Annotated in this window: 52 protein-coding genes (2 of these 52 only partly in view); 31 read left to right on the forward strand and 21 right to left on the reverse strand. The window is 59.3% G+C overall.

Going from position 1 to position 56777, the window contains the following annotated elements; all coding sequences use genetic code 11:
• The 3 genes in view from J5276_RS23085 to J5276_RS23095 are tightly spaced (at most 18 nt apart) and all read left to right on the forward strand, a layout consistent with a single transcriptional unit that may run on beyond the window.
• A protein-coding gene (locus J5276_RS23085; protein ID WP_111796677.1) for a carbohydrate ABC transporter permease crosses the window boundary here: on the forward strand, positions 1-706 show its 3' portion. It extends 227 nt beyond the left edge of the window; 706 of the gene's 933 nt are visible here — the last part of the coding sequence; its start codon lies beyond the left edge, outside the window; it ends in the stop codon at positions 704-706.
• Positions 696-1538 carry a carbohydrate ABC transporter permease gene (locus J5276_RS23090; protein WP_060642606.1) on the forward strand — a complete coding sequence of 281 codons (843 nt, stop codon included), beginning with the start codon at positions 696-698 and terminating at the stop codon, positions 1536-1538. Before J5276_RS23085 ends, J5276_RS23090 begins: the two co-directional genes overlap by 11 nt.
• 18 nt (positions 1539-1556) lie before the next feature.
• A complete protein-coding gene (locus J5276_RS23095) occupies positions 1557-2609 on the forward strand; it encodes an ABC transporter ATP-binding protein (protein WP_065660275.1) in 1053 nt (350 codons plus the stop codon).
• Between the two features lie 104 nt (positions 2610-2713).
• Here J5276_RS23095 and J5276_RS23100 read toward each other — a convergent pair whose 3' ends face one another.
• From J5276_RS23100 to J5276_RS23115, 4 genes are read right to left on the reverse strand one after another with little or no spacing between them, the layout of a single operon-like run.
• Positions 2714-3451, reverse strand: coding sequence for an ABC transporter ATP-binding protein (locus J5276_RS23100; RefSeq protein WP_111796676.1), 738 nt, complete (start codon positions 3449-3451; stop codon positions 2714-2716).
• Complete coding sequence (locus tag J5276_RS23105; protein ID WP_209159659.1) at positions 3448-4293, reverse strand: ABC transporter ATP-binding protein; 846 nt, start codon at positions 4291-4293, stop codon at positions 3448-3450. The genes J5276_RS23100 and J5276_RS23105 overlap by 4 nt, the downstream gene beginning before the upstream one ends.
• Positions 4280-5179, reverse strand: a complete 900-nt coding sequence (locus J5276_RS23110) for an ABC transporter permease (RefSeq protein ID WP_013761140.1) — start codon at positions 5177-5179, stop codon at positions 4280-4282. Before J5276_RS23110 ends, J5276_RS23105 begins: the two co-directional genes overlap by 14 nt.
• Positions 5176-6204, reverse strand: coding sequence for an ABC transporter permease (locus tag J5276_RS23115; protein ID WP_065660278.1), 1029 nt, complete (start codon positions 6202-6204; stop codon positions 5176-5178). Before J5276_RS23115 ends, J5276_RS23110 begins: the two co-directional genes overlap by 4 nt.
• A 205-nt stretch (positions 6205-6409) precedes the next feature.
• Between J5276_RS23115 and J5276_RS23120 the strand changes: the two genes are divergently transcribed.
• The 9 genes from J5276_RS23120 (at position 6410) to ligD (ending at position 18429) form a co-directional block, all read left to right on the forward strand.
• The gene (locus tag J5276_RS23120) at positions 6410-7123 is read left to right on the forward strand and encodes a FadR/GntR family transcriptional regulator (RefSeq protein ID WP_004431172.1); all 714 of its coding nucleotides are present in this window, start codon (positions 6410-6412) and stop codon (positions 7121-7123) included.
• Between the two features lie 67 nt (positions 7124-7190).
• A complete protein-coding gene (locus tag J5276_RS23125; protein WP_013761138.1) occupies positions 7191-8171 on the forward strand; it encodes a mannonate dehydratase in 981 nt (326 codons plus the stop codon).
• 117 nt (positions 8172-8288) lie between these two features.
• On the forward strand, positions 8289-9827 hold the full coding sequence (locus J5276_RS23130; RefSeq protein ID WP_370647638.1) for an ABC transporter substrate-binding protein: 1539 nt from the start codon (positions 8289-8291) through the stop codon (positions 9825-9827).
• Positions 9828-10072: 245 nt separating this feature from the next.
• Positions 10073-11176 carry a hypothetical protein gene (locus tag J5276_RS23135; protein ID WP_111796673.1) on the forward strand — a complete coding sequence of 368 codons (1104 nt, stop codon included), beginning with the start codon at positions 10073-10075 and terminating at the stop codon, positions 11174-11176.
• A gap of 185 nt (positions 11177-11361) precedes the next feature.
• Entirely contained in the window at positions 11362-13701 is a 2340-nt protein-coding gene (locus J5276_RS23140; RefSeq protein WP_111789932.1) for an EAL domain-containing protein, read from the forward strand.
• Between the two features lie 207 nt (positions 13702-13908).
• Entirely contained in the window at positions 13909-14802 is an 894-nt protein-coding gene (locus J5276_RS23145; protein WP_174012375.1) for an SDR family oxidoreductase, read from the forward strand.
• Between the two features lie 19 nt (positions 14803-14821).
• The gene (locus tag J5276_RS23150) at positions 14822-15106 is read left to right on the forward strand and encodes a hypothetical protein (RefSeq protein WP_013761133.1); all 285 of its coding nucleotides are present in this window, start codon (positions 14822-14824) and stop codon (positions 15104-15106) included.
• Positions 15103-15933: a Ku protein gene (locus J5276_RS23155; protein WP_209159661.1), complete on the forward strand. Its 831-nt coding sequence runs from the start codon at positions 15103-15105 to the stop codon at positions 15931-15933. The genes J5276_RS23150 and J5276_RS23155 overlap by 4 nt, the downstream gene beginning before the upstream one ends.
• 3 nt (positions 15934-15936) lie before the next feature.
• Positions 15937-18429: a DNA ligase D gene (gene ligD / locus J5276_RS23160; protein WP_174012385.1), complete on the forward strand. Its 2493-nt coding sequence runs from the start codon at positions 15937-15939 to the stop codon at positions 18427-18429.
• A gap of 3 nt (positions 18430-18432) precedes the next feature.
• Here the strand turns inward: ligD and J5276_RS23165 are convergent, their stop codons facing one another.
• The 3 genes from J5276_RS23165 to J5276_RS23175 form a co-directional block, all read right to left on the reverse strand.
• On the reverse strand, positions 18433-19224 hold the full coding sequence (locus tag J5276_RS23165) for a Ku protein (protein WP_174012387.1): 792 nt from the start codon (positions 19222-19224) through the stop codon (positions 18433-18435).
• A gap of 97 nt (positions 19225-19321) precedes the next feature.
• Complete coding sequence (locus J5276_RS23170) at positions 19322-20326, reverse strand: inorganic phosphate transporter (RefSeq protein WP_004431194.1); 1005 nt, start codon at positions 20324-20326, stop codon at positions 19322-19324.
• Entirely contained in the window at positions 20326-20970 is a 645-nt protein-coding gene (locus J5276_RS23175) for a DUF47 domain-containing protein (RefSeq protein ID WP_004431197.1), read from the reverse strand. Before J5276_RS23175 ends, J5276_RS23170 begins: the two co-directional genes overlap by 1 nt.
• 113 nt (positions 20971-21083) lie before the next feature.
• Here J5276_RS23175 and J5276_RS23180 point away from each other — a divergent pair, with 113 nt between their 5' ends.
• Entirely contained in the window at positions 21084-21626 is a 543-nt protein-coding gene (locus J5276_RS23180; RefSeq protein ID WP_038495316.1) for an NUDIX hydrolase, read from the forward strand.
• A gap of 21 nt (positions 21627-21647) precedes the next feature.
• Here J5276_RS23180 and J5276_RS23185 read toward each other — a convergent pair whose 3' ends face one another.
• Both J5276_RS23185 and J5276_RS23190 read right to left on the reverse strand, forming a co-directional pair.
• Positions 21648-24794 (reverse strand): efflux RND transporter permease subunit, encoded by a 3147-nt coding sequence (locus tag J5276_RS23185; protein WP_174012390.1) that lies wholly within the window; start codon positions 24792-24794, stop codon positions 21648-21650.
• A gap of 1 nt (position 24795) precedes the next feature.
• Positions 24796-25944, reverse strand: a complete 1149-nt coding sequence (locus J5276_RS23190; RefSeq protein ID WP_174012464.1) for an efflux RND transporter periplasmic adaptor subunit — start codon at positions 25942-25944, stop codon at positions 24796-24798.
• A gap of 189 nt (positions 25945-26133) precedes the next feature.
• Between J5276_RS23190 and J5276_RS23195 the strand changes: the two genes are divergently transcribed.
• The 4 genes from J5276_RS23195 (at position 26134) to J5276_RS30445 (ending at position 29446) form a co-directional block, all read left to right on the forward strand.
• Positions 26134-26808 (forward strand): response regulator transcription factor, encoded by a 675-nt coding sequence (locus J5276_RS23195; protein WP_004431205.1) that lies wholly within the window; start codon positions 26134-26136, stop codon positions 26806-26808.
• Positions 26805-28139 (forward strand): HAMP domain-containing sensor histidine kinase, encoded by a 1335-nt coding sequence (locus J5276_RS23200; RefSeq protein WP_174012392.1) that lies wholly within the window; start codon positions 26805-26807, stop codon positions 28137-28139. Before J5276_RS23195 ends, J5276_RS23200 begins: the two co-directional genes overlap by 4 nt.
• A gap of 326 nt (positions 28140-28465) precedes the next feature.
• Positions 28466-29173 (forward strand): DUF535 family protein, encoded by a 708-nt coding sequence (locus tag J5276_RS23205; RefSeq protein WP_247749983.1) that lies wholly within the window; start codon positions 28466-28468, stop codon positions 29171-29173.
• Between the two features lie 87 nt (positions 29174-29260).
• Positions 29261-29446, forward strand: coding sequence for a hypothetical protein (locus tag J5276_RS30445; RefSeq protein ID WP_247749984.1), 186 nt, complete (start codon positions 29261-29263; stop codon positions 29444-29446).
• 31 nt (positions 29447-29477) lie between these two features.
• On the opposite strand, the gene J5276_RS23210 is transcribed toward J5276_RS30445, so the two are convergent.
• Positions 29478-30398, reverse strand: a complete 921-nt coding sequence (locus J5276_RS23210; RefSeq protein WP_013761123.1) for a hydrogen peroxide-inducible genes activator — start codon at positions 30396-30398, stop codon at positions 29478-29480.
• Between the two features lie 216 nt (positions 30399-30614).
• Here J5276_RS23210 and katG point away from each other — a divergent pair, with 216 nt between their 5' ends.
• Entirely contained in the window at positions 30615-32786 is a 2172-nt protein-coding gene (gene katG / locus J5276_RS23215) for a catalase/peroxidase HPI (protein WP_174012397.1), read from the forward strand.
• A 56-nt stretch (positions 32787-32842) separates the two neighbouring features.
• Here katG and J5276_RS23220 read toward each other — a convergent pair whose 3' ends face one another.
• On the reverse strand, positions 32843-33019 hold the full coding sequence (locus J5276_RS23220; protein WP_004431216.1) for a hypothetical protein: 177 nt from the start codon (positions 33017-33019) through the stop codon (positions 32843-32845).
• A gap of 244 nt (positions 33020-33263) precedes the next feature.
• Between J5276_RS23220 and J5276_RS23225 the strand changes: the two genes are divergently transcribed.
• Positions 33264-34157 (forward strand): AraC family transcriptional regulator, encoded by an 894-nt coding sequence (locus J5276_RS23225; RefSeq protein ID WP_209159663.1) that lies wholly within the window; start codon positions 33264-33266, stop codon positions 34155-34157.
• Positions 34158-34288: 131 nt separating this feature from the next.
• Here J5276_RS23225 and J5276_RS23230 read toward each other — a convergent pair whose 3' ends face one another.
• Entirely contained in the window at positions 34289-36409 is a 2121-nt protein-coding gene (locus tag J5276_RS23230) for a TonB-dependent siderophore receptor (protein ID WP_174012399.1), read from the reverse strand.
• 222 nt (positions 36410-36631) lie between these two features.
• Between J5276_RS23230 and J5276_RS23235 the strand changes: the two genes are divergently transcribed.
• The 4 genes from J5276_RS23235 to J5276_RS23250 are packed head-to-tail and all read left to right on the forward strand — an operon-like array spanning position 36632 to position 40528.
• Entirely contained in the window at positions 36632-37642 is a 1011-nt protein-coding gene (locus J5276_RS23235) for an iron-siderophore ABC transporter substrate-binding protein (protein ID WP_174012401.1), read from the forward strand.
• Positions 37639-38682 (forward strand): iron ABC transporter permease, encoded by a 1044-nt coding sequence (locus J5276_RS23240; RefSeq protein WP_174012403.1) that lies wholly within the window; start codon positions 37639-37641, stop codon positions 38680-38682. Before J5276_RS23235 ends, J5276_RS23240 begins: the two co-directional genes overlap by 4 nt.
• Positions 38683-38684: 2 nt before the next feature.
• Positions 38685-39719: an iron chelate uptake ABC transporter family permease subunit gene (locus tag J5276_RS23245; protein ID WP_174012406.1), complete on the forward strand. Its 1035-nt coding sequence runs from the start codon at positions 38685-38687 to the stop codon at positions 39717-39719.
• The gene (locus tag J5276_RS23250) at positions 39716-40528 is read left to right on the forward strand and encodes an ABC transporter ATP-binding protein (RefSeq protein WP_174012408.1); all 813 of its coding nucleotides are present in this window, start codon (positions 39716-39718) and stop codon (positions 40526-40528) included. Before J5276_RS23245 ends, J5276_RS23250 begins: the two co-directional genes overlap by 4 nt.
• Before the next feature lie 5 nt (positions 40529-40533).
• On the opposite strand, the gene J5276_RS23255 is transcribed toward J5276_RS23250, so the two are convergent.
• Positions 40534-40917: a helix-turn-helix domain-containing protein gene (locus J5276_RS23255; protein ID WP_035200376.1), complete on the reverse strand. Its 384-nt coding sequence runs from the start codon at positions 40915-40917 to the stop codon at positions 40534-40536.
• Between the two features lie 153 nt (positions 40918-41070).
• On the opposite strand from J5276_RS23255, the gene J5276_RS23260 reads away from it, so the two are divergent.
• Together J5276_RS23260 and J5276_RS23265 are read left to right on the forward strand one after the other, a co-directional pair.
• A complete protein-coding gene (locus J5276_RS23260; RefSeq protein ID WP_174012410.1) occupies positions 41071-41460 on the forward strand; it encodes a DoxX family protein in 390 nt (129 codons plus the stop codon).
• Between the two features lie 26 nt (positions 41461-41486).
• The gene (locus J5276_RS23265; protein ID WP_174012412.1) at positions 41487-42230 is read left to right on the forward strand and encodes an SDR family NAD(P)-dependent oxidoreductase; all 744 of its coding nucleotides are present in this window, start codon (positions 41487-41489) and stop codon (positions 42228-42230) included.
• 87 nt (positions 42231-42317) lie between these two features.
• Here J5276_RS23265 and J5276_RS23270 read toward each other — a convergent pair whose 3' ends face one another.
• Positions 42318-43193, reverse strand: coding sequence for a helix-turn-helix transcriptional regulator (locus tag J5276_RS23270; protein ID WP_174012414.1), 876 nt, complete (start codon positions 43191-43193; stop codon positions 42318-42320).
• A 132-nt stretch (positions 43194-43325) separates the two neighbouring features.
• Here J5276_RS23270 and J5276_RS23275 point away from each other — a divergent pair, with 132 nt between their 5' ends.
• Both J5276_RS23275 and J5276_RS23280 read left to right on the forward strand, forming a co-directional pair.
• Complete coding sequence (locus J5276_RS23275) at positions 43326-43523, forward strand: hypothetical protein (protein WP_041694585.1); 198 nt, start codon at positions 43326-43328, stop codon at positions 43521-43523.
• Between the two features lie 16 nt (positions 43524-43539).
• Positions 43540-44991 carry an aldehyde dehydrogenase gene (locus tag J5276_RS23280; RefSeq protein ID WP_111827906.1) on the forward strand — a complete coding sequence of 484 codons (1452 nt, stop codon included), beginning with the start codon at positions 43540-43542 and terminating at the stop codon, positions 44989-44991.
• A 30-nt stretch (positions 44992-45021) separates the two neighbouring features.
• On the opposite strand, the gene J5276_RS23285 is transcribed toward J5276_RS23280, so the two are convergent.
• The gene (locus J5276_RS23285; protein ID WP_004431240.1) at positions 45022-45918 is read right to left on the reverse strand and encodes a LysR family transcriptional regulator; all 897 of its coding nucleotides are present in this window, start codon (positions 45916-45918) and stop codon (positions 45022-45024) included.
• Between the two features lie 94 nt (positions 45919-46012).
• On the opposite strand from J5276_RS23285, the gene choX reads away from it, so the two are divergent.
• Together choX and betC are read left to right on the forward strand one after the other, a co-directional pair.
• Positions 46013-46966: a choline ABC transporter substrate-binding protein gene (choX, locus tag J5276_RS23290; RefSeq protein ID WP_174012415.1), complete on the forward strand. Its 954-nt coding sequence runs from the start codon at positions 46013-46015 to the stop codon at positions 46964-46966.
• Between the two features lie 14 nt (positions 46967-46980).
• Entirely contained in the window at positions 46981-48495 is a 1515-nt protein-coding gene (gene betC, locus J5276_RS23295) for a choline-sulfatase (RefSeq protein ID WP_174012417.1), read from the forward strand.
• Between the two features lie 12 nt (positions 48496-48507).
• On the opposite strand, the gene J5276_RS23300 is transcribed toward betC, so the two are convergent.
• The 6 genes from J5276_RS23300 to J5276_RS23325 are packed head-to-tail and all read right to left on the reverse strand — an operon-like array spanning position 48508 to position 55025.
• Positions 48508-49407 carry a carbohydrate kinase family protein gene (locus tag J5276_RS23300; protein ID WP_174012419.1) on the reverse strand — a complete coding sequence of 300 codons (900 nt, stop codon included), beginning with the start codon at positions 49405-49407 and terminating at the stop codon, positions 48508-48510.
• Positions 49404-50444: an ABC transporter ATP-binding protein gene (locus J5276_RS23305; RefSeq protein WP_004431247.1), complete on the reverse strand. Its 1041-nt coding sequence runs from the start codon at positions 50442-50444 to the stop codon at positions 49404-49406. The genes J5276_RS23300 and J5276_RS23305 overlap by 4 nt, the downstream gene beginning before the upstream one ends.
• Positions 50444-51958, reverse strand: a complete 1515-nt coding sequence (gene argH, locus J5276_RS23310) for an argininosuccinate lyase (protein WP_174012421.1) — start codon at positions 51956-51958, stop codon at positions 50444-50446. The genes J5276_RS23305 and argH overlap by 1 nt, the downstream gene beginning before the upstream one ends.
• A 4-nt stretch (positions 51959-51962) precedes the next feature.
• Entirely contained in the window at positions 51963-52805 is an 843-nt protein-coding gene (locus J5276_RS23315; protein ID WP_004431250.1) for a carbohydrate ABC transporter permease, read from the reverse strand.
• Positions 52802-53743 carry a carbohydrate ABC transporter permease gene (locus J5276_RS23320; RefSeq protein ID WP_004431252.1) on the reverse strand — a complete coding sequence of 314 codons (942 nt, stop codon included), beginning with the start codon at positions 53741-53743 and terminating at the stop codon, positions 52802-52804. The genes J5276_RS23315 and J5276_RS23320 overlap by 4 nt, the downstream gene beginning before the upstream one ends.
• 16 nt (positions 53744-53759) lie before the next feature.
• Positions 53760-55025, reverse strand: a complete 1266-nt coding sequence (locus J5276_RS23325; RefSeq protein WP_019566690.1) for an extracellular solute-binding protein — start codon at positions 55023-55025, stop codon at positions 53760-53762.
• A 244-nt stretch (positions 55026-55269) separates the two neighbouring features.
• Between J5276_RS23325 and J5276_RS23330 the strand changes: the two genes are divergently transcribed.
• On the forward strand, positions 55270-56496 hold the full coding sequence (locus tag J5276_RS23330; RefSeq protein WP_097171122.1) for an ROK family transcriptional regulator: 1227 nt from the start codon (positions 55270-55272) through the stop codon (positions 56494-56496).
• A 19-nt stretch (positions 56497-56515) separates the two neighbouring features.
• A protein-coding gene (locus J5276_RS23335; protein WP_209159665.1) for a PIG-L family deacetylase crosses the window boundary here: on the forward strand, positions 56516-56777 show its beginning. It continues 2141 nt past the right edge of the window; only the first 262 of its 2403 coding nucleotides appear in the window; its start codon is at positions 56516-56518; the stop codon falls past the right edge of the window.

Below are 56777 nucleotides of genomic sequence, written 5' to 3' on the forward strand. Positions count from 1 at the left end.
GCTCATCGAAGACGGCAATCTTCTGGAGGTGCTGGGCGCGACCGGGATATTCTCAGCCGGCCTCGTCGTGTTCAACCTGTCGCTGGCGCTGCTGCTTGCCGTGCTGCTCAACCAGAAGCTTGCCGGCATTGCGATATTCAGAACGCTGTTCTTCTCGCCCGTCGTCGTGTCTCTGGTTGCCTGGACGATCGTCTGGGGTTTCCTGCTGCAGAAGAATGGCGGCATCAACGGCATGTTGCTGATGGTCGGGATCGAAGGTCCCAACTGGCTGCGCGAGGAGACGACAGCGATGATTTCGGTCATCGTCGTGCAGGTCTTCAAGAATGTCGGGCTCAACATGATCCTGTTTCTGGCGGCACTTCAGGGCGTGCCGAAGGAACTCTACGAGGCCGCCCGCATCGACGGCGCGCCAGCCTTCAAACAGTTCCGTCGCATCACCCTGCCGCTGATCAGCCCGACGATCCTGTTGACCTCGATCATCACCATTGTCGGCTCGTTACAGGTTTTTGCTCAGATTGCGGTTTTGACTCAGGGCGGGCCGGGTCTGTCGACCACGGTGCTGGTCTACTACCTCTATCAGCAGGCCTTCCAGTTCCATTTCTTCGGTTACGGCTCGACGCTGTCCATCCTGCTGTTTCTGATTGTTGCCGTGCTGACCTTTGCCCAGTGGCAGATGCGCAAGAGGATCGTCTTTTATGAAAGCTGACCTTTCCCCCCGCATGCAGGTGGCGCTTTACGGGCTGTTGTGCGTGCTGTTGATCCCGTTCGTCTTTCCGACCTGGTGGATGGTTACCTCCTCCATCAAGCCCATAAGCGACATCTTCGCCTTCCCACCGCAGCTCATCCCGCAGAGCCACGACTGGACGACCTATGCGAAGGTGTTCGAGTTGCAGCCCTTCGTGCGGCAATATTGGAACTCCGCCTACATTGCCGCTGTGGTGACGATCGGCACGATGATCATCTCCTCAATGGCAGGCTATGCCTTCGCACGGATCCGGTTTCCGGGCGCCAATGTGATCTTCATGATCGTACTGCTTGGCCTGCTGATCCCGTCCGAAGTGACGATCGTGCCGCTCTTCCAGATGTTCCTGAAGGCAGGCATGGTCAACACCCACTGGCCGCTGATCCTCGTGCCGATTTTCGGGGCGCCAAGCGTGTTTGCCACCTTCGTCATGCGGCAGTTTTTTGTGACACTGCCGGGGGAGCTGGAGGAGGCCGCACGCGTCGACGGTCTTGGACGTTTCAAGATATTTCGCAAGATTGCCTTGCCCCTGGCAAAGCCGGCGCTTGCTTCGGTCGCGATCTTTACGTTCCTGCATTCCTGGAACCTGTTCCTCGAACCCATCGTCTTTCTCTCCAGCGCCGAGATGTTCACGCTGCCGCAGGCGCTGACGCAATATACCGACGCCTATGGCGGGCCGATGTGGAACATCCAGCTTGCCGCAGCGACGCTGACTGCGCTGCCCGTGCTTATCGTCTTCGTGATTGCCCAGAAGCAGTTTGTCGAAGGCCTCGCCCATACCGGCCTCAAGGGCTGAAGAACCGGAAACCGATTGATGGCTCACGTTACTCTCTCCGACATCCGCAAAAGCTATGGCGCGGTGAAAACCATTCACGGCATCGATCTCGCCATTAAGGACGGTGAGTTTGTTGTGCTTGTCGGGCCTTCCGGCTGCGGCAAGTCGACCCTGTTGCGGATGATAGCCGGTCTCGAAACGATTACCGGCGGAGAGCTCAGGATCGGCGAACGGGTCGTCAACGATCTCGATCCCAAGGACCGCGATATTGCCATGGTGTTCCAGTCCTATGCCCTATATCCGCATATGACGGTGGCCAGCAATATGGGCTTTTCGCTGGAGCACCGCGGTTCCAGCAAGCAGGAAATTGCTGAAAAGGTGAACTGGGCAGCGGATATTCTTGGCCTTGCGCAACTGCTCGACCGTTATCCGCGCCAGCTTTCCGGCGGCCAGCGCCAGCGTGTTGCGATGGGCCGGGCCATTGTTCGCAATCCGCAGGTGTTCCTGTTCGATGAGCCCCTGTCCAACCTTGATGCGAAGTTGCGCGTCGTCATGCGCGGCGAGATCAAGGCACTGCACCAGAAGCTGAAGACCACCACGATCTATGTGACGCACGACCAGGTCGAGGCGATGACGATGGCCGACAGGGTCGTGGTTCTCAATGGCGGCAGGGTCGAGCAGATCGGCACGCCGCTCGAACTTTACGACCGCCCGGCAAATCAGTTTGTTGCGGGCTTCATCGGTTCGCCATCGATGAACTTCCTGACCGGCGCGATAACTGAAAGAGGTTTTGAAACCGCAGGTATCGTGTTGCCCTTGCCAGTTTCCGCGGCCGGCTTTGCCGGCAAACAGGCCGTTTACGGCATCCGCCCGGAACACTTCCTGCTTGATGCCGGCGGCGTGCCTGCCGAGATAATGCTGGTTGAACCATTAGGATCGGAAACGCAGGTCACCATGAAACTCGGCGATACCAAGGTACTCGGCGTCTTTCGGGAACGCATAGGGCAGGCAGTCGGCGACAGCATCATGGTCTCGCCGACACTTAACTGCGTCCATCTGTTTTCGAGTGAAGACGGAGCACGGCTGAACTGATCACGGGGCCATCTGCCTCTTGCGCGGCCCGAAAGATCAGATACTAGACTGCCAGGGAAAACCTCGCAGTCCAGCTGTTCCCATGGCTCACCCCATGACTGCTTTCAGAGGAAGCTGCTCTCGAAGAGTTCGCCTGAATAGGCGGCGTGGGTGATGCCCGCTTCAAGATCGGCCTTGGTCAACTCATCGACAAAAACACCATTCTGCATGACCAGAACGCGGTCGCACATATGGGCTATAACCGACAGGTCGTGGCTGACGAGAACGAAGGTGAGGTTCTGCTCGTCGCGCTGATCGGCCAGCAGGTTCAGGATTTCCGCCTGAATGGAGACGTCGAGAGCGGATGTCGGCTCGTCGAGAAGCAGGATCGGCGGCTTGAGGATAAGCGCGCGGGCGATCGCAACACGCTGACGCTGTCCTCCGGACAGTTCGTGCGGGAAGCGCTCGGCAAAATGCGCGGGCAGGCCAACCTGCTGCAGCGCGGCCGGAACCTTCGACCAGCCGTCACCAAGCCCCATGGAGCGGATCGGTTCGGCAAGAGCCCGGCCGATGCGGTGGCGTGGGTGCAGGGAACCATAGGGGTCCTGGAACACCATCTGCGCCAGCTTCAGCTCGTCGCGGCTGCGGACTTTGCCCACAGGCTTGCCTTCGAAAGAGATCGATCCGGTCCAGCCGGATTCCAGACCGGCAAGCGATCGCAGCAATGTCGACTTGCCGCAACCGCTTTCGCCAACGATGCCGAGTGTCTCGCCTCGGTTGACCCGAAAGCTGACGTCGCGCACGACGTGATTGCGGGTTTCCTTCGTGCCGTAGACGACATCAAGCTTGTCTACCGTGATCATCGCATCACCTCCGCATCGATTGCCTGGCGATCCAGCACCTTGAGGCGCCGGACCGGATTGCGGGGATCGGGCATGGCCGCGATCAGGCCCCGTGTATAGGGGTGTTGCGCATCTTCGAGCTTGGAAAGCGTCTCCACGACGCGTCCGCCATACATGACCAGCACGCGTTCGCAAAAGGCCGCGACCATGCGGATATCGTGACTGATGAGGATGAGGCCCGAATTGTTTTCGCGCACCATCTCGTCCAGAAGCAGAAGGACATCCTTGCGGAAGCTGACATCGAGTGCTGAGGTCGGTTCGTCGGCGATGACCAGCTTGGGTTTGGCAAGCAGCATCATGGCGATCATCACGCGCTGTCCCATGCCGCCTGAAATCTGGTGGGGATAAAGCCCCATCACGCGGTCAGGATCGTTTATGCGCACGCGCAGCAGCATGTCGCGCGCGGCATTTCTGGCGGCCTTGCCCTTGAGGGCCAGATGCAGCTCGGCCGCTTCCGCCACCTGCTTTCCGATCGGCAGGACCGGATTGAGGGAATAACGCGGATCCTGCATGATGAGCGCCATCTCGCTGCCGCGGATCGCACCCATCTGGCGCTCGGATTTTTCAAGCAGGGGTTCGGAGAGGAAATCCATCCGTTCTGCCGTCACCGTGGCGCTCTTGGGCAGAAGGCGCATGGCGGCACGACCGGTCGTGGACTTTCCGGACCCGGATTCGCCGACGATACCGACACGCTCGCGCCCGACGTCGAAGTTGACATTGGAGACGGCGGGGATGGCGTTGCGGCCAAAGCGAACGTTAAGATCGCGGACCGAAAGAATGGGAGAGCTATCAGGAACGGGCATGACGCGGATCCAGTAGGTCGCGCAGCGTATCGCCAGCGATGTTGAAGGCAAGGCTCGTCAAAAGGATCGCGATGCCGGGCATGACGGCGACCCACCAGTAATCGAGCATGAATTTACGGCCGCTGGAAATCATCGCCCCCCATTCGGGAAGCGGCGGCTGAGCGCCAAGACCGAGGAAGCCAAGCGAGGCGGCCGTCAGGATGATACCGGCCATATTCAATGTCAGTCTGACGATGACCGAAGGAATGCACATCGGCGCGATATAAAGAAACAGGATGCGCATCGGCGAGGCCCCGTAGAGGCGTGCGGCCGCAACATAGTCGGTGTTGCGCACGACCAGCGCTTCGGCCCGAGCCAGACGCGCGATGGGCGGCCAGGCGGTCAGCGAGATCGCGATGATTGCGGTGCCGAGACCGGCTCCCATTGCAGCAGCAAAGGCAAGTGCCAGAACGAGCGAAGGGAAGGAAAGGACAATATCGGTCGCGCGCATCAGAATGGCGTCGGTTCTGCCGCCGAAGAAACCGGCCATGACACCGATTGCAAGGCCGATAGGGCCGACGATGACCGAGACCGACAAGACGGTCTGGATCGTGATGCGGGTGCCATAGACGAGGCGGCTGAAAATGTCTCGGCCAAATTCGTCGGTCCCCGCCAGATGCGCCCAGCTGGGAGGCTGAAGCGCATTGTCGAGCACCTGGCGCACCGGATCATATGGCGCAATCAGGGGAGCGAAAATGGCAACCACGACCAGAATGGCGAGAATGGCAAAGCCGAACATTCCAAGCGGCTCGTCGCCAAGCTTCCGCAGCGTCCGCGCCGTTGTTGTGGATATCCGAGACAATGCGCTGCGGCTCCGCACGGGAGTGTTCTGAGTTATATCGGTCATCGAGCGACCTCCCGTGTCCGCGGGTCAAGCGTGGTGTAGGCCACGTCTGCGAGGAAGTTGAGCATCATGAAGATGAAGCCGATGACGATCGTGGCTGCGAGGATCGCATTCATGTCGCCGATAAGCAGTGCATTCGTCATGTATTGTCCGATGCCGGGCCAGGAAAAGACGATTTCGGTCACAACGGCGCCTTCCAGTAGGTTGCCATAGGAGATGGCGAGAACGGTGATCAGCTGAACCGCGATATTCGGCAGTACGTGGCGGGTTACGGTGCGCGCCGGGCTGACGCCTTTCGCACGCGCCGCAATCACATAATCCTGGCTGAGCTGTTCGAGCGTGAAGGCGCGGGTCATGCGGGTAATGTAGGCCATTGCCATATAGGCAAGGATGATCGCCGGCAGCATGATATGCGCGAGCGCATTCCAGAAAATCTCTGTCTCACCTGCGAGAAGAGTGTCGACCAGCATCAGCCCTGTTCTCGGCTCCACGAGGCCTTCGTAAAAGACGTCCACGCGACCGGGCCCGGCGACAAGGTTGAGATTCGCATAAAAAATCACGAGCCCGACGATACCGAACCAGAATACGGGTATCGAATGCCCCACCAGCGCAAAGACACGTGCGAACTTGTCGATGAACGTGTCGCGAAACAGGGCCGCGGAGAGACCGAGCGGGACGCCGATGACGGTGGAGATGATGATTGCCAGCGTTGCAAGCTCAAGCGTCGCCGGGAAGGCTTGCGCCAGGTCCCGCGTTACCGGGTTTCCGGTCAGAATAGCTATACCGAAATCGCCGTGCAGCAGGCCGCGGAGATAGATGAAAAACTGCTGGTAGAGAGGGAGATCAAGCCCAAGCCGAGCCCGCATGGCTTCATAGGCCTTGGGATCTGCAAGCTCACCGACGATTGCCCCGACCGGATCGGTCGGCATCACCCGGCCAATGATGAAGGTGATGCAGAGCAGGATGAAGAGGCTGACGACAAGTTGCAGGAAGCGATGTCCAAGCCCGCGCAATGAAATTTCAGTCATCGCAAATCGCACTTCCACGAGAAAACGCTGTCAGCGATGCCACTTTTTGAACGGCTCGCCGCAGACGAGCAATTCTACCCTGCAAAAACTTTTGATGGTACTTCATCCCAACTCCTCCCTGAGCTAACATGAAAACATATGACGTAACGCCACGTCATCATATGAGTAACGAAGGGATTCGTTTTCTGCAAGAGGGAAGAGTGGCATGATGGGCGATAGGGAAAAGCCGCGGGAGCGGCGGGCACAACAGATCATCGATAATCTCAGTGCAGAAATTCGCAGTGGAAAACTGAAGAACGGCGATCAGCTTCCCACGGAACCGCAGCTTGAGCGCACCTACGGCGTGAGCCGCACAGTGGTTCGCGAGGCGATCGCGGATCTGCGCTCTTCCGGCTATGTCATTCCCATCCACGGCAAGGGCGTGTTCGTCAGCAATGTCAGCGAGTGGGCGGGTGTGAAGCTGACGCAATCCGAAGTTGGCACAATTGCGGAAACGCTGGAAATGCTTGAGTTTCGGCTCGCAACCGAAGGCGAAGCAGCGGCAATTGCCGCCTATCGCCGCACAGCCCAGCAAGAAGCGGCGATTTCCGCAGCCCATCGGAAAATGGGCCGGGCCATCGATGCGGGCGAAAGCACCGTCAGTGCCGATTACGAGTTTCACACGGCCATTGCGATAGCGACCAACAACCGGTTTTATCTCGAGGCACTGCGCCAGTTCGGGTCACGCTCGATACCGCGCGGTCAGTTTCCAACCCTGCCGGAGACGGGCGACGCGGATTATCTGCGCAAAGTGCAGGCCGAGCATGAGGCAATCCTGCGCGCCATCGTAGAGCAGGATCCGGATGCCGCGCGGAAAGCCATGCGCGATCATATGCTTGCGAGCCAGCGTCGATACAGGTTGCTTTCCGAGGCGCAATAGCATCTCGACACTCATCTTATTTCGTGCGATGTCATATGATGACTAGCATGGAGTGAGGAGAGAATCGATGTATGTCGGCACCCAGGTGACAGCGCGCGATGACGAGGATTTCAAGGTTTGGGCGCAGCTTGGCGTCAAGAATATCAACGCCGATCCGCCTGGTGCACCCGCAAGCTGGACCTTTGAGGATTTTGAGCGTCACCGTGACAAGGTCGAGAGCTTTGGCCTCGTGCTCGACATGGTGCAATTGCCGTTGCCATCAAGGCCGATCGAACAGGCATCGTTTCCCGATATCCTGCTTGCCGGGCCAGAACGCGACCGGCAGATTGATGCCGTCTGCAGAATGATTGAGGATATCGCCAGGGCCGGCATCCCGGCGGCGAAATACAACCTCAATCTCATCGGCATCCCGCGCACTGAAATGGAGCGTGGGCGTGGTGGTTCGCTCAATGAAGCCTGGCGATGGGACAAGGCGGACCATGATGCGGCTCCGGGCCTTGCCGGTGTTCTATCCGAGGACGAAAACTGGGAACGCATCGACTATTTCCTCGAACGCGTGGTGCCGGTTGCCGAAAGCAACAAGGTCCGGCTCGCCTGCCATCCGCATGACCCCTACACCCCGCCCGGCTACAAGGGTGTCACCCGGGTGCTCGGCACCGTCGAGGGCCTGAAGAAATTCGTGCAGATGCGGGAAAGCCCCTATCACGGCCTGAATTTCTGCCAGGGATCGATCGGCGAGATGCTCGACAATCCGCGCGAGGAGATCGACGAGATCATCCGCTGGTTTGGCAGCCGCGACAAGATATTCAATGTCCATTTCCGCAACATCAGCGGCGGCAAGCTGTCGTTCATGGAAACGTTTCCCGACGAGGGTGACATGGACATGGTCCGTTCGCTGAAGCTCTACCATGAACTCGGCTATCGATACATGATCATGCCCGATCATGTGCCGACGATTGCGGGCCGCGATCCCGTCGGTGTCGCCTTTGCGTTTTGCTACGGCTACATCGCCGCGCTCATCGAGGCGCTTAATAACAACCATCTTTGACTGTTTCAGGCCGGTTGGCGCGTCATGGCGCTGCCGGCTTGCAATTACCGATCTGTAGGAGGAGCAGCTATGAAAAAATCAATGATCCGTCTCGCATTCACCACCGTTCTGGGAGCCATGTTGGTGCAGGCGTCGCCGGTGGCGGCCAAGACCCCCAAAGACCAGCTCGTTGTCGGGACATCGCTGGCCCAGGTGCTCTCGCTAGACCCCCATCAGGCTACCGAAGCGAAAGCCAACGAAATCATGGCCAATCTTTACGATCGGCTGATCTCGGTTGATGGCTCGGGGAAGGTTTCGCCGCAGCTGGCAGAGCGCTGGGAGACAGATGACAAGGGCATCACGTTTCATCTTCGCGCCGCCAACTTTGCGTCGGGCAATCCCGTTACCTCCGCAGATGTGGTTTATTCGTTCAGCCGCCTTTTGAAGATGAATCAGGCGGCGGCCGCCAACCTCAAGCGCGTCGGTTACAACGCGGAAAATGTCGACAAGCTGGTGAGCGCCCCGGACGAGAAGACGGTCCGTATCGAACTGTCAGGGCAAACGACCTCCGAGCTGCTGCTCTATCGTCTGGCGATGGTCATTGCCAGTGTCGTCGACAGCAAGGAGCTCAAGTCCCATGAAGTTGATGGCGACTGGGGCAATGCGTGGCTGAGAACAAATTCCGCCGGTTCAGGACCCTTCACCCTCAATCGCTGGTCGCCGAACGAAATCATCATTCTTGAGGCCAACAAGGACTATGTGGCTGGCAGCCCGAAAATGCGTCGCGTGATCGTCCGGCATGTACCCGAAAGTCAGGTGGAGCGCCTGATGCTGGAGCGAGGCGACATCGACATTGCCAGCGCGCTGACGGCATCCGACCTTGCGACCTTCAACAACAAGGAAGGTTTTCAGATCCAGCGCGTGCCGACGGGTGGTTTCTACGTCCTGTCCATGAATGCCGGCAAGGAGCCTCTTTCCAACCCCAAGGTTCGCGAAGCGATTGCTTACGGCATCGACTACAAGGGAATGGAAAAGACCATCATGGGTCCCTATGGCAGGGCGCGCACGGTGCCGGTTCCGGAGAATTTTGAATATGCCATTCCAAGCCCCGACTGGAAGCTTGATGTCGAGAAAGCGAAATCTCTTCTGAAGGAAGCCGGCTATGAGAATGGCTTCACGCTTAATCTGAAGACAATTGCCCAAACGCCGCGTATCGATCTTGCTACGGCCATCCAGGCATCGCTCAGCCAGGTCGGTATCAAGGTGAACATTCAGCAGGGTAACGGTTCGGACGTGATTGCCGCTCACCGTGCGCGGGACTTCGATCTGCTTATTCCGCAGACGGGCGCCTATATGCCCAACGTCCTCGGCTCGATGGAGCAGTTCTCCAGTAACCCCGACAACTCGCTTGCTGCCAACAATGCCGGCAATTTCGTCTGGCGCTCTGCCTGGGACATTCCGGAGCTGACGGCTCTGACCGCAAAGGCTTCCCTTGAGCCCGATGCCAAGAAACGTGGGGAAATCTACACCCAGATGCAGGAAATGTTCGTCGCGCAGAAGCCAGCCGTTCTGCCTCTCTTCGAGAGATACGAGCCGATCGTTTTGACGTCGCGCGTCAAGGATTATGTCGGTCACCCCAGCCAGACGACGCGACTGGAAAACGTGACGAAGCAGTGACTGCAAACCACTAGACGGAAAACATGTGACGGGCGGTGACTTTACCGCCCGTTTTTTTGTGGGTCCCTCGACTGCTTGCTGGCCAATTAAGACAGGGCCGCCGTGCGAACTATTACGCCCGCATCCTTGAATTCTTGGGGTTTTCGCGATGGCTCTAGCGGGTTAGACCGTGCAGCGATCGACCCTTTCCCAGAGCGGTATTCCCAAACCCCGCTCGCTCACATTCCACTAAATGCGTTGGCACCATGAGCTTCCCACAAATAAAACTTCCCGCAAGGCCGCTCAGTTTGAAGCGCGGTGTCATTTCGGTACCGGCGGCCTATTATTTCTCCATTCCCGTGCTGCTGGTGATTACAGTCGTCCTGCTCGTGGCCGAAGGCCCGGGTGTGTTGCGCGACTATCAGATCAGCCGCGACCCGCTGGAGATCGAAAGCGGCGATATCAACGGCAGTTGCAAGACCCGCAAGGCGATCTTCACGAATTGCGAAGCGGAGCTTTCCTACGACCATGGCGGTGTGAGCTACAATAAGGATGTCGAGGTCATGTTCGTCGATTTCCATTCCGGCGACTATGAAACCGGTCTGGTCATTTCGGCGAAGAATCCCGAACTTGCAACGATTTCACTTGGCCTAGATATGCTCTGGAACCGGATCATAACCCTGGGCGTGTTCGTTGCCCTGCTCGGTTTCGGCTGTTTCGCACTGCTGCTTACACTTATCCGCACCTTGCGGGCTCGTCTGCGTCTGCGGCACCCGGCGCCATTGACTGTTATTCCGGTGGCGCTGACGGCGGTCGCCGAAAAACGCAGCCGTCTCTTCGTGACCTATGCCGATACGGTCAGGGAAGGGAAGACGAAGAGGCAATCCTTTACCTACCTGGAGAGAGGGCGAATCCCGGTCGTCGTCGGCCACACCGGCAAACACGATGTCGCACTGGCGGTCTGGCACGGTGAAACCCCGCTGCCTGTTCTGCTTGACGATCAGCTGGAGCGAATTGACCTATCGGAACAGGAAAGAGCGGAAGCACTTGCCTCGCTCGAACCGGCGCTTGCGAACCGTGGGCAGGAGGGCGTATCCGCCCCCGGCGCGGCGGTGACAAAGGCCCCAAGCCTTGCGCGACGGCTGGCAACGTTCGTTGCAATTGTCGCCTTTATCGTCGTTGCAACCTTGGGGTACTGGCTGTGGTACGTCACCAGCGCGCCTTCGCAATTCAACTCTCCGGGCATGGATCTCAACAACATGATGCCCGCGGCGCTAAACGAGTGGGGCTGCGCGCGTCTGCAGGAGCGTTTTGCTGATGGTCCGGCACCTTTCGGTTGTGCCGGGGACGATTTTCGAAGCTGGAAATAAAGGCTTTCTCTCTTGGCGTTTATTGGGCCGGTCGCAAGAGCTTTATGCCCTGGCGCGTCGGCCCGGCGTCTCCTGGCTCTTTGTCGATGAGATCGATCAATTATCCAAAGTTGCATTAGAGATTTATAAATAAACCAACTCCATAGTGCGATCGTGGGCGGTTCTCGAGGCTGGGAGAGTGCATCATGTTCACGGTTCTGGAATGCGTTGCGGTACAACACGATCATGCGATCGTACTGCTTGCAGCGGTTATTTGCCTGCTTGGCATGCATGCTTTTTTCCATTTGTTGTTGCGTGCGGAAGAAAGCCCGGCTGGCCGCAAGCCTTATTGGGTGCTGGTTGCCGCCTTTGCAGCGGGGCTCAGCGTCTGGGCTACGCATTTCGTTGCCATGCTTGCTTATAAGGGTTCAGTCCCGATCGGCTTTGATTTCCAGTTCACGGCGCTGTCGGCGGTTCTGGCCGTTCTGGGGTTCTGGCTGGCGCTCAGGGCGCGCTCGCAGGCGAGCTACAGTCCCGTTATCGTCGGAACGCTGGTTACCCTTTCGGTTGCCGTCATGCATTTCGTCGGCATGGCGGGCATGGATGTGGCCGCCACGATCAGCTATCGCTGGGGCCCCGTTTTGGGTGGCTTTGCCGTTGCCTGGGTATTTTTTCTGCTGGCCTTTTTCCTGTTCCTTCGCTCCGCCGCATGGAAACGCATCGTCATTCCGGCCGGATGTTCGATCTTGGCAATCTGCGCTTTGCATTTCACCGCCATGTCGGCCACGATCCTGTCGCCGGATCCGTCCGTCGCTGGCCCGGATCCCGACAATCTCGCCAGAGTGATCATGATTGCTGCCGTTTCGGGCGTGACTTTCCTGGTCCTCGCAGCCACTGCCACCGCCGCTCTCGTTGACCGTTACCTTGTCGATCTCAAGGGGCTTGTGGATGCGACGCTGGATGGTCTTGCCGTGGTCCGTGATGGCCGCATTGTTGAGCTGAATACCCGTTTTGCCGGGCTTGTCGGCAGCGATGAGGCATCGCTGATGGGTAAAAATCCAGATGATCTCTTCAAGGCCATGGACGGACAGCCCACCTATCTGCCGCGCCTCGCGCCGGTTGAGGCAATCCGCGAACGCACCGACCGGCCGCAGGTGTTCGAGCTTGCCGTGCGCACCATCGAGTATCGCGGCCATCCTTGCGAAGTGCTGGCCATTCGCGACCTGACGGAAAAGCGGGAGGCGCAAAGGGAGATCGAATATCTGGCCCGCCACGATGTGCTGACCGGCCTTTCGAACCGCACCATGTTCCAGACGCGGCTGCACCAGCAGATCGAACATTGCGACGCGGAGGATGAGTTTGCCTTGCTGGCGCTCGATCTCGATCGGTTCAAGGCGGTCAACGACATTTTCGGCCATGCCGAGGGCGACCGGGTGCTGAAAAAAGTTGCGACCATCCTCGATGAATGCGCAAGGCCGGGAGATATCGTCGCCCGTCTCGGGGGCGACGAATTCGTTATCCTGACTGCCCGGCACACCAAATCGGAGGAGGCACGTCTGCTTGCCGAGACAATCCTTGCCATGTTCGGGTTGAAAATGAATGCGGCCAACGACCCGACCGCTGTCGGCGTCAGCATCGGCATCGCCGTCTTTCCGCGGGACGGCAACAGCAACGAAAGCATCTTGCACGCCGCTGATCTGGCGCTTTACCGCGCCAAGATGGGTGGGCGCGGAATATTGTCCTTTTATGATCCCCTGATGGATCAGGAGGCCCGCGAGCGCCGCCAGCTCGAAACTGATCTGCGGCTCGCCATCAACCGCAACGAATTGGTGTTGAACTATCAACCTGTCCTTTCCGTCGAATGTGGTCAGGTCGTGGGTTATGAGGCGCTGGTACGCTGGCAGCATCCGACACGGGGTGTCGTACCTCCGGATGTCTTCATTCCGATTGCAGAGGAAAGCGGGATCATCATCTCGCTCGGCGAATGGGTGCTGCGCGAGGCCTGCCGCCAGGCGAGCACCTGGGCGCCGCACCTGAAAATCGCAGTCAATGTTTCACCATTGCAGTTTTCGCTCGCAAATCTCGGCCATGTCGTCTGCACGGTTCTCATGCAGTCCGGCCTTTCGCCGAACCGGCTGGAACTCGAGATCACCGAAGCCGCGTTGCTGAAGGACCGCAAGGCGACGCTGATCATCCTCAACCAGTTGAAGGCGCTGGGTGTGGCCATCGTCATGGATGATTTCGGGACCGGTTATTCCTCGCTCAGCAATTTGCAGAGCTTCCCCTTCGACAAGATCAAGATCGACCGCAGCTTCATCGCCGCCATGAGCGAGGATGATAATGCCCGCGCCATCGTGCGCGCGGTGATCGGCCTCGGTCGCAGCCTCGATCTGCCAGTGACGGCGGAGGGTATCGAAACCGACGCGCAATATCGCATGGTTGTCGATGAAGGTTGCGCGCAGGCGCAGGGTTATCTCTTCGGCAGGCCGGATGTGGCTCCTGCCGCGGCGGCAAGCACTGGCAAGCGGAAGAAACATTCCGTCTGAAAGAGGAGTGCGGCGGCGTGATGCCGTCGTAATTCCATTCTCCTACGCCAATGGAACGAGAGCGAACGCAGATCGTTAGGATTGTGTGTGGTGCGTCCGTGTCGCCACCGCCGCAGCCGGCGGCAGACGACAGCCCTGACCTTCCGATGATGAATTCGCTGGTCATGAGACGCACCAAGGATGGAATTCTATCTCTGGGAGAAACCAATGACAGACCGCCTTGAGCCGCAGGACCCGCGCAACCAGTATCCGCGCCCGCCCTTTTCAACGCCGACTCAGGAAATGCCGGGGCTGGTCACGAACATGATGCCTTTCCCTGATCATGGTGAAAAGACCTATCGCGGCAGCGGCAAGCTTGCCGGGCGCAAGGCGCTCATAACCGGCGGTGATTCCGGCATCGGTCGCGCGGTGGCAATTGCCTTTGCGCGAGAGGGTGCAGATATCGCGATATCCTATCTGCCGGAGGAAGAATCGGACGCCGAAGAGGTGGTAGCACTTATCGAAGCGGAAGGCCGCGTGGCGGTCGCCTTACCCGGAGATATTACCGATGAGGCATGGTGCCGCGAACTGGTTGAAAAAGCGGTAGGTGATCTCAACGGCCTCGATATTCTGGTGATAAACGCCGCGAGACAACAATATCGCGAGGGTATCACCGAGCTGTCGACTGAAGATTTCGACCGCACGATGAAGACCAATCTCTACGCGCTGCACTGGATTGCGCAGGCCGCCGTTCCTTATCTAGAGCCCGGATCGTCGGTGATCACCACCGCATCTATACAGGCCTATGAGCCGTCTCCCATTCTTCTTGATTATGCAACTACGAAAGCCGGCATCGTTGCCTATACGAAAGCGCTCGCCAAACAGCTTATCGAAAAGGGCGTGCGGGCAAATGTCGTCGCGCCTGGTCCCTTCTGGACGGTTTTGCAGCCAAGCGGCGGGCAGCCGGACGAAAAGGTCAGGAATTTCGGCAAGGACAGCGATTTTGGCCGTCCTGGCCAGCCTGTGGAACTGGCACCGGTCTATGTGCTGCTGGCTTCGCAGGATGGCAGCTTCATCAATGGCGAGGTCTATGGTGTGACCGGAGGCCGGGGCGTTGCCTGATCGGCTTTGAGGACTTGACATGAAACGACAGACAGAACGTTCAGACAGAGATGTGAAGCCCTTCGATGTCCGCGACCGGCTGATACTGGCGCTTTATGCGCAGCTGAAGGCCGAGCGGCAAACGCGCGAGGCCATGGAATGGGTCATCCGCAATGGCGGGCTTTCGCCGGAGGTGCTGGAGGCGATGGCATCCGACCCTGTTCCGGTGCTGGCGGATGGGGACGTTCCCGCTATCGAGCGCATCCTTGCTGCGGACCGGGGCAGAGGCCAATCCTCTCAAGACGACCATGGGCGGCCATCATGAACCGGAGAGCGAGCTGGAAGGGTCATCTGACATTCGGCGATTTCAACTGTGAAATCGGTCTCTATTCCGCGCTCACTTCATCGGAAAAGATCTCCTTCAACATCGTCAACCGAAAGACCGGCCATCGCGTCGAACGGCAATATGTCGACAGCGATACCGGCGACGCTGTCGACCGCGAGGATCAGGTCAAGGGATATGAACTCGACAATGGCGACCATATCGTCATCGAGGGAGATGAGATCGCAACGCTGATGCCGGAAAACGACAAGGTCATCCGCATCAAGCATTTTCTGAGCCACGACGAGATCGACAAGCTCTATTTCGACAAATCCTATTATCTGGCGCCGACGCAGGAAGGTGGCGAAGAGGCTTTGACGCTGCTGGCAAAAGCCATGGACGACGAGAAGGTCTCAGCACTTGGCGAAGCGGTACTCTTTCGCCGAAACCGCGTGCTGTTGATCCGTCCAAGCGGCAAGGCGCTCGTGGCGACGACCTTGAATTTCGGCTACGAGGTTCGCTCGCAAACCACCGTTTTCAAGTCCATTCCCGATATTCAGTTCGATGAAGAGATGCTTGAACTCGCCGGTCACATCATCGGGAAACGAGCAGGCACATTCGATCCCGCGGAATATACCAATCGTTACAATGATGCGCTGGCGGAACTGGTGAAGGCGAAGATCGAGGGCAGGGAAATCAGCAAACAGCCGCCGCGCAAGCAAGATAACATCATCGACCTGAAGGAGGCTTTGCGCCGCAGCGCCGGTGACGGCGACAGCGGAAAATCTACCGCTGGTGCGGGGCGCAAATCCTCCCGGAAAGCGAGCTGATCCATGGGTTTGCAGAGCTATAACGCCAAGCGCAGTTTCGACAAGACGCCGGAGCCGAAGGGCGACAAGGTCGATGCGCAGGGATCGAGTTTCGTCATACAGAAGCACGATGCCCGCCGGCTGCATTACGATTTCCGGCTGGAGATGGACGGCGTCCTTAAAAGCTGGGCGGTAACCCGCGGGCCGAGCCTTGACCCGGAGGACAAGCGCCTTGCGGTCCACGTCGAGGACCACCCTCTAAGCTACGGCGACTTCGAAGGCGTAATCCCGAAAGGTCAATATGGCGGCGGCACCGTCATTCTTTGGGATCGTGGTGTCTGGCGCCCGATTGGCGACGCGAAGAAAGGCTACCGCAAAGGCCATCTCGAATTCGAACTGGAGGGCGAAAAGCTTAAAGGCCGCTGGCATCTTGTACGTATGCATGGAAAGCCCGGTGAAAGCCGTGAAAACTGGCTGCTGATCAAGGGCGACGACGAAGAGGCAAGGCATGATGGCGGCGCCGATATTCTGGAGGAGCGGCCGGAATCCGTGAAGACTGGCCAAAGTGTTGAAGAAGTTGCCGCCAAGCCGAAAGACACCTGGAATTCGAAGCCCGTATCGAAAAAGACCGTTAGTTCTTCCTCGGGCCAAAAACAGGCGCATGCCCTTCCGAAAGGTGCCCGCAAACAGGCGCTGCCATCCTTCATGCCGCCGGCACTTGCGACGCTGAAACCCAAGCCACCGGAAGGCTCCCGCTGGCTGCATGAGATCAAGTTCGACGGCTATCGCCTGCAGGTCCGTATCGACCACGGCAAACTCCAGCTTCTGACCCGTAGCGGACTGGACTGGACCGAAAAGTTCGGCGATGCCGTGGCTCGAGCGCTCAAGTCGCTGCCGGCCGAAACGCTGATGATCGACGGCGAAATCGTGGTGGAACGGGACAGCGGCGCCTCGGATTTCTCAGCCTTGCAACAGGACCTGAGCGAAGGGCGCAGCGACCGCTTCGTTTTTTATGCCTTCGATCTCCTGTATCTGGATGGCACGGATTTGCGCGGGGCGGCGCTGACGGATCGCAAGGCGCTACTGGAAAAGCTGCTGCCCGCCAGCAACCCGCATCTTCGCTACAGCGAACATTTCGAGGAAAGCGGCGGGCTTGTTCTCGATCATGCCTGCCGCCTCAGCCTCGAGGGCGTTATCTCCAAGGTCAAGGACAGCAAATACGTCTCGGGCCGCAAGGGTAACTGGGTGAAATCCAAGTGCTCGATGCGGCAGGAATTCGTCATCGGCGGCTATACGCTGTCATCCGCGTCGGACAATGCCATCGGCTCGCTGGCGCTCGGCGTTTATGAGGAAGGCAAGCTGCGTCATGTTGGCCGCGTCGGCACCGGCTATACCGCTGACATTGCCGAAATGCTGCTTGGCCGCCTGAAGCCGCTGGGCATCGATGACAGCCCTTTCGGCGAAAAGCTCACGGCACTTGCGCGCCGCGACCTGCATTACGTCAAGCCGGAACTGGTTGCAGAAGTGGAGTTTCGTGCCTGGTCCGGAGATGGCAATCTGCGCCATGCATCATTCCGCGGCTTGCGGGAAGACAAGCCGGCGGGTGAAATCGAACGCGAGGATAAAGCCGTGTCGGAACAAGGGACGCCGCAGTCAAAGATCAAGTTCACCCATCCGGAACGACTTTATTGGCCGGACGATGGCGTGACCAAGGAAGGGCTTGCCGATTATTACACGCAGGTCTGGCGCTATATGGCTCCCTTTGTCGTCAACCGGCCTCTGGCGCTGCTGCGTTGTCCGGAAGGGATCGATGGTCAGCGTTTCTTCCAGAAACACGCCTGGCGCGGTGTGAACAAGGCGATAGACCAGATCAAGGATCCGAAGGACAAGGGCGGCGAACCGCTTATCAGGATTACGGATTTCGATGGCATGATGGCCCTGGTCCAGTCCGCTGCGCTTGAAATTCACCCATGGGGGGCGACAACCGCGAACTGGGAAAAGCCTGACATGATCACCATGGATATAGACCCCGGCGAGGACGTGTCATGGCAGGAGGTAATCGATGCGGCACTGGAACTGAAGCGGCGTTTCGAAGATGCCGGCCTGGCCGCTTTCGTGAAAACCTCCGGCGGCAAGGGGTTGCATGTCGTGGCACCTTTGAAACCGGAAGCGGGATGGCCGGCCTTGAAGGCCTTTGCAAAGACCATGGCGGATGACATGGCCAAGGCGGAGCCGGAGAAATATCTTGCGGTGGCAACCAAAGCGAAACGCCAGGGCCGCATCTTCCTCGACTATCTGCGTAATGGCAGGGGCAATACGGCTGTTGCGCCCTATTCGACACGTGCCCGACCGGGAGCCGCCATTTCAGCGCCAATCGAATGGGCGGAACTCTCAGATGAGATAGGTCCGGCACACTTCACGGTCAGCAATATCGGTGCGCGCCTTTCTGCCCTGAAGAAGGATCCATGGGACGGCTTTTTCGCTGCCGCGCGACCCCTGCCGAAAAAGGCCCGATGAGCGTCAGCCTTTCTTGTCCGAGGCAAGGCTTTTCTTCAAGGCATCCATGATGTTGATGACATTGCCGCCGGTCCGAGTTTTCGTGCCGGTCTTCTTTTCCGGGGAAGAGACGGTCTTGCTCTTGGTTTTTAGCAAAGCGCTGATCTTTTTCTGGATCGGATCCTGCACCAGCGCCGGTTTCCATCCCGTCATCTGTTTGCCGATGCGTTTTTCCATTGCCTCCAGCAGCGGCTTTTCGAATTTCATCTTCGGATCCAGCGCGTCGATGCTTTCGCGCACTTCCTCGCCATAGTGCAGGGTCCACAGAATGATGCCCTTGCCTGACGGTTCCAGCAGAACCGCTCTTTCGCGGCGATAGAGAACAAGCCGCGCAATGCCGACAACGCCGTTTGCCCGCATGGCTTCCCGGATCACGCTGAAGGCTTCCGTGCCGATCTTGTCTTCCGGGCGCAGGAAGTGCGGCCGGTCGTACCATATCCAGTCGATAGAGCCTGTGGGCACGAAGGTCTGGATGTCGATAGTGCGGGTGCTTTCGAGAGCGACCGCATCGATCTCGTCATCCTCCAGCAACACATAATCGTCTTCGGCGCGGGGAAAACCCTTCACCTGGTTCTTTGCGGCCACCGGCTTGTGGCTAACGCTGTCGACATAGCGGCTTTCGACGCGATTGCCGGTTTTGCGGTTGAGAACGTGGAAGCGGTATTTGTTGCTTTCGGTCGTGGCAGGCGTCAGCGAAACTGCGGCCGTCACCAGCGACAGCTTCAGATAGCCCTTCCAGAAAACCTGCCGTGCCATGATCCGCGATCCGCCTTGTCGCCAGTTGTCTCCCGGATCAACAACCACAGGGTGGCTTTTGTTCCGGGAGCTTTGGCAGAGAGGGCGGGTCTCTGTCTCAGCCGAACAGCGATGTAAGACCATAGACAGATGCGGATATCAGGGCAGCGGCCGGCATGGTCACGACCCAGGCAATCACGATATTGCCCGCGAGGCCCCAACGCACCGCCGAGACGCGACGCGCGGCACCGACGCCGATGATGGCGCCGGTGATCGTATGGGTGGTGGACACCGGAATGCCGAGCCACGTCGCGCCGAAAAGTGTCAGCGCACCACCGGTTTCGGCGCAGAACCCCTGCATCGGGTTCAGCCTGGTGATTTTCGACCCCATGGTGTGCACGATGCGCCAGCCGCCGAACAGTGTGCCGAGCGCCATGGCCGACTGGCACGAGATCACCACCCAGAACGGCACGTAGAAGCTCTCTCCAAGATGCCCCTGGCTGAACAGCAGCACAGCGATGATGCCCATGGTCTTCTGTGCGTCATTGCCGCCGTGGCCGAGCGAATAGAGCGAGGCGGAAATGAACTGCATGATGCGGAAGGTACGATCCACGGCGAAGGGCGTCTGGCGGACGAACAGCCAGGAGACGGCAAGCACGAGCAGCAGTGCCAGGAAAAAGCCGATGGCCGGCGACATGAAAATCGCGCCCACAGTTTTCAGAAGACCCGACCAGACGATGGAATTGAAACCGACCTTCGCAAAGCCCGCACCGACGAGACCGCCGATCAAGGCATGTGACGAGCTGGAGGGAATGCCGAAAATCCAGGTGACGATATTCCAGACGATGGCGCCCATCAATGCCGCGAAGATGACCTGCGGGGAGACGATGGCCGGATCGATGATGCCGGTGCCGAGCGTTTCGGCCACATGCAGGCCGAAGAACAGGAAGGCGATGAAATTGAAGAAGGCCGCCCATGCCACCGCATATTGCGGGCGCAATACACGGGTGGAAACGATGGTGGCGATGGAATTTGCGGCGTCGTGGAGACCGTTCAGAAAATCGAAGAACAGCGCGATGGCGATAAGGCCGACAAGCAGCGGCAGTGCAAGCGCGACATCCATCAGACGTTCTCGATAACGATGCCGCTGATCTCGTTCGCCACGTCCTCGAAGCGGTCGACGACCTTTTCGAGTTCGCCGTAGATCTCGCTGCCGATCATATAGGCCATAGCATTGCCGGTCGCACCATGGCGCCGGAAGAGGTCCTTCAGGCCCTGGTCATGAAGCTCGTCGGAGCGCCCTTCGACGCGGGTAACCTCTTCGGCAATCACCGACAGGCGCTGGGCATTGGTGCCGACCTTTTCCAGAAGCGGGATGGCTTCGGCGACGAGGCTTGCCGCACGCACGATCTCGTGGCCCATCTCGCGCATCAGCGGGTCGAATTCGGTTTGCTCGAACAGCCGGATCGTCTTGACGGTCTTGTGCATCATGTCGATGGCGTCATCCATGGACTGGATGAGGTCCTTGATATCGCCACGATCAAAGGGCGTTATGAAGCTGCGGCGCACCGCAAGCAGAACGTCGCGGGTAATATCATCCGCCTGGTCTTCGAGGGCGACGATAAGGTCGCAGTTTTTCTCAACGTCGACGCCGCTCAGAAGGTGGTCCAGAGCTGCGGCGGCTTTGACGACCGTTTCCGAATGTTTGCTAAACATGTCGAAGAAACGGTCCTCGCGCGGCATCAGCTTGCGAAAAATGCTCATCATGCGAATTGGCCCTCAATGGCGCTTTATTAGTTGTGGGGGGTGATTGTCATAAAACTGTCATAAATGCACGCGGGGCATTGATGCAACCCGGAAAATCGGCAGTATCAACGGATATGAAATCCACGAAGAAAAGCCGGAAAGCCCGTCCGGCGCGTTCCCTGACATTGCTCCAGCAACTTGCTGCTGTTCCTGAAAAGCTGTTCACCGGCTCTTTCCGGCAGCAATATGCCGCCTTATGCTTCCGTTATACCGGAAGCGGCGAAGAGATCGAAATCCTCGTCGTCACCTCCCGCACCAGCGCACGCTGGATCATTCCGCGCGGCTGGCCGATGAAACGCAAGAAGCCGCATGAGGCTGCCGCGATCGAGGCGTGGGAGGAAGCGGGCGTTCGCGGCCGCGTGAGGAAGGACGCCGTTGGCCGCTACACCTATCTCAAGATGCTCGACAACGGCGATGTCGTTCCCTGCGTTGTCGATGTCTTCCAGATCGAGATCACCGGGGAGGAAACGAGTTTCAAGGAGCGCGGCGAACGCCTTCTGGAATGGGTTCGCCCGGACGAGGCAGCAAGGCGCGTCCGGGAAATCGAACTGAAATCGCTTCTGGTCGACTTCCGCCCGAGGGGGAAGAGGAAACGCCTGACCGAAGAAAAGTCCTGACGGCAGACGTCACCAGCGAACCTAGGATGGTGAAGATGGACGTTTGGTCGATCCGGTCTCCCCCATCTCGTCCGGTGCCTTCGGTAGCAGGCGGGCGAAACGCCGGGTGATGCTGTCGATGTAAGACAGGATTGTCGGCACGACGATCAGGGTGAGCAGGGTGGAGCTGATGAGGCCGCCGATTACTGCGTGCGCCATCGGCGCGCGCTGCGCCCCGCCACCGCCAACAGCCAGCCCGAGCGGAATCATGCCGAAAATCATCGCAAGCGTCGTCATGATGATCGGGCGGAAGCGGATGATGCCGGCGCTCGCCAGCGCTTCGTTGAGCGGAAGTCCACGCTTCCTTTCGCGGTTGGCGAAATCGACAAGCAGGATGCCGTTCTTTGTAACGAGGCCCATCAGCATGATGAAGCCGATCAGCGAGAACATGTTGATCGTGCTGCCGGCAACCAAGAGCCCGACGAGGACGCCGATGAGAGACAGCGGCAGCGACGCCATGATGGCGAGCGGTTGGAGGAAGCTGCCGAATTGCGAGGCGAGCACGATGTAGATGAAGATGACCGCCATTGCGAGCGCGGTTACCATGTGGCCAACCGTCTCTTCCATGGTTTCGGCTTCGCCGCCGAAGCGGATACGGTAGCCGTCCGGCAGGTCGCGGGCGGCGGTAAGGGTTTTCAACACGTCTGTCACTTCGCCAAGCGCTCGTCCTGATATGTTGGCCGAAACCAGCACCTCGCGGCGATTGTCGATGCGGCGGATTTCGGCGGGTGCTTCCACGGTGGTAATATCGGCGACCTGATCCAGACGTACCATCAGGGGCGAGCCGTTGGATGCCGTGCGGCTGGTGGCAATCATCAACTCGCTGATCCTCGTCGTGTCGGCACGCCGCTCGCCGGGCAGGCGCACGACGATGTCGTAGCTGTTACCGCCCGCATCCGTCCATTTCGACACGTCCTCACCGGCGATGAGCGGCGAGAGCGCTGCGGCAAGATCGGATCGGGAAATGCCTAGATCGCTTGCCGCCTCGCGTTTCAGGCGTACCGAAAGGATGGAGGTCACGTCGCGGGTGCTTGAGGTCACATCCACGAGGCCGGGGATTTTTTTCATGTCTTCCATCAGACCGTCGGCGATCTTTTCGAGGATCGCCCGGTCGTCGCCAAGAATGCTGAGCTGGACGGGGCTTTCGCCACCGCCAAGACCGTTTTGCAGGATCGCGACCTCTATGCCCGATATGGCCGCCAGGCGTTTGCGGATCGGATCGGCCAGCGTGACCGGAGTTCGGTTGCGCATCTCCAGCGGCACCAGTCCCACCAGAACGGCGGCGCGATGTTTACCGACGGTGCCGCCGGTATTGACGGTGGAATAGAGCATTTCGACCTCCGGGAATTCCTGGAGTGCCTTCTCGACCTGCCGCACCTTCGCCGTGGTGTAATCCAGCGAGGAGCCGACCGGTGCCGTGACGTTTATCTGGAAGCGGCCTTCATCCGTATTCGGGACGAATTCCGCACCGACCAACGGCACCATGAGCAGGCTGCCGACAAAAATGCCTGATGTGACGAGCAGGGTGACGAGCCGGTGGTGCAATGTCCAGCCGATCACGTGCCGATATTGATCGGCGAGCCATTCGAAGCCGTGATCGAAACGGGCGATCAGCCGGCCCACCGGCCCGCGCGGGGCGTTGGGTTGCGCATCCGGATCGTACCAGACGCTCGACAGCATCGGATCGAGCGTGAAGGCGACGAAAAGCGAGATCAGCACGGCAGCTGAAACGGTGATGCCGAATTCATAGAAGAACCGACCGACGATGCCGTCCATGAAAGCGACGGGCAGGAAAACCGCCACGATTGTCGCCGTTGTCGCGATAACCGCAAGTCCGATTTCGTTCGTGCCGTCGAGTGCTGCGCGGATATGGGATTTCCCCATGTGAAGGTGACGGGTGATGTTTTCGCGCACAACGATGGCGTCATCCACCAGAATGCCGATGGAAAGCGTCAGCGCCAGGAGGCTCAGTGTATTGAGCGTGAAGCCCATAACGTCAATGACCGCCAGCGTGCCGATGATCGCAATCGGCAGCGTCAGTCCGGTGATGACGGTGCTGCGCCAGGAATTGAGGAACAGGAAGACGATGGCCACGGCAAGTGCCGCCCCTTCTATCAACGTCGTCTGCACCTGCGTGACGGATTCCCGGATGGGAATGGATGTGTCCGTAATGACCCGCAATTGCACGTTTTGCGGAACAAGGTCGGCATTGAGGGCGTCCAGGCGCTTTCTCACATCCGCGACAACCTGAACCGTGTTGGCACCCTGAACCTTGACGATGTCGATCGCCAGCGCATTCTGGCCATTATAGAGGGCACGGTTTTCTGGGTCGGCAGCCCCTTCGGAGAGTGCGGCGATGTCGCGAAGATAAATGGCTGCGCCACCGCGCCGGGCGACGACCATGTCCAGCAGCGCCTGCGGTTCTGCGATGCGGCCCTGCACCTGGATCGTGCGTTCGGAAACGGTATCGACAAGGCTTCCAGCCGGGCTGTTGCTATTGCCGGTGCGTAGCGCGCTCACCACCTCGTTAATCCCGATCCCAAGCGCGCGCATGCGGGTGTCGTCGATCACGATGTCGATCTGCCGCTTGCGGGCGCCGACCAGCGTTGCCTGCCCGACGCCGGGAACAGTCGTCAGTTGCCGCACCACCTTCTGGTCGGCAAGGGCGGTGAGTGCGGGTATGTCGAGCGACGTCGAGCTTATCGCCACCGACAGGATAGGCTCGGCGGCGGGATCGAACCGGGATATGACCGGCTTTTTGGCCTCTTGCGGGAAATTCGCATCGATGGCGGCGATCTTGTCGCGCACGTCCTGTGCCGCGGTCGCGCTCTTAACCTCGAGCTTGAATTTTGCGACGACGACTGAGCGTCCCTCGTAGGAGGTTGACGTGATCTCGTCCAGACCGCCGATGGCGTTCAGCGCATCCTCGACCGGGCGCGTCAATTCTGTCTCCACCGTTTCCGGCGTGGCGCCAGGATAAGCTGTGGACACCACAACGACCGGAACGTCGACATTGGGGTAGAGGTCGAGCCCCAGCCGCTGCAACGAGAAAAGACCCATGACCAGAAGCGCCACCATCATCATGGTGGCGAAAACAGGGTGGGAGACGGATATGCGGGTCAGAAACATCTCAGCCTGCCTTGCCGACCGTTACAGCCATGTCGGGCTGCAATTCGGGAAGCGGTGCGGTCAGGATCGTCTCACCGTCCTCTAGACCGGCGCCTATCTCGATCAGGCTGCCATCGTTCCAGCGCGAGCCCACCGCCACCGTCTGGCGGCGAAGATGGCCGTTCAGGACTTTAAGGACGTGATAGCCGGTTTCGTCTTTGCGAAGCGCGATTGCAGGAACGACAAGCGCATCGTTTTTTTCGCGCACGAGGATGGACCCGCTGGCGAACATTCCTGCCCACAGCCGGCCGTCGCGGTTGGCAAGCCGCAGATAGACGGCGACAAAGCGCGTCCCGTCTTCGGCAACCGGGCTGATGCGCTCAACGGTGCTTCTGAGAGGCTGGCCGCCGATGCCGTCAATATCGAGTTCGGCGGTCTGGCCAACGGCGACACGTGGGATGTCTCGCGTGGCAACGAGAACCTTCGCCTCAAGCATGCTTGTATCGACCAGCGTCATGAGTTCACCATCGGCACTGACGCGGGAGCTGGCTTCTGCCTGCCGGCGTGTAATGGTGCCATCAAAAGGCGCGCGGATTTCGGCATTGCGAAGGGCAAGGCGGGCGATATCCACCTGCGCCGAAAGGCTCTGCAGCCTTGCCGTTTTCACAACGACATCGCTCTTCGCCTTGTCGAGCTGTTCAGCCGATGCGATGTTTTTTGACGCCAGCTGTTCGGTTCGGGTGAGGGCCTGCATCGCCAGTGTCAGTTCGGCCTCGGCCGCATCCCGGTCGCTGTGCCGCAGCAGCAGCGTCGATTGCAGTTCCTCGGTTTCGAACCGTACCAGCAGGTCGCCCGCCCGCACCGCCTGTCCGTCCCGGACATTCATATCCAGAATTTTTCCAGCCTCGCGGGCGCGGATCACGACACGGCTGACCGGCTGAAGTTCGCCACTGATGCTGAGCCGCTCCGCCATCGCTCGTGTGCCGATCCTTGCGATTTCCGCAGCCGTCAGTTCGAACGGGATACCGGCCGGGCTCATCGAGGTTGACGCCACGATCCCCTTGACGCGCTCGTTCGCATCGACGCTTCCGCTCGCCGGATCAAGAGCCGTGACGACGAGAGCGCAGCCCGCAAGCGCGATCCCCGCCTTGATCGTTCTTTTCACCCACATGACATATTCCTTCCAGGCAAAACTCATCCTGTGACCGCCGATCGAGCGGTCATGTCGCCTGTCTTGCAGGCTGATGGCTTCTGGATAAGTGTTGATAATTGCAGCAGCATTACCCGCCCGCATCTTCTGCGCCGCAATACTGTCGCAACCTTTCTGGCAGACAAGGAGGGGGCGAAGGGACGGTGGCAAATGAGACTTCTGTTGATTGAGGACGAAAAGGAAATGGCGGATGCGCTGTCGACGACGCTCGGCAAGCAGGGGATCGTCATCGACCATACGATGCGGCTCGGCGATGCGATGGAGCTGGCGCGCCAGCATGTCTATGATGCCATTCTGCTCGACCGTCGTCTGCCGGACGGGGAGGGACTCACCTTCATTCCAAAGCTGCGCCGCGCCGGTATCGATACGCCGATCATCTTATTGACGGCGATGAATGAACCGGAGGAGCGGATCGAGGGGCTGAATGGCGGCGCCGACGACTATCTCGGCAAGCCGTTTCTCGTCGGCGAACTGCTGGCGCGGCTGCGCGCGGTTTTGAGAAGGCCGGCAAGCATCGCCCCGTCGCAAATCGCTGCAGGCCGCATCGTGATCGATCCGCTTCATCTCAGCGTCACGATCAACTCGCTTCCCTTTGATCTGCCAAGGCGCGAGCTGATGGTCCTCATCACGCTGGCGAAACGAAAAGGCAAATCCGTGCTGCGCTCGACGCTTGAGGCCGCCGTCTACAATTACGAGGAGGAAATCCAGTCCAATGCGCTCGATGCGCATATATCGCGACTGCGCAAACGCCTGCTTGACGCTTCGGCCGGGGTCAGCGTGCATAATATTCGCGGCATCGGTTATCTGCTCAGGGAAGACACATGAAAGCGCAGGGCAAGTCCAATCCGTCCCTGTGGTGGCAATTGAGCTGGCAGCTCAGCATTGTCGTCTCCTCCATGATCGCTGTCGTCATCGTCGGGCTTTGCGTTTACGGGGTGATGAAGCTCTCGCCCAATATCGGGCTCTGGAACGATTTGTCGGCGACACTTGACGAGTCGCTTTCGCTTGATCCGCAAAAGGGTCTGGTCGTTACCGAGGGGCCGGCATTACGCGCCTTGAAAGCGAAGAATGAGACGTTGTGGTTCGTGGTCTCGACGCCTGACGGTCACAGTGCGACCTTCGGAACCGTCCCGGCTGTTTATGCCGAACTGGCGCGCTACGTTCATCTGATGACGGACGCCGATATTCGCGGCGGCAGCGGCATATCCGAGGTTGCTTCGGCTGAAAGTATCGAGACGACGTCGGGACCCGTCAGGATCATGTTCGGCGGAACCTCAAATGCACGAGCGTCGTTTCTGACGCTTCTTGCCGGCACCTATCCGATTTATGTCCCCCTGCTGGCGGTTCTTTTGCCTGCGGTGTTTTTCTCCGTGCCGCACATTGTGCGCCGGGCGCTTGCCGGCCTGAGTTCCGTCGTCAAAAAAGCACCGGAGATCGACCCGCGACGACCGGGTTCGAAGCTTCCCGTCGAAGATGTGCCGCGCGAAGTCGTTCCGTTGATCGTTTCCTTCAACAGCGTTCTCGAGCGGCTCGAAGAGCAGTTCCAGGCGCGGCAACGTTTTCTGATCGATGCCGCGCACGAATTGAGGACGCCGATTGCAATCATGCAGACCCGGATAGAGGGCCTGCCCGGACCGGACCAGCAGCGCCTGATGGGGGATGTCGCGCGGCTCGGTGAAACCGCCGAACAGCTTCTGGCCTTTGAGCGAAACGATCAGGTGAACGACCGGCGCGAGGTGGTGGACCTGGTCGATATCGCCCGCACGGTGGTGGCAGAGCTCGCGCCGCTTGCGCTTTCGGCAGGTTACGACATCTCCTTCGAAACGCAGATCGAAAAATACGACATGCAAGGCAACCCCTTCGCCCTGCCGCGCGCCATCAGCAATATCGTGCGCAACGCCATCGACCATGGTGGAAACAAGGGGCTGATTCATGTCTCGGTTCTTGCAAACGGCGAAATCGCGATTTCCGACGAGGGGCAGGGCATACCCGAGGACCAGCAGGAGCGGATATTCGAACCTTTCTATCGGGTCACGCCGAAAAGCACGGGTGCCGGACTTGGCCTCAGCCTCGTCAAGAAGATCGTGGCCAATCATAACGGCCGTATCGTGCTGGAAAGTAACCCCTCTGGAAGCACGTTCCGGGTTCGATTCTGATTGCGCTTTGCGCGCTGTAGACCGGTCGCGGCGATTGTAATGCTGCCACAACGTTCGCAGTCATAATGTGTGGGCACGGGATCAACCGTGCCAACCGGAGTACACACAGTGACCCACCCACCGGATCGTTTTCTTCCGGATTGCCGGCGAGAAGACGGCGCGTAGAAAGCGCGTCGCCGGCCCGGAACCTCGCGCAATGCTGCAGCGCCAATGATCGCAGCAGAGCACCAATCCGATTTCATATTCGGTTCATCCTGGGCGCGCACAGTCCCGGCCAAATCACTCCACGCCCCAGTCCAAACAGTCATACTCCCCGGAATTTTACGATGTCGCATACTGAAATCGCCGCATTCGCTGCGGAAAAAAACTCGGCGAAACCCGAGCCGGTCATCGCTGCGCAAACCATGACTGGCGATGGGCTGGAACTCCTCCGTTTTCCCCTGGCCTGGAGCGTTGCGACCTTCGTTATGCGCGCCCATTGGAAACGGGGCTTCCTTTTCTGGATGCGTTTTTTGGCTCATCCGCTTGTAACCCTGCGGTGGTGGCGGTTTCTGTCCCGATTCTCGGCGACGCAAAAACTGCCACCGCCGCATGACGAGCTTCTTCAGAAACCCCTGTCGAAATTCCTCGTCGGCAAAATCTCCTATGGAAGACGGCTGGATTTTCTCATGAAGAATTTCTTCATCGCCAGCGGTTGTTTTTCCAGAGAGGTTATGGCTGCGCTCTGGAGTGGAAAAACGATCGAAATCGGCACCATAGGCGGCCGTGCTGACGAATATCGCTGCACGCTTGCTCTTGCGGATTTATGTGGCGGCCGCCACGAAGGCGCTCTCGCGGTTCGGTTGGTCAGAAACCGTGACGACGTCACCTTGTGGACGACGAAGTTTATCTTCGTGACGCAGGATGGGGGCGGGTACAGGACGATTGCCGTTGGCGGCATGCAGGGGCCACGCGCCGCAAAGCAGGAGATGGTGGCAGTAACGCGCGACCTTGCGGGTCTTCGCCCGAAGGATGCCGTTTTGATGCTGCTGTAAGGCCTAATCGAGACGGAAGCGGGTTCCTATTTCGCCGTCTCCCACGCCCGACATCCGATCAATTATCGTCGCGCGCGGCGGCAGAAAATGTTGCTTTCCGACATAGACGCATTCTGGCGGGAACGTTCCGCCGAGCCGGACGACGTGTTCGGTTTTCAGGTGCCGGTTTCAAGCCTCGAGGGCGCGGACAAACGCAGCAAGATGAAGCTTGCCTTTTTTGCCATGGCCGCCCGGCTTTGCGAGGGCAAAGCTGGGAGTGCTGCGAAGAGTTGAGGCCGCAGATCCGAGTTGGCCCTCGACACCGTCACGCCGCTGCATCGGCAACACGGCCAAGTTTTTGCAGGCCGCATTCACGGACGATCTCGGCAATGTGGGTAAACTGCGCCGAGAGCGGATTGCTCTTGCGCCACACCATGCCGATGGTGCGGGATGGTCTTGGCTCTGCCAGCCGAAATACCGAGACGGTGGATTGCCGCGTTTCCATATCGACAGCCATCTGCGGAATGAGCGTGACGCCGATGCCGGCGCCGACCATCTGGACCAGTGTCGAGAGCGAACTGCCCTCCATCAGCACGCGCGGCGGCGCGTTCGTTGTACTGCAGAAAGACAGTGCCTGATTGCGGAAACAATGGCCTTCCTCGAGCAGCAGCAGGCGCATTTCACCGAGCTTGCCGGCGCTTGGCACCGGCATCCCCGCATCCTCCATCGGCCGGACCAGAATGAATTCCTCAGAAAACAGCGGAACCTCTTCCAGCGACGCTTCAGACACCGGAAGCGCGACGATTGCCATGTCCAGCCGGGCTTCGAGGAGGTCCTCGATCAGTTTCTGTGTCACCGCCTCGCGCGGACGCGTTTCCAGTCCCGGATAATGCCGGGTGAGCGTCTTGATGACCTGCGGTAAAAGATAGGGCGCGACCGTTGGAATGACGCCGATGCGCAGGCGGCCGCTGAGCGGGCCGTGCCTTGCCCTCGCCAAATCCTGCAATTCATCCACTGAACGCAGGATCAGGCGGGTGCGTTCGGCGAATTCATCTCCGAGAGCGGTCAGCCTGATCTGGCGGCTGCCCCGTTCGACGAGCGGCGCGCCGATCAGCTCTTCCAGTTCCCTGATCTGTAGCGAAAGTGCTGGCTGGGAAATGGCGCATGCCTCCGCCGCCCGCCCGAAATGGCCGATCTTCGCCAAGGCGTCAAAATAACGCAGGTGTTTCATCGATAGTCCAATCATAAGCTGAGCATATCGCAGCCTTTAGAATATACAATTGGAAATTATGGAACCCGGCTGTTAGTCATCGTCATGACAGAAAGAGGATGTAGCTGTTCGGTATCACCAGCGTCACTGCGCGGTTTCCGTAAGGATGACCTGCTGTGGGCTGTGGTTCCAACATGCTGCGCATGTCGAATTGACTATGTCGTTTAATTACTAAACCCATCGGAGGGCGAAATGGACGCAACTTCAAAACCGGCTGGCAAGTGTCCCGTCATGCATGGAGGCAATACGGCCTCCGGGAAATCGGTTACCGAATGGTGGCCGAACGCGCTGAACCTCGATATCCTGCATCAGCACGACACCAAGACCAATCCGCTCGGCACCTCCTTCAATTACCGCGAAGCGCTAAAGACGCTCGACGTGGAAGCCCTGAAGGCTGATCTGCGCGCCCTGATGACGGAGAGCCAGGACTGGTGGCCGGCCGACTGGGGCAGCTATGTCGGCATGATGGCCCGCGTGACCTGGCATGCAGCCGGTTCTTACCGCGTGACGGACGGACGCGGCGGTGCCAACACCGGCAACCAGCGCTTTGCACCGCTCAATTCCTGGCCTGATAATGTGAACACCGATAAGGGCCGCCGCCTGCTGTGGCCGATCAAGAAAAAATACGGCAACAAAATTTCCTGGGCCGATCTCATCGCGCTCGCCGGAACGATCGCTTATGACGTTGCGGGCCTGAAGACGTTCGGTTTCGCCTTCGGCCGCGAGGATATCTGGGCTCCCGAAAAAGACACCTATTGGGGTGACGAAAAGGAATGGCTGGCACCGAGCGATGGTCGTTACGGTGACGTAACCAAGCCTGAGACGCTCGAAAATCCGCTTGCCGCCGTGCAGATGGGTCTCATCTACGTCAATCCGGAAGGCGTCAATGGCAAGTCCGATCCGCTTGCGACAGCCGCGCAGATGCGCGAAACCTTTGCCCGCATGGGCATGGATGACGAAGAAACCGTCGCGCTCACCGCAGGCGGCCACACCATCGGCAAGTCGCACGGCAATGGCAGCGCCGCCAACCTCAGCCCCGATCCGGAAGCAGCAGGCCCCGAATTTCAGGGCCTCGGCTGGATCAACACCAAGGGTCGCGGCATCGGCCGTGACACCGTGGTGTCCGGCATCGAAGGTGCCTGGACAAGCGAACCGACCAAGTGGGACAACGGCTTCTTCGACATGCTGTTCAAGCATGAGTGGACATTGACGCACAGCCCGGCTGGCGCGTCCCAGTGGGCGCCGATCACCATTGCCGAAGAGGACAAGCCTGTTGACGTCGAGGATCCCTCGATCCGCACCATCCCGATGATGACCGATGCCGACATGGCCCTGAAGGTCGATCCGATCTACCGCGAGATTTCGCTGAAGTTCAAGGATGACCAGGACCACTTCTCCGAGGTCTTTGCCCGCGCATGGTTCAAGCTGACCCACCGCGACATGGGCCCGAAGTCCCGCTACTTCGGCCCGGATGTTCCCGCAGAAGACCTGATCTGGCAGGATCCCATCCCGGCAGGTTCCACGAGCTACGATGTCGCTGCCGTAAAGGCAAAGATCGCCGCTTCCGGTCTGGCGGTCGCCGATCTGGTCTCGACCGCATGGGACAGCGCCCGTACCTTCCGTGGTTCGGACAAGCGCGGCGGCGCCAATGGTGCGCGCATCCGCCTTGCGCCGCAGAAGGACTGGGAAGGCAACGAGCCCGCCCGTTTGGCCCATGTGCTTTCGGTGCTGGAGCCGATTGCCCGTGAGACTGGCGCCAGCATCGCTGATGTCATTGTTCTCGCCGGCAACTACGGTGTCGAGCAGGCGGCGAAATCAGCCGGCTTCGATGTCGCCGTGCCTTTTGCACCCGGTCGTGGCGATGCCTCAGCCGAGCAGACTGATGCAGACAGCTTTGCGCCGCTCGAGCCGCTGGCGGATGGTTTCCGCAATTGGGTGAAGAAGGACTATGTCGTCAGCCCCGAAGAACTGCTGCTGGACCGCGCTCAGCTTCTGGGCCTCACGGCGCCGGAACTGACCGTTCTCATCGGTGGCCTGCGCGTCATTGGCGCCAATTACGGCGGCGCAGCGCATGGTGTGTTCACGCAGACCCCAGGTGCTTTGACCACCGATTTCTTCACAACGCTGACGGATATGGCCTATTCCTGGGTTCCGACCGGCGGCAATCTCTATGAGATTCGCGATCGCAAGTCCGGAGCAACCCGATACACGGCGACCCGCGTGGACCTCGTTATCGGCTCCAACTCCATCCTGCGTGCCTATGCGGAAGTTTACGCGCAGGACGACAACAAGGAAAAGTTCGTGCGTGATTTCGTCGCCGCCTGGACGAAGGTCATGAACGCCGACCGTTTCGACCTTGTCTGACAAGGCTGACTAGTCCAAAAAAGCCCCTCCCTGAGCGATCAGGGAGGGGCAATTTTCTATCTGCGGTCTGAGGATGGAACCGGTTTTCCGGGTGATGGCTTTTCGCCACTATCCCCCGGCGCCTTGCCGCCCTTTTCATTCTCATGCGCATCCGGCCCAGCGACGATGACGCCGCGGCCCTGCTCTTCGCGCTTCTTGTCGGCGAAATCGCCGGGTTCCTTTTTGTCGTTCATAGTGATCTCCCTTCGTGATTTCATTTGTCTGGAGATCAAACGGCTGGTCGGGGCAGAGGTTCCAAGGCTCACATTGGAGCGGGATCGACTGCCAGGACAGCAATGTTTTGCATTACAACCATCTTTGCTATTAACATGAATTGATAAGTCATGTTATTGCGGCCTCATATGGTGGAGCGTGCGGCGCCGTTATCGTGACGCGCATGTCTTACAACCTCGGCTCGACAACTGAACGGTACCCGCATTGAGTTTCTGGCACTCCATGACCTGGCACACGGAAGGGATCAGCGTCACTGCGCCGGTCAAATGGCGCCAGCTGGACGGGCTCGTCAGCGCCTTCTGGGAGGCAGAGAGCCAGATGGGCGCGAAGGGTTATTACCTGGCCGCCGATCCGCGTATCATGATATTTTTCAACGATGTCTCGTCGCGCATCAGCATTTCCAACCGCGACGGCGAGTTCACGCAGCATTCCCGCCCCATGACGCGGGCGGTCTATGTTCCGGCCGGTGTTCCGATGTGGACGAGCAGCAATGCTACGCACAGGTTTTCGCGTCTCAATCTGCATATCCACAAGGACCGCCTGCTGCGTTTCCTGTCGCCATCGGTCGGCAGTTCGGCGGCGATGACAGCCTTGCGCCGCCCGGTCGAGATACAGGATATCGGTTCGGTTGAAACACTGGCTGGACTGCTTGTCGATGAACTCGCCGAGCCTTCGAAACATGCGGTCTATGCGGAAAGCCTTGTTGGCAGCATCGTTGCCGGTCTCCTCGATATTCCCGGATCTTCGCCGGAACAGGTAAATGGCAGGCTGACGCAGGCGCAGATGAACAAGCTGCTTGCCCGTGTCGAAAGCCGCGGTGACGACCGCATGACGGTTGCAGAAATGGCCGACATCGTCGGGCTTTCGGAAAGCTGGTTCGCAACCGTGTTCCGCCAGACAACGGGCCAGACGCCGCTGCAATGGCAACTGGAGCGGCGGATAAGCCTTGCTCAGAAACTGTTGCTCGAAGGCGATCTCACGGTGGCCGATATTGCCGCCCAGCTAGGCTTTTCCGATCAGGCCCATTTGACCAAGGCCTTCCGCCAGTCCGTGGGCAATACGCCAGCCGCCTGGCGACGCATGCACAGGCTGCTTTGAACGGTCGCCTTGCCGTCTACTCAGAGCGGGTTCGGCGCATGCCTCGAGCCTCGCTCCACGTCACCCCAGGGGATGACGTGGAACGTTAGGATGGTTACGTAGTATTTTGAAAAGTATGGATATACTTACCCTCACCACGTCTTGCGCAGCGTAGCTGAGAACGCTCGGCCGGGGTTGTAGAAGTCTGCGCCGAAACCGCCATAAGAGACGTGCTTCTCGTTGAAGAGGTTGGAAACATTCACCTCCAGCGAGGTGGTTTCCTGGATTTTGTAGCTGAACGCTGCGTCCATGGTCACGCTGCTGCCTGTCGAAACCTTGTTCGCATCATCAAAATAATACGCGCCAGTGAAGTGTCCGCCGAGCCCGAAGGTCATGTCACCGCGTTTGTCGTTGCCAGCCAGCGTGTAGTTTACCCAAAGCGAGGCCTGATGTTCAGGCACGAATTGCGGGCGGTTGCCGACATTGCCAGCGATGCCGTTTTCGGTGATTTCCGCGTTGAGATAGGAATAGGCCGCCGTCAGGCTCAGCTCGTCGGTAACCTCCGCCTTGGCCTCGAGGTCGAGACCGCGCACGCGCACCTCGCCGATGGTGGTGGGCAGGCTGGTGATCGGGCTGGTGACGGTAATATTGTTTTTCTTGAGGTCGTAGATCGATGCCGTGAACAGGGCAGGGAAGGCATCCGGGCGATACTTCACGCCAAGCTCGATCTGCTCGCCGCGTTCGGGCTCGACGGTCAGACCCGAGGCCGGCACCACGGATTCGGCGTAGCTGATATAGGGCGCGATCTCGTTCGTGACCTTGTAAGACACGCCGATGCGCTTTGTCAGTTCGCTGATATCGCCGCTTGCCGTCGTGCCGTTCAGCCTGTTGGTCTGGTCGGTGTCGATCCAGTCATTGCGCAGACCGGCGCTGACGGTCAGCCTGTCGAAGAAGGTCAGGTCCTGCTGGAGGTAGAGTGCCCTTGTCTTTTGATCCGTCAACGAGCTGGCGTAGAGCGGCACCGAGGCGGGTGCACCGGTATAGACCGGGTTCAGCCAGTTGATGCCTGGCGCAGAACCGAAGTAGCTTTTGCTGCCGGACGAGTAGTCGTTATAAAAAACGCCGACAAGGCTGCGGCTTTCGACGCTTTCGAACGTCGCGTCATATTGCAGCCGGGTGTCGATCAGGAAATTCTCGGTTTCGGTCTCGTTGCCGAAATAGGAACGGTTGGCGATGGTCGAGCCATTGGTCGGTGTGGACGAGATATACGCATAACCGAAATCGGTATTTGCCTTGCTGTAGCGCGCGTTCGAACTCAGCGTCAGGCCAGAGCCGAAATCATGGTCGAACATCACGCTCAGCGAATTGCGGTTGGTGCCGCGGTAATTATAGTCCGGTTCACCGAAGAAACGGCTCCTGTCGAAATGCGAGCCGACCGGATGGCCGCCGCCGCCGGGAACGCCGTCCTTGTTGAGATGATCGTAAACGACGGTGAGGCTGGTGGCATCGGTGGGCCGCCATGTCAGGCCGCCCATGAAGAATTTTTCATCGTCGCGGGAATAGTCATATTCCGCGTCGGCATTTCTGAGCTTGCCGGTCAGGCGGTATGACAGGGTATCGTCGCTGGTGATATTGTCGCCGAAATCGAAGCCGGTTTCAGCGCGGCTATAGGAACCGCCTGTCACATAGGCCTCACCAAAGCGGCTGCGTTTGGGAACCTTGGTCGAGTAGTTCACCGAACCGCCGGGATCGGATACGCCAAAGGTCGTGGAATTGCCGCCCTTCAGGACTTCCACGCGCTCATAGGCATAGGTCTCTTCGCGCAGCGCGCCGAAGGGACGGCCGAGCGTCAGCCCGTCGCGATAGGTGTAGGCGTCGAAACCGCGAATCTTGAAATAGTCGAAACGGTCGTCCGAGCCGTAGAAATCCGTGGTCACACCTGCCGTGTATTGCAAGGCTTCTTCCACGGTCTGCACGCCACGCTGCTGCATTTCCTTGGCGGTGATGACCGAAACAGCGGCCGGCGTATCGAGAATGTCGGTTGCCATCTTGCTTCCGCTTGTGGTGCGGGTGGCGACGATCGACTTCTGGTCATTGTCACCGCTGTCGATGGTGATGCGCTCGAGAACCGTGCTACCGCCCGTATTGGCGGCCTCCTGCGCCAGCGAACGAGCGGGCAGTACCGTCACAAGCGCCGTGCAGGCAAGAAGGGCTGCCTGCCCGTAGCGCAGTCGCGCGGTCCCGCCGTTGACGCCATTCATTTCAGTTTTCATTGCTAAATTCCAGAAGTTGATGCCCCAATCGCCGCTTCCACGGCCCGCTCTCGAAGCGCCCAATAACTTGAGAAAGTTTGTCCGGTATTGTAACTTTTTGCGGTTTTGTACAAAACCCCGGAAATTTCACCACTGTTGTGGCGGCATTTCCTCACCGGGGTTGACGGAGGCATGTGAAGCTGAGAGTTCAAGTCCACTTTTGAACCGTTGAGAGCTTCGCCCATGCTTTTCCTGTTTCGCTGCCTCGCGCCGGCATTCGTGTTCTTCCTGTCGATGATCGCGCCGACCATTGCCTCGGCGGAAGAGGCGACGCGCTATCCCGTCGTCATCAAACACGCCTTCGGCACGACCACGATTGCGAGGAAACCTCAGCGTGTCGCGACCGTCGCCTGGGCAAACCACGAGGTGCCGCTGGCGCTCGGCATCGTGCCCGTCGGTTTTGCCGCTGCCAATTTCGGCGATGATGACGGTGATGGATTGCTGCCGTGGGTGGCGAAGCAGCTTTCTGAATTGGGTGCTGCAAAGCCTGTTCTGTTTGAAGAGGGTGATGGTATCGATTTCGAGGCCGTGGCGGCAACGCAGCCGGATGTCATCCTCGCCGCCTATTCCGGCCTCAGCCAGTCCGACTACGATACGCTAAGCCAGATCGCACCGGTCGTTGCCTATCCCGTGTCACCGTGGGCAACCGACTGGCGCGAGATGATCCGGCTGAACAGTGCCGGGCTTGGCATGGCGGCGGAAGGTGAGGCGCTGATCAAACGCATCGAGGGTGAGATCGCGCAGGTGGTTGCCGGCCATCCGCAGCTGAAAGGCAAGTCTGCGATGTTCGTCACCCATCTCGACGCCACCAATCTCAGTGTCGTCAATTTTTATACCGCCAATGACAGCCGGGTGAAATTTTTCACCGATCTTGGACTGACCTCGCCGAAGAGCGTGGCGGAGGCGACGAAACCGGGGCAATTCGCCGCCGGCGTCAGCGCCGAGCGCGTCGATGCCTTTGACGATGTCGATATCGTCGTGACCTATGGCAGCCAGCCATTGCTCAAGGCGATGCGGGCCGATCCGCTGCTTGCCCGCATGCCTGCCGTTGCCGATGACGCCATCGTCATGCTGGGGCGTGATCCGCTCGGCACCGCATCCAATCCCACACCGCTGTCGATTTCCTGGGTTTTGAAGGACTACGCCGATCTTCTGGCGAAAGCAGCGGATAAGTCCTCCGGTAAAGCGAAATGACAATGGAAGGGCCTGCCAAAGGTCCGGCCGTGCTGCCGAGCGGCCGCTCCAACCGCATGCGGACCGCATGGCTCAGCGCCGTGCTGGCGCTTCTGGTGCTGCTATGTGCGCTTTCCGTGGCGATTGGCACCCGTGACGTCACGTTCGCTGACATCACGGCAGCGCTTGCCGGTCGCGTCGAGACGGTGGCGGAAGCGGCTGTCGCGGTTCGCCTGCCGCGAACGCTGCTTGCCCTGCTGTCCGGGGCAGCGCTCGGGCTCGCTGGCGCCATCATGCAGGGCGTTACGCGCAATCCGCTTGCCGATCCCGGTATTCTTGGCGTCAATATGGGCGCATCACTTGCCGTCGTTATCGCCATCGTCTGGTTCGGCATTGCCTCGGCGCAGGCCTTTATCATCACGGCGATTGTCGGGGCGGGTGCAGCTGCGGTTTTCGTTTATGCCGTCGGCTCGCTCGGACGCGGTGGGGCAACGCCGCTGAAACTCGCTCTGGCCGGTGCCGCCACCTCTGTCGCCTTCTCCTCACTCGTCATTGCCGTCGTGCTGCCGCGCAGCGATATTGCCGGTGGCATCCGTTCCTGGCAGATCGGCGGTGTCGGTGGTGCGACCTTTGACCGGATTGAGACCGTGCTGCCGTTTCTCGCCGCCGGTTTTGCCATCAGCCTTCTTTCGGCACGCAAGCTGAATTCTCTGGCGCTTGGTGATGAGTTGGCTGCCGGTCTTGGCGAGAATGTCGTAGTCGCGAGAGCCATCGCATCCTTTGGAGCTATCCTCCTCTGCGGCGCGGCGACTGGCATCTGCGGGCCAATCGGTTTCGTTGGGCTGGTCGTTCCGCATCTCTGCCGCCTGCTCGTTGGCGTCGACAATCGCTGGCTTCTGCCGTTTTCCACGCTCGGCGGCGCCTGTCTGCTGCTTGCGGCCGATATTGTCGGGCGCATCGTGGCGCGGCCGTCCGAACTCGATGTCGGTATCGTCACCGCCCTTGTCGGCGCACCTTTCTTCATCTGGATCGTCAGACGTCAGCGGGTACGCGAACTGTGAACATGCACACGTCCGTCATGGAAACATTGCTTTCCAACCGTCACGACCGCCAGCGCCGGCGTCGCCTTGTCATTGCAGCCCTTTCAGCTCTTTTGATCGCGGTTTTCGCATTGACGCTGATGCTGGGACAATCCTTCACGCCGCCTGGCGACGTCCTGCGGGTGCTGCTCGGAGAGGACATTGCCGGCGTCACTTTCACGGTCGGGCAGTTGCGCCTGCCACGCGCGCTGCTCTCCGTTCTCGCGGGACTGAGCTTCGGGCTGGGTGGTGTCGCCTTCCAGATCATGCTGCGCAACCCGCTTGCCAGCCCTGACATTATCGGCATCAGTTCCGGCGCAAGCGTGGCGGCGGTGTTTGCCATCGTCGTCCTGCATCTGAGTGGACCGCTCGTTTCGGTTTTCGCCGTCGTCGCCGGGCTTGGCGTCGCATTGCTGGTCTATCTGCTGTCATTCCGCAACGGGGTTGCCGGAACGCGGCTGATCCTTGTCGGCATCGGCGTTTCGGCCATGCTCGAAAGTTTCATCGCCTATATCTTGTCCGTTGCACCGGCCTGGACGCTGCAGGAGGCGATGCGCTGGCTGACGGGCAGCGTCAACGGCGCAAAACTTGCCCAGACGCTGCCGCTCTTCGTTGCGCTCATCCTCTTTGGCGGCCTGATGCTCAGTCGAGCGCGCGATCTCGAGGCATTGAGGCTTGGCGATGATACGGCCGCGGCGCTTGGGGTCCAGGTGGGGAGAACGCGCATCATCGTGATGATCGCCGCCGTCGGCATGATCGCCTTTGCCACGGCAGTTTCGGGGCCGATTGCTTTCGTCGCCTTTCTGTCCGGGCCGATTGCCGCGCGCATCGTTGGCAGCAATGGGTCGCTGCTCATTCCGGCTGCGCTCGTTGGGGCAGCCTTGGTGCTGGTGGGCGATTATTGCGGCCAGTTCCTGCTGCCGGGCCGTTACCCGGTCGGCGTCGTCACCGGCGCGCTCGGCGCGCCCTATCTGATCTACCTTATCGTGCGGGTAAACCGCAGCGGAGGCTCGTTATGACCAGCCACTCCCTTTCCGTGAACCGTCTTTCGGCCGGATACGGTGAAAGCCTCATCATCGAAGGGCTGGATCTTGTCGTTCCGCGCGGACGGATCACCGTCATCGTCGGTGCCAATGCCTGCGGCAAGTCCACGCTTCTTCGCAGCATGTCGCGGCTTATCTCTCCCCGCGCCGGTCAGGTCCTGCTCGACGGAAAGTCGATCCACCGTCTTCCCTCGCGCGAACTTGCAAGACGGATGGGTCTTTTGCCGCAGTCACCGATTGCGCCCGAGGGCATCGTCGTTGCCGATCTGGTCAGCCGCGGCCGTCACCCGCATCACGGCCTTTTCGCGCGGTGGTCGCGCCAGGATGATGAGGCCGTGGCCGCAGCCCTCGTCGCCACCGATACGGTGGAACTTGCCGAGCGGCCTGTGGACGAACTCTCCGGCGGGCAACGGCAACGCGTATGGATCGCCATGGCGCTTGCCCAGGAGACCGAGATATTGCTGCTCGACGAACCCACCACCTTCCTTGACATCAGCCATCAGGTGGAAGTGCTGGATCTTCTGACGGACCTCAACCATGCCCGTCAGACCACCATCGTCATGGTGCTGCACGATCTCAATCTCGCGGCGCGCTACGCTGATCATCTGGTCGCCATGACCGGTGGAAAGCTGCATATCTGCGGCACGCCGGATGAGGTCCTGACGGAAGAAAACGTGCGGCACGTCTTCGGCATAGAAAGCCGTGTCATCGAAGACCCGACGTCGGGCAAACCAATGATGCTGCCGATCGGGCGGCACAGGACGGCGGCGCAACGGCCGCAATAATCCATCTATTTTTGCGGTGACCGTCTGCGTCCACGGGTGGTGGTTTTAACCGGAACGCTCGCGCCGTACTCGTTCCACCATGCCATCAATGCCTCCATGGTCGGGCCAAGTCCTTTCGCCTTTGCCGTAATTTCATATTCCACGCGTGGCGGAACCTCTGCAAAGACGGTGCGAGAGACCAGTCCATCTGCCTCGAGCTCACGCAATTGGGAGGTCAACATGTGCTGTGTGATGCCGGGAATGGCTTTGCGCAGCTCGTTGAAACGATAGATCCGCTGGTTGAGAAGCCACATGATTTCGAGCTTCCACTTGCCGGAAAGCAGCGCGAAAGCGCGACGCATTTCCTCGTGCATGTTAATGGTTTCACCACCATTAGTCTGGTTTTCCATACTTACCACGCCAAATTCATCCTACTTGCACATATTCATTCAATAGCACATTTTCCATGTGAACGCCGGATCATGAGCCGCAAGCTGTTCCGGAACAACGAAAATATTGAACAAATCAAGCTGCCGAAGACATTCGGCGGCAATGGATATCCCATGTCTTCATTCTATATCTACTGGGTCGCAACAACCCTTCTCGTCCTGCTCTATCTGGCGTCGGCAGTCACCTACGTCGTCAAATCCGACTGGGTGAGGGAGACGATAACCGGCTTCGGTTACCCTGCCTACCTTGTGCCTCTTCTGACGGCGGTGAAGATCGCCGCCGTCATCGCCATCCTTGCGCGGTTCAACGTCGCCATCAGCGATCTGGCGTATACGGGGGTACTGTTTCACCTGCTGCTGTCCGGCCTTGCACATATCGGCGTCCGCAAACCTGCCGGTGCACTGCCTGCCGCCATCGGCCTCGGGCTGCTCGTCGTTTCCTTCGCCATGCAGAACGCTGCACGCGAAGTCCCATCCCCCTATGCCCTTACACGGCAGCTCTGACGCATTCATCACGAAAGGAAATCAAAATGGGAAAACTGACCGGAAAAGTAGCCATCGTGGCTGGCGCAGGCAGAGGGATTGGCCGTGCGACGGCAGAACTCTTTGCAAGGGAGGGCGCCAAGGTCGTGGTATTGTCCTTGACGCCTGCAAATGTGAACGCGGTCGTCAGTCAGATACAATCCAGTGGTGGCACCGCGCTCGGCATCGTCTGTGATCTTGGCGATGGCCAACAGATCACCCGGGCTGTGGCTGAGGCAGCGGAGGCATTTGGCGGCGTCGACATTCTCGTGAACGTCGCGTTCGACCCGACTGCCGTCCACTCCCCGATCCTCGAGCTGACAGTCGAGCAACTGCAACGAAACCTCGATATGGGGCCGATCGCTTATCTTCGCACGATGCAGGCTTGTTATCCGTACTTGAAGGCCAGTGGCGAGGGCCGGATCATTAATTTCGCGTCGCTGGCCGGTATTCTCGGCATGTCGCCGTATGGACCTTACAACCTTGCCAAGGAGGCCGTCCGCGCCCTGACGAGATCTGCTGCGCGCGAATGGGGTCCTGACAATATCACCGTGAACAACCTGCTTCCCGTTGCCGACACCTGGGGTGCGGGCGTCGACGCTCCTGCTCCCACGAATGCCCTTGGTCGTTACGGTTCCCCTGAAGAGGATATCGCTCCGGTGGCTCTCTTCCTCGCAAGCAGCGATTCGAGGTTCATTACAGGCTCGAGCCTGACCCCCGACGGCGGCCAGATTATCGACAGCGCCCGCTAACGCCCCGTTGGAGTGCCGGGCAAACAGGCCGGCACTTCGCTCCGTTGTCTCTTCTGCCGCTCCTGATTTGCACCTGCCGGGCAGAACTCAAGGCCATGCGGCATAGGACGGCGGTGCTACGTTCTGTATGCGCACCGCCATTCGCCGGAAACGGCCGGGAGACGTGCCTTCATTGCGGCTGAAGAAGCGGTTGAAATACCCAGGATCCTGAAATCCCAATCGAAACGCAATTTCAGCGACTTGCAGTGAGGAGTTAAGAAGAAGGTCACGCGCTTCGGAAAGCAGTTCGCGGTGAATATAGGCCTGTGGTGAAAGCCCCGTTGCCTTGCGCACCACAAATCCAAGACGTTCACGGTTGACGCCGAGTTGACCCGCATAGTCTTCCACGCCCCATTGATCGCGTTTGTGCTGACTGACAAGTAGAACAAACCGCTCGGTAAGGCTGCCTGCGGTGGAAGCCGCGCCCGCAACGTCGGCCATCGCATGCTGGCAGATGCGGATAAGGGTGACGGATAACAGGCTGGCGATGATCGTATCCGATCCTGTCGATGACCGGAAATTCTCATCCGCGATGGTGTCGAGATAACCCTCCAGTTCGTGGCTGTCTTTTTCAGCCAGCGTCCGGGTCAGAACGCGCTGCAATGTGCTGCGCACCATGATTGCGCTCGTTCCGGTTGGCATGGCATGCGCAAGGCCGATTTCGGTCGTTTTCAGCAGTGATCCGCGGCTTCCGGCATTCAGCCGCAGGCGGCCGACGGGGCCGGAGGCAGGCAGCCAGGCCAGCCCCGGCGCGGTAACCACAAGTGTCTTTTCGCACTGAATGATCTCCGCTTCACCGGCTGAGACGATGACAAGATGGGCTGCGCCCTGTTCCAGCTTGAACTCCGACACGCGCAGGGACGAAGTCAGCATGCGCGCCGTCGTTTCGATCCTGTTAGCAGCTATCTGGCCGTGATGCGGCATTCACCCTCCAAAAGTACAATAATGCATTACATTAGTGCATTTTATATGCGCCTGTCGTTGCTAAACTTCCTTCAGCGCAGGGAAGCCTTGAGGAGAATGGCAATCCCGCTACTGCGCCGTTGGAGGAAAATCATGAATGGTATGAAGCGCAGAACGCTGTCCTGCCTTGCACTGGCGCAACAGGGTGTTCGCGGAAGCTTTGCCCTTGTCGATCGCGATTATCTGCTGGAAGCCGGAAGGATCGCAGGGGCGGGGACGGCAGCAGCCCTTTCCTCCCGTCCCACCTTGCAACGGGCGTTTTTCGGCGGTGCCGCCGCCACCATTTTCTGAATTCAGGAGGAAGACCATGCAGACTGTCAATCTTTTCATCGGTGGCGACCATTGCCCGGCCGCAAACGGCAAGCGTTTCGAGCGCAACAATCCGATTACCGGGGACCTGGCAACCAGTGCGGCGGCGGCAACGCCCGAGGATGCCACACGTGCGGCCGATGCCGCAGCCGCAGCCTTTCCCGTCTGGTCGGCAACGCCGCCCGGCGAACGCCGTCGTCTGCTTCTTGCCGCGGCGCAGGCGCTCCGCGATGCCGGGCCGCAGATTACGCTGGCGATGAAAGAGGAGATTGGCGCGACGGATGCCTGGGCCGGTTTCAACGTGATGCTGGCCAGCGACATGCTGGTCGAGGCGGCCAGCCTGACGACCCAGATAAAAGGCGAAATCATTCCCTCCAACCGCCCGGGAACCACGGCGATGGCACTTCGCCAGCCGGCAGGCGTCGTTCTGTCCATCGCGCCATGGAATGCACCGGTCATTCTCGGCGTACGCTCCATCGCCACGCCACTTGCCTGTGGCAACACCGTGGTGATGAAGACCTCGGAGCTTTGCCCGCGCACCCATGCGCTGATTATCGAGGCCGTCGCTTCGGCAGGTCTGCCGAAAGGTGTGCTGAACGCCGTCTCCAATGCGCCGGAAGATGCGGCGAAAATCGTTGAAACACTGATCGCCCATCCGGCTGTCAGAAGGGTGAATTTCACCGGTTCGACCCGCGTCGGTCGTGTCATTGCGGAAACGGCGGGCCGTTACCTGAAGCCAGCGCTTCTGGAGCTTGGCGGCAAGGCACCCTTCATCGTGCTTGATGATGCCGATATCGATGCGGCAGTGGCTGCGGCCGCCTTTGGCGCTTACATGAACCAGGGCCAGATCTGCATGTCGACGGAACGCATCATCGTACTCGACAGCGTTGCCGACACCTTTGTCGAGGCCTTTGCCAAAAAAGCGGCGAGCCTGAAGGCTGGAGACCCTCGCGAGGGAAAGATGCCGCTTGGCTCCTTGGTCAGCGCCGAGGCCGCGTCCCGCATCCGGGCGCTGGTGGATGACGCCGTTGCCAAAGGCGCACGCCTTGTGGCCGGCGGAGGCGGTAATGGTACCATGCTGGATGCGCTTGCCGTCGATGGCGTGACCTCTGCGATGCGGCTCTATTCCGAAGAAAGCTTCGGCCCGGTCGTTTCCATCATTCGCGCCGCCAGCGTCGATGAGGCAGTCAGTATCGCCAACGAAACCGAGTTTGGTCTTTCCGCAGCTGTTTTCGGCAGGGATCAGGCAAAGGCACTCGCGGTAGCCGGACGCATCGAAAGCGGCATTTGCCACATCAACGGACCCACCGTTCACGACGAGGCGCAGATGCCGTTCGGTGGGGTGAAGGCCTCCGGTTACGGCCGTTTCGGCGGCACGGCGGGCATTGCGGAATTCACCGAACTGCGATGGGTCACGCTGCAGGACGGACCGTTGCATTACCCGATTTAAGCCGGAAGCATCACCGGCTGGCTGGTCACGTCAACGCTTCTCGTCGATCAGCCAGCCGGTGAGTTTTCTGACCGCACTGTCGCTGCTTTTCGGCCTCAGCAACCAGTAGCCGCGACCCGGCGCATCCAGACTCGGGCCTGCGGTCACCAGCACGCCTGCCTCGACCAGCGGATCGACCAGTCCCGCCCAACCGAGGGCAAAACCCTGTTCGCCGATCGTTGCCTGAACCACCATGGTGTAATTGTTGAAGCTGATGTCTCCGCTTTCGTTTTCCGCGCCTCTCAGCACGCCGAAATGCTTGAAATAGGAGGCCCAGTCGAACCAGTGCGCCTGTGAGGTATTTTCGAGGTGGATGAGTTTCAGCCGCGAAAAATCAGCCACGGTTTCGGGTGCCGATTGCTCCGCCAAAAGCGCCGGCGAGCAGACGGGCGTGACCTTCTCCGAAAGCAGCAGCACCGCGCCGTCGCCGGCATCCTGCCGCGTGCCGAAGATGATCATCACGTCGCTGTCGTGTTTGCCCTGTCCGAGCGGATCCTGCGTGGCGACGATCTGGATGTTGATGTCAGGATTGAGCGCGCGAAAACCATGCATGCGTGGGATCAGCCAGAGAGAGGAGAAGGCATAGTCCGTGTGCAGGCGGATTGTCTGCCGCTCCTCCGTTCTGCGAAGTTGCTGGGCCAGAAGATCGATGGCATCGACATTGCGCGAGACGATCTCGAACAGCTTTAGCCCCTCGGCCGTCAACTCGATGCCGCGATGTTTACGCCGCACCAGTGCAACGCCCAGATCGTCTTCCAGCCGGCGGATCTGATAGCTGACGGCTGGCTGGGTCAGCCGCAGGGACGCCGCCGCTGCCGTCAGGCTGCCGCGACGGGCGACCTCGGTAAAAATGCGCATCCATCCAAGATCGAGCGGCCGCTCTGTCATAGAAATTCCTTATATCAGTCATCGAAAAATACCCGCTTCACAGGCAAAAACAATGTGGTGTTCAATAAACTGGACTAATAAAAGGGGAGCCGCAATGAAAACCGTTTCTCGCATTCACCGCATCGCCGCCAGTCTGTTTTTGTCCGTGGCGGCCTTCTCCACCCCGCTTTATGCCGCCGATGATGCGGCCTGCAAGACCATTCGCCTCAGCGATCCCGGCTGGACCGACATCACCGCCACCAATGGCGTCGCCTCGGTTCTGCTCGATGCTTTGGGGTATGAGGCTGACGTCAAGACGCTGTCGGTGCCGATCGGCTATCAGGCCATGAAAAACGGTGAGATCGACGTCTTTCTCGGCAACTGGATGCCCGCCCAGAAATCCTTCGTTGACGACCTCAACGCCGCCAAGGCGGCCGACGTGATGACGAAAAACCTTGAAGGCGCCAAGTTCACCCTGGCAGTGCCTTCCTATATGGCCGAAAAGGGCGTGAAGGATTTTTCGGATCTTGCCAAACACGCTGACGAATTTGAAAGCAAGATTTACGGCATCGAGCCGGGCGCACCCGCCAACCAGAACATTCAGAAGATTATCGATGCCAATGATTTCGGCTTGAGGGGCTGGCAGCTTGTCGAATCCGGCGAGCAGGCGATGCTGGCGCAGGTGGAACGGGCCGGAAAAGACAAAAAGGCGGTCGTCTTCCTAGCATGGGCGCCGCACCCGATGAACGAGAAGATCGATATCGCCTATCTCTCCGGCGGTGACGCCTATTTCGGCCCGAATTTCGGCGGCGCCGAGGTCTATACGCTTGCCCGTACCGGCTGGCCGCAGCAATGCCCGAATGCGGCGACGCTTTTCAAGAACCTCAAATTCGATATCGGCATGGAAAATGCCCTGATGGGTTCCATTCTCGGTGGCGAGGATTCCAAGGCGGCGGCAGCGACGTGGCTGAAGGCCAATCCGACATCGCTGGACGGCTGGCTGCAGGGCGTTACCACGCTGGATGGCAAGCCGGGTGCGGATGCCGTCAAAGGCAAGCTTGGCCTCTGAGACTGTAGGGTGAAATGCCGCGTCCCAATATCCTGATCCTAATGGCCGACCAGTTCAACGGGACGTTTTTTCCCGATGGCCCGGCCGATTTTCTCCACGCGCCACATCTGAAAGCGTTGGCGGAGCGGTCTGTCCGTTTCGCCAATACCTATACGGCAAGTCCGCTTTGTGCGCCGGCCCGGGCTTCGTTCATGTCCGGTCAATTGCCCAGCCGGACGCGGGTTTACGATAATGCCGCCGAATTCGCGTCGGATATTCCGACCTATGCGCATCACCTGCGGGCAGCTGGTTATTACACCGGCCTTTCCGGAAAAATGCATTTTGTCGGACCGGACCAGCTGCACGGCTTCGAAGAGCGTCTGACGACGGATATTTATCCGGCGGATTTCGGCTGGACGCCTGATTATACCAAGCCGGGCGAGCGGATCGACTGGTGGTATCACAATATCGGTTCGGTCACCGGCGCGGGCGTTGCCGAAATCACCAATCAGATGGAATATGACGATGAGGTTGCCTATCACGCAACCCGCAAGCTCTACGATCTGTCGCGCCGGCTCGATGACCGCCCATGGTGCCTGACCGTCAGCTTCACCCATCCGCATGACCCGTATGTGGCACGGCGGAAATTCTGGGATCTCTATGAGGATTGCCCGGCACTCGATCCGCAGATAGGGGCGCTTCCCTTCGAGCAGCAGGATCCGCATTCAAAACGGTTGCTGGAAGCCTGTGATCATCAGGCCTTCGATATTTCACCCGACGAGATACGCCGGGCGCGGCGCGGTTATTTCGCCAATATCTCCTATATCGATGAGAAGGTCGGCGAAATTCTCGACGTATTGAAGGCGACGCGGATGGAGGAGGACACGATCATCCTGTTCCTCTCCGACCATGGCGACATGCTGGGCGAGCGCGGCCTGTGGTTCAAGATGTGCTTTTTCGAGGGTTCGGCCCGCGTGCCCTTGATGATCGCAGCACCCGGCTGGAAACCGGCGCTTATCGACGCGCCGGTTTCGACGCTGGATGTCACACCGACGCTATGCGGTCTGGCAGGCCTCGATATTACCTCACTGAAACGCTGGACGGATGGCGAAGACCTTGCGGCGTTGGCTGCGGGAACAGGCGAGCGCGGGCCGGTGCCGATGGAATATGCCGCCGAAGGTTCGATCGCGCCACTGGTCGCCATCAGGGATGGCCGTTACAAGCTCTCAGTCTGCGAAGCGGATCCGCCGTTGCTCTACGACCTCGAGACGGATCCTGAAGAGCAGATAAATCTTGCCGGCAATCCTGAATTCGCTGATGTGCTGTCATCGCTTTCGGCTGAAATCGGCCGACGCTGGCAGCTGCCCGTTTTCGACGCATCGGTACGGGAAAGTCAGGCGCGGCGCTGGGTGGTCTACAAGGCGCTGCGAAACGGCGCCTATTTCCCGTGGGATTATCAGCCGTTGCAGAAAGCCTCGGAACGCTACATGCGCAACCACATGGACTTGAACGTGCTGGAGGAAAACCAGCGTTTTCCACGCGGGGAATAACGCTGGCATGGATTATGCGGCGGCGTTCGTTCTCGGCGCGCCGCCCGTGGCCTGCACGGCAAGGCTACCCGCCGCGACGCCTGCCTCAAGGCATTGCTTCTCGTCCGCCTGCCGAAGCCAGGCATCGATGAAACCGGCATTGAAGGCATCACCCGCGCCTGTCGTGTCGACGACGGGTACCTTCTTCGCCGCCGCATGGTGCAGGCCTGTCTGCGAGGACACCCAGGCGCCCTCTGCCCCGCCTTTCAGGGCGACGACAGGAAACGACCCCGACAAGGCTCTGGCCGCCGACTCAGGGTCAGAATGGCCTGTGATCGCCTCGGCTTCTTCGAGGTTGGGCAAAAACACGTCGACGCCATCACACGCCTTGAGCAAGCCTTTGTCATAAATCAGCGAGGCATCCCAACTGGGATCGAGCGAGACGGATAGTCCGCTGTCCCTGGCGCGGGCGACGAGATCGGGGATTTCGTGCAGTGTGGCGAATTCTGCGATGTGCAGATGGCAGGCTCCGTTCCACGAAAATGCGGCATCAAGGGTCGATGGCCGGGCGATACCGGCGCGCCGTGTCAAAAACGCCCTGTCATGGCCAACCACCGTCGCGACGGTGACCTGCGGGCCCGCATCTGCCGAGTGTTCCAGAAATTGCAGGTCTACACCGCTTTGCTGCATTTTCTCGCCGATGGCGCGTGAGAAGGTGTCGGTGCCGAGCCTTGCTAGCAGCGTGGCCGTGCGACCGATATGGGCGAAATGCGCAGCCGCAATGAAAGCCCCGCCACCGGCGGCGATTTCCATGTCGCTGGCAAACAGCTCCCGTCCGAGCACCGGCAATTCGTCAAGCCCGGTGAAAATGAGGTCGCAATAGATCCGGCCGATACTGATGACCGCTGACTTTTCCGTGTCTGTCGTCATCATGCGCGGCCCAGAAGCTTTTCCGTCTTGGCATCGAAAAGATAGAGCGCGCCTGCCTGCGCCTCGCATTGCAAGCGGCTACCCACTTGGGGAATGGCTTTGCCCCTTGCTGTCGCGATGACCGAGGTCGTGGGCGTGTCCAGATGAACCAGCGTTTCCGGGCCGAGCGGCTCCACGGCTGTCACTGTTCCCTCCAGCGAGAAGGACCCTTGAGTTGTCTCGCCTTCTCCAACCAGCAGATCATGGGGGCGAATGCCAATCAGCAGATCGCCATCGGCAGACTGTGTAACGCTATTCGTCGTTCTTTTGCCCCGCAGCAGGTTCATCGACGGGCTGCCGATGAAACGCGCAGTGAAGACGTCCACCGGCGTCTCGTAAAGTTCCGAGGGCGTACCGACCTGCAGGATATGGCCGTCTTTCATCACGACAATCCGATCGGCCATGGTCATGGCTTCCACCTGATCGTGAGTGACGTAGACGGTGGTTGTCTTAAGACGTTGGTGCAAGCGCTTGATTTCAATGCGCATCTGCGATCTTAATTGCGCATCGAGATTGGACAGCGGCTCATCGAAAAGGAAGGCTGAGGGATCGCGCACCATGGCGCGGCCGATGGCGACGCGCTGCCTCTGCCCGCCCGACAAAGCCGCGGGCCGACGGTCGAGCAATGCCTCAAGTCCGAGCACCCGACCGGCCTCTTCGATACGCCGGTTCTTTTCCGCCTTGTCGAGCTTTGAGGTATAGAGCCCGAAGCCGATGTTCTGGCGAACCGTCATATGCGGGTAGATCGCATAGTTCTGGAAGACCATGGCGATGTTGCGCTGTTTCGGTTCTTTCTCGTTGACGACGTTTCCGGCAATTTTCAGCGTTCCGCCCGAAATCTCTTCCAGACCCGCGATCATTCTGAGTGTCGTGGATTTGCCGCAGCCGGAAGGGCCGACGAATACGACGAATTCGCCGTCTTCAATGGCAAGGTCGATGCCTTTGACTGCCTCCACCTTGCCGTAGCGCTTTACGAGTTGATTGAGTTCGATTGTCGCCATTATCGCGCTCCCGTCAGGGCGGTAAATTTCTCTGCAAGCTCAGCGGCTTTTGCCGCTTCGTAGTCGGTGGATCGCTGTGCTTCTGCTTCAAACGCAGCAAGTTTGTTGCGATAGGCCGCAATTGCCTCGCGCATCGGCTCCGGGGCAGGGCCGCCGAAGCGGCTGCGCACGGCGACAAAGTGCTCAGGCGAGACGATCTGCCTGAACTTTTCCTCATCGACACTGGTCTCGCGTCCTGCCAGTTCCTCGAACGCCCTGCGGAACGGCTGGTAACCGTCGTTCGGCAGGTCACCCTTCAGCGCTACAACGCTTTTGGCGACGGTTGCGGCAATTTCATGGGCCTGGCGGAATGACAGGTCTTCGATGCGGACAAGAGAATCTGCCAGTTCCGTGATGGTGATGCAGGAACGGCGAATATTCTGGTCGACCCTTTCCGGATCGATACTGATCTTGCCGACGAGGCTGGCAAGGAGATCGAGCACCCGGCCGGCAGAGGCGAAGGCTTCGTAACCCATGCCCTGGGTTTCGCCCTCGCTGTCGTTCATGTCGGTGAAGGGCGTGTTGTGCATCACGTCGAGCATGGTCCTTGCCCGCCCGAATGTCTGGCTTGCAAGGTGGCGCAGATGTTCGATCGGGACCGGGTTTCGTTTCTGCGGCATGATCGACGAAATCTGCACCAGCGAATTCGGTACGTAGATCTGCCCGACTTCGAAACTCGTCCAGAACTGGAAGTCCTGAATGAGCCTGCCGAGATGTAGAAACATCAATTCGATGGCGCCATAGGTCGCTGTCGTATAGTCGACGGCGGCGATGCAGGAATAGGAATTGCGCAAGGGTGCCGCAAAGCCGAGAAGTTCGGCGACACGTGCCCGGTCGATGGGAAAGCCGGACGTGGTGATGGCCGCAGCGCCCATGGGTGAGAGATCGACGATGCGCCGGGCCTCAGTGAAGCGGTCAATATCCCGGATCAGCACTTCGATGGCGGCGGAAAGATAGTGGCCGAAGGTGGTGGGCTGGGCCGGTTGTCCGTGCGTATAGGCGACGATCAACGTCTTTACATTGCGCTCGGCGGCGTCGATCAGGGCGGCCAGCAGAAGCCGCGCCTTGGCAGTGAGCGTGTCGATCTTGTCTTTCAGGCCGATTTTGAAAAGCGTGTGATCTATGTCGTTGCGCGAGCGTGCCGTGTGCAGGCGGCCTGCCACATCGACACCGATGCGGGCTTTCAGCTCCTTTTCGATCAGGAAGAAGAAATCCTCGACCTCGCCGGTATACACCAGCTCCGACGGATTGATGGTCCTGTCGATGTCATCAAGCGCTCCGGCGATTTTTGCTGCCGTGTCCGCATCGAGAATGTCGGTCTCGCGCAGCATGACCAGATGGGCGCGGTCGATGCGGCGGAAACCGTCGACATGGTGGTTCTTGGCGCCATCGAAAAGCGGACGCAGCACGGTTTCCTTGTAAACTGGGTCGGGAAACTTGCTGGTATCCGACAGGCGCGGGTTCATATCGGCCATGATGTTATCCTTTCAGGCCTGCCAGCATCACACCGCGAACGATGTAGCGTTGCAGGACGATGAAGACGATAAGGGTTGGGATGGTCGCAATGGCAGCGCCGGTCATGATCATTTCCCACTGGATCTGTTGTTCCACCGCAAAGCTCGATAGGCCGACGGGCAGCGTGTACAGCTCCTTGCTGGTAGTCACGATCAGGGGCCAGAAGAATGCTGTCCAGTTGCCGAGGAAGGTGAAGATTGCAAGCGCCGAAAGGGCAGGCGTCACCAGCGGCAGGGCTACCTTCCACCAGATCTGGAATTCGTTCAGCCCGTCGACACGCGCTGCCTCCAGGAAGTCATTCGGAACCGTCTCAAAGAACTGCTTCATCAGGAAGGTGCCGAAGGCCGTCATCATTCCCGGGAACATGATGCCCCAGTAGCTGTCGAGCCAGCCAAGCTGGCTGGACATCAGATACCAGGGGATAACAAGCATTTCGGTCGGGATCATCAGCGTGGAAAGGATCGCGAGGAAGATGAAGTAGCGACCGCGAAACTCGAATTTGGCCAGCGTATAACCGACCAGACTGTCGAAGAAGCAGTTGGAGATGGTGACGATAACCGCAACGAACATCGAGTTGAAGAACCAGCGGAGAAAACGGCCGTCGGCCATGACAGTCATGTAATTCGCAAGCGTCGGTGCTGCGGGAATGAGCCTGAGATCATAGACCTGATCCGCGGTCTTGAACGAGGTCGAAAACATGAAGAGCAGCGGCGAAATCATGATCAGGCCGCCGATGAACAGCAGCGTCCAGGCAAGGATGCGGCCGGGGCGGACGCGGGCGTGGGAGAGTGGCAACGCTTCGCTCATTTCTTTTCCCTCAGAACCCAGAGCTGGACCAGCGACACGACAAGAAGAATGGTGAACAGGACAACCGTCTGCGCAGCGGCATAACCCATCGCATAAGAATTGAACGCGGTCTGGTAGATCATCAGCACCAGCGGTTTGGTTGAGCCGAGCGGTCCACCCGGATCGTTGGTGGTCATGTTGTAGACCTGATCGAAAATGCGCAGGAACCCGATTGAGGAGAAGACGACCAGGAAAACGGTGGTTGGTTTCAGGAGCGGCAGCGTGATCTTTCGAAGGATCGCCCATTCGCCAAGTCCGTCGATGCGCGCGGCCTCATAAAATGTCGTCGGAATGGAGCGCAGGCCCGCCATGAAGATAATGATCTGGAAACCAAGCCCCGCCCAGATGGACGTCACCATGACCGAATAAAGCGCCTGATCGGTGGAACGGATGAACGGCTGCTGGGGAATTCCGATCATGCCAAGCACGTCGTTGATGATGCCGATCGGCGGCGGCTGATAGAACCAGCGCCAGACCCATGCCATTGCTGCTGCCGTCGTCAGATAGGGCAGGAAATAAAGCGCGCGGATGAAACCGTGCAGGATGCGCACCCGATCCAGATAAAAGGCGATGACGAAAGCCAGAACCAGACTGATGGGCGTGCCGACGATGAGATAGGTGAAGGTGTTCTTGAAAACCTTCCAGAATTGCGGATCCTTGAACAGCTTGACGTAATTGGCAACGCCGATGAACTTTGCCGGGCGCAGCAGGTCCCAGTTGGTGAAGGACAACCAGAAGGCCTGCAACGTCGGGTAAAAACGGATGATGCTGTAAAACAGGATCGGGATAGCAAGAAAGCTCCAGATCCACACAAGCCGCTTCGTGCGCATGGAAAAGCGATCCCCGAAGGAGCCGCCGGGACGGCCGGATGCCGCCCCCTGTTGATCGATCGCTGTCATGATTGGACCTGCGGTTTTACGGTTTGGCCGCGTCGATGATTTCCTGCTCGGCGCTGGCGGCCTGCTTGATGGACTCCTCGACGGATTGACCCTCGAGCAAAATCCGGTTCGTCATGTCGATGGCGTTCTGCCGCTGGGCTGCCTCATCCATGAACCGTGTCGTATGGGCGTATTCGAGACCCTTCAGGAACGGTGCATAGATCGGGTCTTTCAGGTTCTCCTCGGTCAACGCCGCAGATCGCCGCGCCGGCAACTCGCCAACCGTCTTCAGCCAGATCGCCATGGCTTCCGGTGAGGAGATGTAAGCGAGGAATTTCTTCGACGCTTCCAGTTCTTCACCGGTTGTCTTGGCGCTGATGCCATTGGCGAAATAGCTGGCATAGTTGGAGCGGATATTCTTGTCGTTGGTGGGAAGCTCGGTCACGCCCCACTCAAAGTCCTTGATGGTTCTGAAAGATCCAAGCCTGAACGTGCCGTCGATGGTCATGCCTGCCTTGCCCGCACGGAAGGCAGCCTGGCCTTCGTCCATGAAGCCCACCTGACCGATCTTCTTTTCAAGCTGCAGGCTCGTATAGAACTTCAGCGCCTGGATGCCCGCCTCGCTGTCATAGGTGACTTTCTGGTCGTTGTCGGTGTAGGGCTCGCCGCCATATTGGCGGATAAGAACTTCGCGCCACCATTGGTGGTCCTGACCGCCCATATCGAGCGTGGAGCCTGCAACGGTCAGGTTTCCGGCGGCATCGTGCTTGGCGATCTTTTCCGCCGCGGCAACAAATTCGTCCAGCGTCTTCGGCGGATTCGCGGCGTCGAGACCGGCTTCCGTGAAGAGCTTCTTGTTGTAGAAAAGTGCGAGCGAGCGAACCGCCGTCGGCAGGCCGTAATAATCGTCGCCTCGCTTCATGGCGCCGACGATGGGGAAAAATTCGCTTTCGATCTTGTCATGCGGGAAAGCGTCTGTCGGCAGCGGCTGCAAGATACCGCCGGCTGCAAACTTGTCGAGCCAGCCGTAGAAGAGCTGCATCACGTCAGGGCCTTTACCGGACATGTTGGCGGCAATCACTCGCGTCTGGTAGTCGGCATAAGGGAAGGTCACCTGTTTGACGGTGATATCCGGATTAGCCTTCTGAAACTCGGCGATAAGCTCGTCCATCGCTTTGACGCGTGTGTCGAAGACATATTGCCAATATTCGATTTCAACCGCCTGCGCGGCGTTGAATGCAAATGTGCTGAAACCGGCGACCAAGCCGGCGAACAAAGTTGCCCTGCGCATGTAAGCCTCCATTTTCTCCGCCCGGTCTTCCGGATGCGGAGTGATCGTTCCCTTTATCCGCGCTTTCGCGCGCGCTCATCGATTTGCCGGCAGCGGGATTTTACGCGTTCCGCCCCTTGCAATTCTGACCCCCGGTCGCTCTCTACGGTTCTCTGAAGGCGAGCATTTGTCAATAACATAATTTACTTGAATTATTATATTGCGCTTATCCTCACTTCGACGCTATGAATTTTCTAACGGACGGGAAGTTGAAGAGATGACGGTGCACACGGTGGATACCTATCCCGTAGCAATCGGAAAAAATCCTGAGCGCAGCCGCGAACACAACAGGCGAGTCGTCCTCGACATCGTCAGGCGGCACGGCTCGCTCGGTCGCGCCCAGTTAGCCAAGATCACGCATCTCACACCCCAGGCGGTTGCTAATATCGTCGATGAGCTGGTGGGCGAGGGGCTCCTGAAAGAGCTTGGTCGCCGGCGCACCGGCAGGGGCCAGCCGCCGATACAATTTGCCGTCAACCCGGATGGTGGCGCAACGATCGGGGTTGAGATTGCCGCAGACCATATGGTCACCGTCGGTCTTGATCTGGCCGGCGTGTTGCGCACGCAGCGCGTTACCCCGCTCAAGGACACCACGCCGGACGCCATACTCAAAACCTTTGCGGCGGAACATGCAGCGGTTGCGAAGAATGTCGGGTGCAGGCTGCTTGGCACCGGCGTCGTCATGCCCGGGCCTTTCGAGATTGACGGCATGACCTCGGTCGGTCCGACGACGCTTTCCGGCTGGGTGGGTATCGATGCCCGCCAGATGCTGAGCGATGCCTGCGGCCAACAGGTCGTGGTGGAAAATGATGCGACGGCCGCTGCCGTCGGCGAGCGCCTGTTCGGCGCAGGGCTGGCTATCCCGAATTTCTGCATGATCTATTTCGGCGTCGGCATTGGTCTCGGCATCATCCAGGATGGTTCGCCCTATCGCGGCGCTTTCGGCAACGCCGGCGAAATCGGCCATGTGACCGTCTCGCCCAAGGGAAGGCCTTGCCCGTCTTGCGGGCAAAGAGGTTGCCTGGAGGCCTATGCTTCCGTCTATGTGCTCAAGGAAAAGCTCGTCTGCGCCGGTGTTGCGGACACGGAGCTTGATGATCTTGAAGCCCTGTTCAGCGCGGGCAATCCGGTCGTGATGGAATGGATCGACGAGGCGGCCGTCCATCTGGCGCCGATGGTGGCGATGCTCGAGAACATTCTCGATCCGCAGACGGTCATTCTCGGCGGTGCGCTGCCTGAAATCATCATCAGCGAGATGATTGCGCGGATGGGGCATCTGCCGACTTCGGTTGCAAGCCGGCGGCAAAGAGAGTTGCCGCGCGTCATCCACGGCAAGTCCGGACAGTTGACGGCGGCGCTTGGTGCTGCCGCCTTGCCGCTGTTCGACATTGTCACACCAAAACTTGAGACGTCCCTGGGCGCCGCAGCGCAGGTGCCCGGCTGAATATTGGAGGAGACCGCCCATGCTTAACCCCCGGGAGCGCATCGAACGGCAGATGGCCGATCCATGGCTCGTGCGCCTGCACCGTAAACTGAGCGCACTGAAATCCACTGTCACCGTCATGCACACCGGTGCACATCCGGACGACGAGCAGAACGGTCTTCTTGCCTATTTCCGGATGGAACTGGGCATGCGGATCATCATCGCCTGCTCGACGCGCGGTGAAGGCGGGCAGAATGCGCTTGGGCCGGAGCGGCTGGGCGCGCTTGGTGTCATCCGGTCGC

Origin of the sequence: Agrobacterium sp. S7/73 (assembly GCF_019355535.1) — a bacterium.
Lineage (GTDB): Bacteria > Pseudomonadota > Alphaproteobacteria > Rhizobiales > Rhizobiaceae > Agrobacterium > Agrobacterium tumefaciens.

Bases quoted from the DNA above. Each gene is read 5' to 3' on its own strand.
- J5276_RS23090 (WP_060642606.1), top strand. From the start codon at position 696: ATGAAAGCTGACCTTTCCCCCCGCATGCAGGTGGCGCTTTACGGGCTG.
- J5276_RS23095 (WP_065660275.1), top strand. From the start codon at position 1,557: ATGGCTCACGTTACTCTCTCCGACATCCGCAAAAGCTATGGCGCGGTG.
- J5276_RS23100 (WP_111796676.1), bottom strand. From the start codon at position 3,451: ATGATCACGGTAGACAAGCTTGATGTCGTCTACGGCACGAAGGAAACC.
- J5276_RS23105 (WP_209159659.1), bottom strand. From the start codon at position 4,293: ATGCCCGTTCCTGATAGCTCTCCCATTCTTTCGGTCCGCGATCTTAAC.
- J5276_RS23110 (WP_013761140.1), bottom strand. From the start codon at position 5,179: ATGACCGATATAACTCAGAACACTCCCGTGCGGAGCCGCAGCGCATTG.
- J5276_RS23115 (WP_065660278.1), bottom strand. From the start codon at position 6,204: ATGACTGAAATTTCATTGCGCGGGCTTGGACATCGCTTCCTGCAACTT.
- J5276_RS23120 (WP_004431172.1), top strand. From the start codon at position 6,410: ATGATGGGCGATAGGGAAAAGCCGCGGGAGCGGCGGGCACAACAGATC.
- J5276_RS23125 (WP_013761138.1), top strand. From the start codon at position 7,191: ATGTATGTCGGCACCCAGGTGACAGCGCGCGATGACGAGGATTTCAAG.
- J5276_RS23130 (WP_370647638.1), top strand. From the start codon at position 8,289: ATGTTGGTGCAGGCGTCGCCGGTGGCGGCCAAGACCCCCAAAGACCAG.
- J5276_RS23135 (WP_111796673.1), top strand. From the start codon at position 10,073: ATGAGCTTCCCACAAATAAAACTTCCCGCAAGGCCGCTCAGTTTGAAG.
- J5276_RS23140 (WP_111789932.1), top strand. From the start codon at position 11,362: ATGTTCACGGTTCTGGAATGCGTTGCGGTACAACACGATCATGCGATC.
- J5276_RS23145 (WP_174012375.1), top strand. From the start codon at position 13,909: ATGACAGACCGCCTTGAGCCGCAGGACCCGCGCAACCAGTATCCGCGC.
- J5276_RS23150 (WP_013761133.1), top strand. From the start codon at position 14,822: ATGAAACGACAGACAGAACGTTCAGACAGAGATGTGAAGCCCTTCGAT.
- J5276_RS23155 (WP_209159661.1), top strand. From the start codon at position 15,103: ATGAACCGGAGAGCGAGCTGGAAGGGTCATCTGACATTCGGCGATTTC.
- ligD (WP_174012385.1), top strand. From the start codon at position 15,937: ATGGGTTTGCAGAGCTATAACGCCAAGCGCAGTTTCGACAAGACGCCG.
- J5276_RS23165 (WP_174012387.1), bottom strand. From the start codon at position 19,224: ATGGCACGGCAGGTTTTCTGGAAGGGCTATCTGAAGCTGTCGCTGGTG.
- J5276_RS23170 (WP_004431194.1), bottom strand. From the start codon at position 20,326: ATGGATGTCGCGCTTGCACTGCCGCTGCTTGTCGGCCTTATCGCCATC.
- J5276_RS23175 (WP_004431197.1), bottom strand. From the start codon at position 20,970: ATGATGAGCATTTTTCGCAAGCTGATGCCGCGCGAGGACCGTTTCTTC.
- J5276_RS23180 (WP_038495316.1), top strand. From the start codon at position 21,084: ATGAAATCCACGAAGAAAAGCCGGAAAGCCCGTCCGGCGCGTTCCCTG.
- J5276_RS23185 (WP_174012390.1), bottom strand. From the start codon at position 24,794: ATGTTTCTGACCCGCATATCCGTCTCCCACCCTGTTTTCGCCACCATG.
- J5276_RS23190 (WP_174012464.1), bottom strand. From the start codon at position 25,944: ATGTGGGTGAAAAGAACGATCAAGGCGGGGATCGCGCTTGCGGGCTGC.
- J5276_RS23195 (WP_004431205.1), top strand. From the start codon at position 26,134: ATGAGACTTCTGTTGATTGAGGACGAAAAGGAAATGGCGGATGCGCTG.
- J5276_RS23200 (WP_174012392.1), top strand. From the start codon at position 26,805: ATGAAAGCGCAGGGCAAGTCCAATCCGTCCCTGTGGTGGCAATTGAGC.
- J5276_RS23205 (WP_247749983.1), top strand. From the start codon at position 28,466: ATGTCGCATACTGAAATCGCCGCATTCGCTGCGGAAAAAAACTCGGCG.
- J5276_RS30445 (WP_247749984.1), top strand. From the start codon at position 29,261: ATGTTGCTTTCCGACATAGACGCATTCTGGCGGGAACGTTCCGCCGAG.
- J5276_RS23210 (WP_013761123.1), bottom strand. From the start codon at position 30,398: ATGATTGGACTATCGATGAAACACCTGCGTTATTTTGACGCCTTGGCG.
- katG (WP_174012397.1), top strand. From the start codon at position 30,615: ATGGACGCAACTTCAAAACCGGCTGGCAAGTGTCCCGTCATGCATGGA.
- J5276_RS23220 (WP_004431216.1), bottom strand. From the start codon at position 33,019: ATGAACGACAAAAAGGAACCCGGCGATTTCGCCGACAAGAAGCGCGAA.
- J5276_RS23230 (WP_174012399.1), bottom strand. From the start codon at position 36,409: ATGAAAACTGAAATGAATGGCGTCAACGGCGGGACCGCGCGACTGCGC.
- J5276_RS23235 (WP_174012401.1), top strand. From the start codon at position 36,632: ATGCTTTTCCTGTTTCGCTGCCTCGCGCCGGCATTCGTGTTCTTCCTG.
- J5276_RS23240 (WP_174012403.1), top strand. From the start codon at position 37,639: ATGACAATGGAAGGGCCTGCCAAAGGTCCGGCCGTGCTGCCGAGCGGC.
- J5276_RS23245 (WP_174012406.1), top strand. From the start codon at position 38,685: ATGCACACGTCCGTCATGGAAACATTGCTTTCCAACCGTCACGACCGC.
- J5276_RS23250 (WP_174012408.1), top strand. From the start codon at position 39,716: ATGACCAGCCACTCCCTTTCCGTGAACCGTCTTTCGGCCGGATACGGT.
- J5276_RS23255 (WP_035200376.1), bottom strand. From the start codon at position 40,917: ATGGAAAACCAGACTAATGGTGGTGAAACCATTAACATGCACGAGGAA.
- J5276_RS23260 (WP_174012410.1), top strand. From the start codon at position 41,071: ATGTCTTCATTCTATATCTACTGGGTCGCAACAACCCTTCTCGTCCTG.
- J5276_RS23265 (WP_174012412.1), top strand. From the start codon at position 41,487: ATGGGAAAACTGACCGGAAAAGTAGCCATCGTGGCTGGCGCAGGCAGA.
- J5276_RS23270 (WP_174012414.1), bottom strand. From the start codon at position 43,193: ATGCCGCATCACGGCCAGATAGCTGCTAACAGGATCGAAACGACGGCG.
- J5276_RS23275 (WP_041694585.1), top strand. From the start codon at position 43,326: ATGAATGGTATGAAGCGCAGAACGCTGTCCTGCCTTGCACTGGCGCAA.
- J5276_RS23280 (WP_111827906.1), top strand. From the start codon at position 43,540: ATGCAGACTGTCAATCTTTTCATCGGTGGCGACCATTGCCCGGCCGCA.
- J5276_RS23285 (WP_004431240.1), bottom strand. From the start codon at position 45,918: ATGACAGAGCGGCCGCTCGATCTTGGATGGATGCGCATTTTTACCGAG.
- choX (WP_174012415.1), top strand. From the start codon at position 46,013: ATGAAAACCGTTTCTCGCATTCACCGCATCGCCGCCAGTCTGTTTTTG.
- betC (WP_174012417.1), top strand. From the start codon at position 46,981: ATGCCGCGTCCCAATATCCTGATCCTAATGGCCGACCAGTTCAACGGG.
- J5276_RS23300 (WP_174012419.1), bottom strand. From the start codon at position 49,407: ATGATGACGACAGACACGGAAAAGTCAGCGGTCATCAGTATCGGCCGG.
- J5276_RS23305 (WP_004431247.1), bottom strand. From the start codon at position 50,444: ATGGCGACAATCGAACTCAATCAACTCGTAAAGCGCTACGGCAAGGTG.
- argH (WP_174012421.1), bottom strand. From the start codon at position 51,958: ATGGCCGATATGAACCCGCGCCTGTCGGATACCAGCAAGTTTCCCGAC.
- J5276_RS23315 (WP_004431250.1), bottom strand. From the start codon at position 52,805: ATGAGCGAAGCGTTGCCACTCTCCCACGCCCGCGTCCGCCCCGGCCGC.
- J5276_RS23320 (WP_004431252.1), bottom strand. From the start codon at position 53,743: ATGACAGCGATCGATCAACAGGGGGCGGCATCCGGCCGTCCCGGCGGC.
- J5276_RS23325 (WP_019566690.1), bottom strand. From the start codon at position 55,025: ATGGAGGCTTACATGCGCAGGGCAACTTTGTTCGCCGGCTTGGTCGCC.
- J5276_RS23330 (WP_097171122.1), top strand. From the start codon at position 55,270: ATGACGGTGCACACGGTGGATACCTATCCCGTAGCAATCGGAAAAAAT.